General features: G+C 71.3%; 38 protein-coding genes. 14 read left to right on the forward strand and 24 right to left on the reverse strand.

What is annotated here, in order from left to right; translation table 11 throughout:
• Positions 1 to 126: 126 nt before the first annotated feature.
• Entirely contained in the window at positions 127 to 1,965 is a 1,839-nt protein-coding gene (locus ACZ4YL_RS19640; RefSeq protein WP_468117882.1) for a bifunctional phosphatase PAP2/diacylglycerol kinase family protein, read from the reverse strand.
• Between the two features lie 103 nt (positions 1,966 to 2,068).
• Here ACZ4YL_RS19640 and ACZ4YL_RS19645 point away from each other — a divergent pair, with 103 nt between their 5' ends.
• On the forward strand, positions 2,069 to 2,968 hold the full coding sequence (locus ACZ4YL_RS19645; protein ID WP_468117883.1) for an NAD-dependent protein deacetylase: 900 nt from the start codon (positions 2,069 to 2,071) through the stop codon (positions 2,966 to 2,968).
• Between the two features lie 104 nt (positions 2,969 to 3,072).
• Here ACZ4YL_RS19645 and ACZ4YL_RS19650 read toward each other — a convergent pair whose 3' ends face one another.
• The gene (locus ACZ4YL_RS19650; RefSeq protein ID WP_468117885.1) at positions 3,073 to 4,119 is read right to left on the reverse strand and encodes a fatty acid desaturase family protein; all 1,047 of its coding nucleotides are present in this window, start codon (positions 4,117 to 4,119) and stop codon (positions 3,073 to 3,075) included.
• A 763-nt stretch (positions 4,120 to 4,882) separates the two neighbouring features.
• Complete coding sequence (locus ACZ4YL_RS19655; RefSeq protein ID WP_468117886.1) at positions 4,883 to 5,236, reverse strand: STAS domain-containing protein; 354 nt, start codon at positions 5,234 to 5,236, stop codon at positions 4,883 to 4,885.
• Between the two features lie 127 nt (positions 5,237 to 5,363).
• Here ACZ4YL_RS19655 and ACZ4YL_RS19660 point away from each other — a divergent pair, with 127 nt between their 5' ends.
• Both ACZ4YL_RS19660 and ACZ4YL_RS19665 read left to right on the forward strand, forming a co-directional pair.
• Positions 5,364 to 5,690, forward strand: a complete 327-nt coding sequence (locus ACZ4YL_RS19660; RefSeq protein ID WP_468117887.1) for a helix-turn-helix transcriptional regulator — start codon at positions 5,364 to 5,366, stop codon at positions 5,688 to 5,690.
• Positions 5,691 to 6,279: 589 nt separating this feature from the next.
• Positions 6,280 to 6,852: an NADPH-dependent FMN reductase gene (locus tag ACZ4YL_RS19665; RefSeq protein WP_468117888.1), complete on the forward strand. Its 573-nt coding sequence runs from the start codon at positions 6,280 to 6,282 to the stop codon at positions 6,850 to 6,852.
• 462 nt (positions 6,853 to 7,314) lie between these two features.
• Here ACZ4YL_RS19665 and ACZ4YL_RS19670 read toward each other — a convergent pair whose 3' ends face one another.
• Positions 7,315 to 8,544: a hypothetical protein gene (locus ACZ4YL_RS19670; protein WP_468117889.1), complete on the reverse strand. Its 1,230-nt coding sequence runs from the start codon at positions 8,542 to 8,544 to the stop codon at positions 7,315 to 7,317.
• A 206-nt stretch (positions 8,545 to 8,750) separates the two neighbouring features.
• On the opposite strand from ACZ4YL_RS19670, the gene ACZ4YL_RS19675 reads away from it, so the two are divergent.
• The 4 genes from ACZ4YL_RS19675 to ACZ4YL_RS19690 all read left to right on the forward strand — a co-directional run bounded on the left by ACZ4YL_RS19675 (position 8,751) and on the right by ACZ4YL_RS19690 (position 12,532).
• Positions 8,751 to 9,476: a 4'-phosphopantetheinyl transferase family protein gene (locus ACZ4YL_RS19675; RefSeq protein ID WP_468117890.1), complete on the forward strand. Its 726-nt coding sequence runs from the start codon at positions 8,751 to 8,753 to the stop codon at positions 9,474 to 9,476.
• Positions 9,476 to 10,204, forward strand: coding sequence for a formylglycine-generating enzyme family protein (locus tag ACZ4YL_RS19680; RefSeq protein WP_468118194.1), 729 nt, complete (start codon positions 9,476 to 9,478; stop codon positions 10,202 to 10,204). The genes ACZ4YL_RS19675 and ACZ4YL_RS19680 overlap by 1 nt, the downstream gene beginning before the upstream one ends.
• Before the next feature lie 613 nt (positions 10,205 to 10,817).
• Positions 10,818 to 11,552, forward strand: coding sequence for a hypothetical protein (locus ACZ4YL_RS19685; protein WP_468117891.1), 735 nt, complete (start codon positions 10,818 to 10,820; stop codon positions 11,550 to 11,552).
• 767 nt (positions 11,553 to 12,319) lie between these two features.
• Positions 12,320 to 12,532 (forward strand): hypothetical protein, encoded by a 213-nt coding sequence (locus ACZ4YL_RS19690; protein WP_468117892.1) that lies wholly within the window; start codon positions 12,320 to 12,322, stop codon positions 12,530 to 12,532.
• Positions 12,533 to 12,783: 251 nt separating this feature from the next.
• Here ACZ4YL_RS19690 and ACZ4YL_RS19695 read toward each other — a convergent pair whose 3' ends face one another.
• The 5 genes from ACZ4YL_RS19695 to ACZ4YL_RS19715 form a co-directional block, all read right to left on the reverse strand.
• A complete protein-coding gene (locus tag ACZ4YL_RS19695) occupies positions 12,784 to 15,027 on the reverse strand; it encodes a DUF6777 domain-containing protein (protein WP_468117894.1) in 2,244 nt (747 codons plus the stop codon).
• A gap of 1,157 nt (positions 15,028 to 16,184) precedes the next feature.
• The gene (locus tag ACZ4YL_RS19700; RefSeq protein ID WP_468117895.1) at positions 16,185 to 16,592 is read right to left on the reverse strand and encodes a hypothetical protein; all 408 of its coding nucleotides are present in this window, start codon (positions 16,590 to 16,592) and stop codon (positions 16,185 to 16,187) included.
• Between the two features lie 259 nt (positions 16,593 to 16,851).
• The gene (locus ACZ4YL_RS19705; RefSeq protein ID WP_468117897.1) at positions 16,852 to 18,195 is read right to left on the reverse strand and encodes an SMI1/KNR4 family protein; all 1,344 of its coding nucleotides are present in this window, start codon (positions 18,193 to 18,195) and stop codon (positions 16,852 to 16,854) included.
• A 67-nt stretch (positions 18,196 to 18,262) separates the two neighbouring features.
• Positions 18,263 to 18,772, reverse strand: a complete 510-nt coding sequence (locus ACZ4YL_RS19710) for a hypothetical protein (RefSeq protein WP_468117898.1) — start codon at positions 18,770 to 18,772, stop codon at positions 18,263 to 18,265.
• Positions 18,773 to 19,890: 1,118 nt separating this feature from the next.
• Positions 19,891 to 20,103: a hypothetical protein gene (locus ACZ4YL_RS19715; RefSeq protein WP_468117900.1), complete on the reverse strand. Its 213-nt coding sequence runs from the start codon at positions 20,101 to 20,103 to the stop codon at positions 19,891 to 19,893.
• Between the two features lie 1,196 nt (positions 20,104 to 21,299).
• Here ACZ4YL_RS19715 and ACZ4YL_RS19720 point away from each other — a divergent pair.
• The 4 genes from ACZ4YL_RS19720 (at position 21,300) to ACZ4YL_RS19735 (ending at position 25,365) form a co-directional block, all read left to right on the forward strand.
• Positions 21,300 to 22,205, forward strand: a complete 906-nt coding sequence (locus ACZ4YL_RS19720; RefSeq protein WP_468117902.1) for a hypothetical protein — start codon at positions 21,300 to 21,302, stop codon at positions 22,203 to 22,205.
• 728 nt (positions 22,206 to 22,933) lie between these two features.
• Entirely contained in the window at positions 22,934 to 23,191 is a 258-nt protein-coding gene (locus ACZ4YL_RS19725; protein ID WP_468117904.1) for a hypothetical protein, read from the forward strand.
• A gap of 421 nt (positions 23,192 to 23,612) precedes the next feature.
• Positions 23,613 to 24,446 (forward strand): IS5 family transposase, encoded by an 834-nt coding sequence (locus ACZ4YL_RS19730; RefSeq protein WP_468117905.1) that lies wholly within the window; start codon positions 23,613 to 23,615, stop codon positions 24,444 to 24,446.
• A 67-nt stretch (positions 24,447 to 24,513) separates the two neighbouring features.
• Positions 24,514 to 25,365: an RCC1 domain-containing protein gene (locus ACZ4YL_RS19735; protein ID WP_468117906.1), complete on the forward strand. Its 852-nt coding sequence runs from the start codon at positions 24,514 to 24,516 to the stop codon at positions 25,363 to 25,365.
• Positions 25,366 to 25,794: 429 nt separating this feature from the next.
• Here ACZ4YL_RS19735 and ACZ4YL_RS19740 read toward each other — a convergent pair whose 3' ends face one another.
• The 10 genes from ACZ4YL_RS19740 to ACZ4YL_RS19785 form a co-directional block, all read right to left on the reverse strand.
• The gene (locus ACZ4YL_RS19740; RefSeq protein ID WP_468117907.1) at positions 25,795 to 26,913 is read right to left on the reverse strand and encodes a hypothetical protein; all 1,119 of its coding nucleotides are present in this window, start codon (positions 26,911 to 26,913) and stop codon (positions 25,795 to 25,797) included.
• A gap of 379 nt (positions 26,914 to 27,292) precedes the next feature.
• Positions 27,293 to 30,280, reverse strand: coding sequence for a condensation domain-containing protein (locus tag ACZ4YL_RS19745; RefSeq protein ID WP_468117909.1), 2,988 nt, complete (start codon positions 30,278 to 30,280; stop codon positions 27,293 to 27,295).
• Entirely contained in the window at positions 30,270 to 32,066 is a 1,797-nt protein-coding gene (locus tag ACZ4YL_RS19750) for an amino acid adenylation domain-containing protein (protein ID WP_468117911.1), read from the reverse strand. The genes ACZ4YL_RS19745 and ACZ4YL_RS19750 overlap by 11 nt, the downstream gene beginning before the upstream one ends.
• Before the next feature lies 1 nt (position 32,067).
• Positions 32,068 to 34,002: a non-ribosomal peptide synthetase gene (locus ACZ4YL_RS19755; protein ID WP_468117913.1), complete on the reverse strand. Its 1,935-nt coding sequence runs from the start codon at positions 34,000 to 34,002 to the stop codon at positions 32,068 to 32,070.
• On the reverse strand, positions 34,002 to 37,178 hold the full coding sequence (locus tag ACZ4YL_RS19760; RefSeq protein ID WP_468117915.1) for a non-ribosomal peptide synthetase: 3,177 nt from the start codon (positions 37,176 to 37,178) through the stop codon (positions 34,002 to 34,004). Before ACZ4YL_RS19760 ends, ACZ4YL_RS19755 begins: the two co-directional genes overlap by 1 nt.
• A 330-nt stretch (positions 37,179 to 37,508) precedes the next feature.
• On the reverse strand, positions 37,509 to 38,828 hold the full coding sequence (locus ACZ4YL_RS19765; protein ID WP_468117917.1) for a condensation domain-containing protein: 1,320 nt from the start codon (positions 38,826 to 38,828) through the stop codon (positions 37,509 to 37,511).
• Positions 38,829 to 38,931: 103 nt separating this feature from the next.
• Positions 38,932 to 40,287, reverse strand: coding sequence for an MFS transporter (locus ACZ4YL_RS19770; RefSeq protein ID WP_468117918.1), 1,356 nt, complete (start codon positions 40,285 to 40,287; stop codon positions 38,932 to 38,934).
• A gap of 311 nt (positions 40,288 to 40,598) precedes the next feature.
• Positions 40,599 to 41,744: a glutamate--cysteine ligase gene (locus ACZ4YL_RS19775; RefSeq protein WP_468117920.1), complete on the reverse strand. Its 1,146-nt coding sequence runs from the start codon at positions 41,742 to 41,744 to the stop codon at positions 40,599 to 40,601.
• A 134-nt stretch (positions 41,745 to 41,878) separates the two neighbouring features.
• A complete protein-coding gene (locus tag ACZ4YL_RS19780) occupies positions 41,879 to 42,424 on the reverse strand; it encodes an EF-hand domain-containing protein (RefSeq protein WP_468117922.1) in 546 nt (181 codons plus the stop codon).
• Between the two features lie 141 nt (positions 42,425 to 42,565).
• Positions 42,566 to 44,356 carry a stealth family protein gene (locus tag ACZ4YL_RS19785; protein ID WP_468117924.1) on the reverse strand — a complete coding sequence of 597 codons (1,791 nt, stop codon included), beginning with the start codon at positions 44,354 to 44,356 and terminating at the stop codon, positions 42,566 to 42,568.
• Between the two features lie 265 nt (positions 44,357 to 44,621).
• Here ACZ4YL_RS19785 and ACZ4YL_RS19790 point away from each other — a divergent pair, with 265 nt between their 5' ends.
• Both ACZ4YL_RS19790 and ACZ4YL_RS19795 read left to right on the forward strand, forming a co-directional pair.
• Positions 44,622 to 46,313, forward strand: a complete 1,692-nt coding sequence (locus ACZ4YL_RS19790) for an AMP-binding protein (protein WP_468117926.1) — start codon at positions 44,622 to 44,624, stop codon at positions 46,311 to 46,313.
• Positions 46,314 to 46,740: 427 nt separating this feature from the next.
• Complete coding sequence (locus tag ACZ4YL_RS19795; protein WP_468117927.1) at positions 46,741 to 48,390, forward strand: allantoin permease; 1,650 nt, start codon at positions 46,741 to 46,743, stop codon at positions 48,388 to 48,390.
• 444 nt (positions 48,391 to 48,834) lie between these two features.
• Here the strand turns inward: ACZ4YL_RS19795 and ACZ4YL_RS19800 are convergent, their stop codons facing one another.
• Both ACZ4YL_RS19800 and ACZ4YL_RS19805 read right to left on the reverse strand, forming a co-directional pair.
• On the reverse strand, positions 48,835 to 49,050 hold the full coding sequence (locus tag ACZ4YL_RS19800) for an I78 family peptidase inhibitor (protein WP_351151579.1): 216 nt from the start codon (positions 49,048 to 49,050) through the stop codon (positions 48,835 to 48,837).
• A 62-nt stretch (positions 49,051 to 49,112) separates the two neighbouring features.
• Entirely contained in the window at positions 49,113 to 50,486 is a 1,374-nt protein-coding gene (locus ACZ4YL_RS19805) for an AMP-binding protein (RefSeq protein ID WP_468117929.1), read from the reverse strand.
• A gap of 183 nt (positions 50,487 to 50,669) precedes the next feature.
• Here ACZ4YL_RS19805 and ACZ4YL_RS19810 point away from each other — a divergent pair, with 183 nt between their 5' ends.
• Complete coding sequence (locus tag ACZ4YL_RS19810; protein WP_468117931.1) at positions 50,670 to 50,888, forward strand: hypothetical protein; 219 nt, start codon at positions 50,670 to 50,672, stop codon at positions 50,886 to 50,888.
• Positions 50,889 to 50,932: 44 nt separating this feature from the next.
• On the opposite strand, the gene ACZ4YL_RS19815 is transcribed toward ACZ4YL_RS19810, so the two are convergent.
• From ACZ4YL_RS19815 to ACZ4YL_RS19825, 3 genes are all read right to left on the reverse strand, one after another.
• On the reverse strand, positions 50,933 to 52,444 hold the full coding sequence (locus tag ACZ4YL_RS19815) for a glutamate synthase subunit beta (RefSeq protein WP_468117932.1): 1,512 nt from the start codon (positions 52,442 to 52,444) through the stop codon (positions 50,933 to 50,935).
• Positions 52,445 to 52,687: 243 nt separating this feature from the next.
• Positions 52,688 to 55,804, reverse strand: a complete 3,117-nt coding sequence (locus ACZ4YL_RS19820; protein WP_468117933.1) for a N,N-dimethylformamidase beta subunit family domain-containing protein — start codon at positions 55,802 to 55,804, stop codon at positions 52,688 to 52,690.
• 123 nt (positions 55,805 to 55,927) lie between these two features.
• Positions 55,928 to 56,755, reverse strand: coding sequence for a hypothetical protein (locus ACZ4YL_RS19825; protein ID WP_468117935.1), 828 nt, complete (start codon positions 56,753 to 56,755; stop codon positions 55,928 to 55,930).
• Between the last annotated feature and the right edge of the window lie 916 nt (positions 56,756 to 57,671).

The following is a 57,671-nucleotide window of genomic DNA, read 5'->3' on the forward strand; positions in this document are numbered from 1 at the left end:
AACCATGCTTCTTCAAAGGACGTTTCCTCGCCGCCCCCTTCCCTTTTTTGTGCCCTTCTTCTTTTTTCCCCCCTTTTCTCTTTAATGTTGTGTTTCCCCGCCACGCGCCCCCCCCCGGGACGGGGTTCAGTGGCTCGGGGTACGGGACACGTGCGCACGAGCGACGGCGTGCGTGTTCTCCGTGTCATGGGTGCGGGTACCGGTGTGGGTGCGTTCGTGCTTGTGGGGGTCCTTCGGAGTGGTTCCCGGGGCCCCGGGGAGGAAGATCCGCAGGGTGCCCGGTTCCACCTCGGCGAACAGCCGGGAGCCTTCCGTCATGGTGTCGCCGTCGACCTCCCGGGCCTGTACGTCGGCGAAGCGGATCTCGATCCGGCGGCCGCTGATGTACTCCAGGGCCCCTCCGGCCACGGTCCGGCCGCCGGTCGGCCCGTGGGGCGACGCGTCCGGCGCGTGGGCGCCCGTACGGACGAGCCGGGAGGCCAGGTGTCCTGCCGCGGCGAGCCAGCCCTCCGCGCCGCGGGGGTCGAACAGGACGACCTCCAGGAGTCCGTTGTCCGGCCGTGCCCGGGGCAGGAGTTCGAGTCCGCCCTGGAGCGCGCCCACGTTGCCGACGACGACCATCCGCGCCCGGCGCCGACGGGCCCGGCCCCCGTCCACCCGGACGGACAGGCTCATGCCCGGGTCTCCCAGGTGGCGGACGGCCGAGAGTACGTAGGCGGCCCAGCCGAGGCGGGCCTTGAGCGCGGGCGAGGTGTCGCGGACCGTGGCGGCGTCGAATCCGGCCCCCGTCATGACGGTGAACCGTGTCGACGGGAGGCCGTCGCCCCACACCCGCCCCACGTCGATCGGGAAGACGCCACCGCCGAGGGCCGTTTCGAGGGCGGCGAGCGGATCCAGGGGGAGGTCCAGATTGCGGGCGAGGAGGTTGCCCGTCCCGCAGGGCACGAGTGCCAGCGGCGTGCCGGTGCCGGCCACCACGTCGGCGCAGGCGCGGACCGCGCCGTCCCCGCCGCAGACGACGACCAGGTCGACTCCGGGGTCCGCGCACTCCTCGGGCAGGGTCCCGCAGGGTTGTTCGATGGAAGTGGAGGTCCACCGTTGGTCGGTGTACCCGTGGCGGTGGAGGCCGAGGCGCACCCGCTCGGCCAGTCCGTCGCCGCAGCCGTGCGGGTGGCGGACCACGACGGCCCGCTGACGGGAACGCCCCTCTGCGGGCCTGTCGGCAGGCCCGCATCGCCCGGCTCCACCACGGGCGCACGGGACGGGGACGTCGGGGAGTATCCCGTCCGATCCGCCTGCCGTGCCGCGGGCGCGGCCGGACAGGAACACCGAGCCCATGACGAGCAGAGTGGCAACGCCGTTCACCAGGCCGCCCGCCACGTCCGAGGGGTGGTGCATGCCCCGGTACATCCGGGACAGCCCGACCACCGGCGGGACCAGTACCAGAACCGCTGCCGCGACATATCGCCACGGGCCGCGAACGCGGGTCCACACCAGCGTGGCCAGCCCGCCGTAGAGGGCCACCGAGGCGCCGACGTGGCCGGACGGGAAGCTCGAGGTGGGCGGCGCGCCGTCCAGGCGGGTCACGTCGGGGCGGGGGCGGTCCACACACGTCGTCACGATCAGGAAGACGGCCGACTGCACGGCGACGGACGCGCCCAGGAAGACCGCGTCGGCCCAGCGCGGGGTGCGGGGCAGCACGAGCAGGGAGATGACGCAGATCAGCGTCACCCCGACGATGCCTTCCGTGGCGGCCACGACGGACAGCCACTCGGACACGGAGCCCGCCCACGGGGTCCGGCGCGCGGCGAACGCGTCCGTGACCCGGTCCTCCGCCGCCAGCAGCCGGTGGCCCGCCGGTACGGCGGTCACGAACAGGCCCAGCGCCACCATCACGGCTGCCTGGGCCGGTACGAGCCACAGGCGCCGTGAGCGTCTCGCGACCGTGCCGCTCTGCGCAGTCATGGCAGCCTTGTTGCCCGAGGCGGCCCGATGATGCGCCCGAGGTGACACGGACCCTCAGGGCTGGCCCTCGTCTTTGGTCGGGCCCGTTCCGTACGCTGGCCACATGCGTACGCGCCCCACTCTGAGCTGGACCCCCAGCGAGGACCTGCGCCCGGGCACCACGGACCCGGAGCCGGTCGCCGACGCGCTGAGGGCCGGCGGCGTGCTGGTGCTCAGCGGGGCGGGCCTTTCCACGGAGTCGGGCATCCCCGACTACCGGGGCGAGGGCGGAAGCCTGCGTCGGCACACCCCGATGACCTACCAGGAATTCACCACGAGCACCCACGCCCGGCGCCGGTACTGGGCACGCAGTCACCTGGGCTGGCGCACCTTCGGCCGCGCCCGGCCCAACGCCGGGCACCGGGCCGTGACCGCGTTCGGGCGGCACGGCCTGCTCTCGGCGGTGATCACCCAGAACGTCGACGGCCTGCACCAGGCCGCCGGCAGCCAGGACGTGGTGGAACTCCATGGAAGTCTGAACGAGGTCGTCTGCCTTTCCTGCGGCGCCTCCAGCACGCGCCGGGACCTCGCCCGGCGGCTGGAGGAGGCCAATGCGGGCTTCGAGCCCGTGGCCACCCGACTGAATCCGGACGGTGACGCCGACCTCACCGACGAACAGGTCGGAGACTTCACCGTCATGCCCTGTTCTGAGTGCGGCGGCGTCCTCAAACCGGACGTGGTGTTCTTCGGCGAAACCGTTCCCGCGCGTCGGGTCGAGCGCTGCCGCGAACTGGTCGATGCGGCGACCTCGCTCCTGGTCCTGGGGTCCTCGCTGACGGTGATGTCCGGACTCCGGTTCGTCCGCCAGGCAGCCCAGGCGGGAAAACCCGTACTGATCGTCAACAGGGACCCGACCCGAGGCGACCGGCACGCCGTCACCCGCGTCGCGCTCCCCCTGGGGGCGACTCTCACCGCCCTCTCCGACGCACTGAACATCCCCGTCGACGGCCGGACGGCGGATTGAATCCGGGACCTGCCGGGCCCGAGCAGGATCGAGGCCTCGGCAGGGGGCCTCGGCAGCCGGGGGCCTCGGTAGCCGGGGGGCCTCGGTAGCCGGGGGTCGTGGCGTCAGGTGGTCCGCGGTCTTCTGAGGGGGGCTCCCGCCGTGTGGAGGCTGGCGAGGGTCTGCCGGTAGGAGTTGACCAGGCTGGTCTCCAGGTAGCTGACCCCGAGCTCCTGGCAGTACCGGCGGACGATGGTCTGGGCCCTGCGCAGGTGCGGGCTGGGCATGCTCGGGAAGAGGTGGTGCTCGATCTGGTAATTGAGACCGCCCAGGACGAGGTCGGTGAGCCGGCCCCCTCGCACGTCGCGGGAGGTAAGGACCTGGCGCCTCAGGAAGTCGGGCCGCTCGGCGCCGCGCAGGATCGGCATGCCCTTGTGGTTCGGGGCGAAGATCGATCCCAGATAGACGCCGAAGAGACACTGGTGGACGAGGAGAAAGAAGACCGCCTTGCCGGGCGGCAGCACCAGGAATAGCGCACCGAGGTAGGCAACGAGGTGCGCGGCGAGCAGGGCCCCCTCCCACACGCGGTGCCTGAGCGAGCGGTCGAACAGCGACCGCACCCCGGACACGTGCAGGTTGAACCCTTCCAGCGTGAGCAGCGGGAAGAAGAGGAACGCCTGCGAGCGGCCGAGCAGCCGCGGCAGTCCCCTGGCCGCGCGGGCCTGGTCCTGCGTCCAGACGAGGACGTCCGGGTCGAGGTCGGGATCGAGGTCCTCGTGGTTGGGGTTGGCGTGGTGGCGGGTGTGCTTGTCCTGCCACCAGCCGTACCCCATGCCGATGCCGAGGTTGCCGGCGAGGCGCCCGGACACTTCGCTGGCCTTGCGCAGCCGGAAGACCTGCCGGTGGGCGAGGTCGTGCGCGAGCAGGGCCACCTGCCCGAACACGAAGGCGAGGAAGGCGGCTGCCGGCAGCGTCCACCAGCTGTCGCCGATCAGGAGGAAGGCCGTCCATCCGGCGGCGTACAGGGCCGTCACGGCCGCGATGCGCAGTGCGTAGTACCCGGGGCGCCGCGCCATGAGCCCGGCCTCCCGGATCTTCCGGGAAAGACAGGCGAAGTCGCTTCCCGTGTCCGCCCGTACGGGAGGGGGGCGCACCGTCTGGGAGGAGTTCATGATCAGAAATCACTGTCCAATGTCCGTGGGACGGCGGAACGGCGGGCGCGGGCGGAACACCCTGCCCGGGGTCCCACCCAGCATGCGGGTGGCACTCCCTGTACTGCACATACCCGGAATAGCGGAATTGACGTACGCCTCGGCCCGCCCGCCCCGCTACCGGCTCCGCTGTGGCGCTTGCCGACCATCGCCGAGCTACTGGGCCGGCGCGATTCACCGGCTGGGCACAGGTGCTGTCCCGCCGCCATGGATTCGGCCCCGGCCGGGGGGACGCCGGAATGCGCGGCCCCCTCCACCTGCCCCTCACCTCCGGTGTCGCCTCTGGGGAGGAGCGGCTCCAGGACCGCGATCGTGGGCACTCGTGGTCGCTGTTCCTTCCAATCCGAGCCGGGCGCAGGGCCTGCGTCGACGGCACCGATACGGCAGCGTAGCGACGGTCAGGCGGAGGGCCGTGCGTTGCGTGTGCGAGGTCGGAGCGGTGACCGGCGCCCAACGACGGAGGCCCCCGGCCGTGGCGCAAGGGCTGGTGGGGTGGTGGGGTAGCCGATCACCACACCGGGCCCGGTCAACAACTCGGCCCACCACCCCGGGCCGGTATCCGTGTGACGGTCCTGCCACCCCGACCGGCGGCAGGACCGTCGTCACTGCCCAGCAGCTCGGATGACAGGGGTATGACGGGGTCCCCGGGATGCGGTGGGCTTCGGGCCCCGTGCGAGGGGGACGGGCGCGGTCATGGGGATCACCTGCTGTTGAGCGCACGCGTTCAGGTGAGGAGGGTGCGGGTGTCGGTGAGGTTCAGGAGCCGCTCGACCCGGCGGCCTTCCGCCGTGATGTGCAGGCTGCGTCCGGCCTGCAGGGCCGCGTGGCGGGCGGTCAGGAGGGTGTTGAGGCCGGCGCAGTCGCAGAAGGTCACCCGCTCCAGGTCCACGAGGAGGGTGGCCCGGTGGGAGAAGAGGGCGGCCAGCAGGGCCTCGCGGAGGAACGTGGCATTGTCGAAGTCGATCTCGCCGCTCACCACTATCTGGACCGTCCCCGGCCGCGGGCCGGGGGCCACCCCGACCTCCAGGCCGGCTGCTCCCGGGATGCCGGGGCGCTCGTCCTGCACGATCCCGTTCATGGCTGCCTCCCCCGCACCTTCTGGGGCTGTTTCTGCTTCCACCAGCATGGTCGACACTTCGCCCGACATACGTCAAGAAATACACGAAAAAAAGGACGTATATACAAAACGGGCGCATGCTGGAGGCATGGGCGACGAAGGGCTTCCCGGCGGGTCGTGGACGTTCCTGACCAGCCACGCCCGTGTCCTGCTCGCCCTCGCACGCGACCCCGGGGTGCGCCTGCGGGAGGTCGCCGAGACCTGCGTGCTCACCGAGCGGACCGTCCAGGCGATCGTCGCGGATCTGGAGCAGGAGGGATACCTCACCCGGGTACGCGACGGGCGCCGCAACCGCTACCGCATCAGCCCCGGGGCCCATTTCCGCCACCCCGCCGAGGCGGGCCGCGACATCGCGGGGCTCCTCGCCCTCTTCGCCGACGACCCGCCTGTGCCCGGGACACCACAGCAGAGCTGACCGATGCCATGGCAGCCCCGGGTCCGAACGGTGTCGGCCACGGGTACGGCGGGAGCGTGCGACGGACTCCCCGACCGGCGTACGCCTCCCGCCTCGCGGCGGGCGGTGCGGTCTCGCGCGTGGCACGGGGGGCAGGGCGACGAGAGGTCCACGCAGGCGGGGCCCGGCCGGTCGACGAAGCCACCCCGGCCGGGCCCCGCCACGTATGTCGGGTCCTTCTCAACCCCCGTGCGCCTGCGGCCCGCACCGCCCTCCAGGAACACTCTCCCGCCCCCGTTCACGCTGCCGGTCGGGTGGCCTGCCCGCGGCACGCGGCCCGTCCCACTGCGCCCGGCCCGGGCGCGGGCGAGGATGCACCGGTCCGCTTCCCGCCTCTTCACGGCTGGAGATCAACGTGCGTGGTCCGGTACATGGTCGGGTACCGGACCGGGAACACCGGACGCGGACGGTGTGTCCCGGGCACGCACCGGCGAGTTCTCCGTCACCGTCACAGTGAACGGCGGAGTGGGCGGTCCCGCGGCACTGAACCGCCGCCCGTGACTCTCAGGCCTTTGACCTCGACCGGACTTGATGTTTTACACATGGAGTCATGACCACTCCTCTGCGTATCGCTCTTGTCGTCGGCAGCACCCGGGAAGGCCGGTTCGGCCCCACCGTCGCCCGCTGGTTCGAAGCCGTGGCGGCCGCCCGCACCGACATCGAACTCACCGTCGCCGACCTCGCGGACGCCGACCTCCCGGCACACTGGACCACCGACCTCACACCCCGCGGCCGCGCATTCGTCGAACACCTCGCCGTAGCGGACGCCTACGTGGTCCTCACCCCCGAGTACAACCACTCCTTCCCCGCCTCCCTGAAACAGGCCATTGACATCGCCGGACCCATCTGGCGGCGCAAACCGGTCGGATTCGTGTCCTACGGCGGCCTCTCCGGCGGCCTGCGCGCCGTCGAGCAGCTCCGCCCCGTCTTCGCCGAACTCCACGCCACCACGCTTCGCGAAACCGTCAGCTTCCACCAGTTCCCCTTCGACGAAACGGGAACACCCCACGACACCGACACCGCCGCGCAAGCCGCAACAGTCCTCCTCGACGACCTCCACTGGTGGGGCCACGCCCTACGCACAGCACGCCGACACGACGAGACACTGCGTGAAACCGCCTGACAAACCCAAACGCCCCTTCAGCGGCGTTCGTCGTAGCGGGTGGCGACTACCCGGTGCCGTTCCAGGACCGGGCCTGAAACGGGTGCAGTCCGCCCGCCGACCCGGTGTGACGGGCAGGGACAGCGGGCGGCAGCAGGCATCGGCGCTCAGGCGGAGCTCGGCGGTGAATCCGCCGCGCGAGCGGCCCAGGCCCTCACCTCCCGCACCACCTCCACCAGGCGTGCGTGCAGGCCCTGCCGCCCGGTTCCACCCCGATGTTCTGCCCGCTCGGCCCCCTTCGAGGCGGGGGCCGGCGGCGGACCGGACCTGCCGGAGCAGCCGCTCCCGCGTCCCGCCACCTGCCCAACGCCTTCTTTGCCGACCGGCAGGAACGGCCACAGCCGTCCCCACCCGGCATCACTCACATCACCCCGCCTCATTCCCACGACGACCGGACCCCGCCACCCCCGCCGGTCCCCAGGCTCAGGTGGGAACGGCACGGGGCAGCGCCGGGCCGCGCAGGACGTCCAGACGTGCCTGCGCCAGCTGCAGATGCCGGGGATCCAGGGCGGGCAGGGCCCCCAGCAGAGCGACCAGTTCAGGCCCCGACTCCACCGCCGAAGCCCGGTCCCTGACCTGGGACCAGCAGTACAGCGCCCCCGCCGCCGCGGCACGAACCTCGGGAGCAGCCGCCCCCTGACCGGCCAGCCGGACCCGGCAGGCCCCCATCCACAACCCCGTAGCCAGCAGGAAATCACCCGCCATCCGCGCCAGATCCGCACGGATCTCCACCCACTGGACCGCCTCCGGGGAGGAGAACCCGTACATGTGCCGGACATGCTCCTCCCAGGCTCCGGCCAGAGCAGCCGCCTCCGGATGACGGCCCTCGGTCGCCAACGCATGGATGTACGGCCGCGGATCCCCACCCGGTACCCCGCCGGGGGACGGGGCGGCCGGCCCACCCCCGTCCTGCCGCCCTCCCCGCCGGTCCGCCCCAGGCCGGCCCGGCTGCTGCTGCGGCGGCGGGTCGGAACGCATGCCCAGCTCGCGGGCGGTCGGCAGGACCAGCGCACCCGGCGGGAGACCCGCCGCCCCCGCCGCCAGAGCGTGCAGCTGCACATCGACCGGCCGGATCGGACCACGGCGCAACTGCTCGATCCAGTGCCGCGTGTAACCGCTGACCGCCCCGCTCCCCGCCGCGAAACCCGGCGGACACACCACCCCGACCACTACCCCACCCGGCAAGCCCGGCAGACCACCCCACTCCTGGAGCAACGACCACGCCTCCCTGTCCGCCACCAGATCGACGAGCACCCTCGTCGACCCGGCAGGACGAGCCCGCAACTCACCCACCACCCAGTCCCACGGCACAGCCGTGTAACGCACAGCGGTCCGCGCCGTCCCCGCCAAAGCCAGAAACAAACCGCGGCCACGCCGGCCGGCCGTGAGCCGACCCGAGAGATAGACGAACAACGGACCCGGAGTCACGGCCGCGGCACGCAACCGCACCAACACCGTGTTCGGATCACACACCCCGTCCAGACACACCATGTCGGTGGGGAGTTCGCTCCCCAGCAACACCGAAGCCGGCACCATCCCAAGAGCCGCAACATTCGCGCTGGGGGCGAGATGCACCGCCCGGCGGGACACCGCCGCATCCCCCGCCACGAGAAGGACATGACCCCGCTGCTGCCCCGGACCGATCAAGTACATGAACAGACCGTACCCACCCCACTGACACCGCCACCACCAACCGCCACCGGACAGGCCCCCGCACACGGACAGAACGACACACCGGCGTACGCGCCGGACCGGCGGGCGGACCGGACGGGACGGGCCGACGATTCGCCGATCCGCCGATCCGCCGGGAAGGAGGCTGGGCGCCATGCCCACCGGCAACCTGGTCTACCCTCGGTCGAATGATCGAGTACGTGAACCAACTCGGCACCGGTGCACCGCCGATCGGGCCGCCGCCCGCGGGCACGGCCGCCTCGGTGTGGACCCTGGACACCACCGCGGCCACGGTCGGCGGGTACCGCGTCGAGGAGGCGGACGCCGTCCTTGACGCCGGGGAACGCGAGAAGGCGGCACGGCTGCTGCTGCCCGGCCACCGTCACCGCTACCTCGCCTCCCACCTGGCACTGCGGGTCCTGCTCGGCGCCCGCCTCGGCCTGGACCCGCGCGAGGTCACCCTGGTACGGGAGGACTGCCCGTGCTGCGGCGGCCCCCACGGCCGTCCCGCCGTCGCCGGCGGTGGCATCCACTTCTCCCTCTCCCACAGCGGCGACCTGGCCTACCTTGCCTTCGCCGCCGTTCCGGTCGGCGTGGACATCGAGGAGACACCCGGCGCGGACGCCGTCGCCGACGTCCTGGGCTCCCTGCACCCGGCGGAAACCGCCGAACTGACCGCCCTCGCACCACCACGGCGCCCCGCTGCCCTCGCCCGCGTGTGGTCCCGTAAGGAGGCCTGCCTCAAGGCCGCCGGCACCGGACTCGCCCTCGGCCCGGCCGAACCGTACGTCGGCTCCGCTTCCGACCCGGCACCCGTGACGGGCTGGATCCTCACCGACCTGCCCGCCCCCGACGGCTACGCCGCCGCCCTCGCCGTCGCCGACCACCGCCATGAGCGGGGGAACCCGGCATGATGATCACCGTGCCGGGCGGACACGTCACCCTGTCGGACCGCCGCACCGAACGCACCTGGACCGTCGAGGTCGCCGCCTACCGCCTCGCGGCGTACCCGCTCACCCAAGCCGCCTACACGCAGATCACCGCGACACGCCCCGGCAGCGCACAGGACGGCCAGGACGGCCTGGACGGCCTGGACGGCCTGGACGGCCTGGACGGCCTGGACGGCGGACGGCTACCGGCACACAGCCTGTCGTGGTGGGACGCCGTCCGGTACTGCAACGCCCTGTCCCGGCAGGAAGGGCTGACCCCCGCCTACCAGCTCCCCCACACCACCGACACGGCGGACGTCGGGGAGGCCGTCGTCACGTGGGACCGGGACGCGGACGGCTACCGGCTGCCGACCGAGGCCGAATGGGAACACGCCTGCCGGGCCGGTACCACCGGCCCCCGCTACGGCCCCCTGGACGACATCGCATGGCACCGCGGGAACTCCGAGGAACGCATCCACGAGGTCGGCGGCCGCCGCCCCAACCCCTGGGGCCTGTACGACATGCTCGGCAACGTCTGGGAATGGTGCTGGGACCTCTACGACCCCGCCGTGTACGGCACCTACCGGGTACTGCGCGGCGGCGGCTGGTTCGACGAACACTGGAGCTGCCGCGCCTCGGTGCGCCGACGGAGCCACCCCACACTCCAGATCGAGGACGTGGGACTACGCCTCGCCCGCACCCTGAGGCCCTGACCAACCACGCACCCACCCGCCCTCCTTGGCGCACGCCGACCACGGAAAGCCCCCAGCGAGGACCGCTGCACCAGCCCCGGCCCAGCGCCTGTGACGCGAGGGCCGTCCTACTGACCAGATGGCCCGAATACCAGTGAGACCGAGCCCTCCGACCTAGCGAAGACACTCCTCCCACGCACCCGGGAGGTCCTCGCCCGGTGCAGATACGGGGCCGCCTCGGCATCGCCTCCGGGGAGATGCCGGCCGATGTATTCAGCGCAGGCCAGGTCCTCGGCGGCCTGGCCTGCGTCGCCGGTGACGACGAACGTCACCGGAGCGTCCGTCAGCTCCGGAACACCCACAAAGCGATGGTTCATCTCGCCCTTCTCGCCGAGGCCCGTACCTCTGATGGCGACGGGCCGTCCAGCGGCCGCCACCGGGGCCTCCGGGCCCGTCGGCGCTGTCATTCGGCATCGGCACGTGCCTCACCGGAACCGGACCCAGGCTGACGGCAGCACAGCGGCAAGCTGAGTAACCGCCGGTTTCGGAATCTTCGATTCCGGGGACGGTGTCCCAGCATCGCCGTGATTGTCCCGCGCCATGACGGCGCCTGACGTGATAGCCGAGGGAGACCATGGGTTGGAAGAAGGCCCGCCGCCGGACGGCCACGTCGGCCGCTCTTGTCGGAGTGGTCGCCCTCGTCCTGGCAGCTCCGCCTTCGGCCGGCGCCGAGCCCCGGACCGGTACCGGGACCGGAACCGCACCGTTGGTCGGGGCCGTGGCCGCGCAGCGGAACGCCTCCCCGACGCCGCCTCCGCCCCGACTCCCCCGCGACTTCCGCGGCAAGGGCAAGTGGATCGTCCGCGACCTGGACATCACAGTGCCGTTCACCTGGGAGGGCAGGGACGGCGACAGCCAGATGACCGCGGGGGGCCCGCAGTACCCGATCTGGTTCACCAACCTGATCTACCACGACACGCTCTACACGCTGACATACAAATGGCCCGGTCTGAACGAGCACCCCTGCTCACGCATCCCAGGCTTCAACCTGGAGGCACTGAACCAGGGGTTCGAGAACGCCCGGTTCGTCGGGCCGGAGACCCTGCGACGCACCCCGCAGCGGCGCGTGAACCACTGGAGGGTGGGCGTGGTCTTCCCGAACCTGCCTCCCGGGAATTACCCGCGTCTACCGCTCGCGCTGGGCGACATCTACGTCGACGAGGACAACCCAGGCACCTTCTGGCAGGTACTGCAGTTCGGTGTCCAGAACCTCTACGACCCCGAGCTGGACGAGTGGCTGGTCATGGACACGTTCGAGCACCGGCCCGGGACCGTGACGCTTCCCCAGCGGTGCGAGCCGCCCGGGTGAACGTGGCCCGGCTCAGGCCGACTGAGCCGGGCCGCGAGAGGTCCGGCGTCCCGGTCGGACAGCACGTTCAGCGGCCGTCGCGCGTCGTGCGAGTCACCCATGCGTAACGCGAAATCGTCGACCCTCACCACCCCGACCTGCCCGTCTGCGGGGTCGGGGAGCCTCCGGAGCAGGCTCGACAGCGTGTCATTCGCGACCCTCGCGACCAGGACCAGAGCCATGGAGGTGAGCGTCGTCCGCAGTGACGGCGTGTAGCGGGCACGTGGACAAGTCAGGTCCTCCGCCTGCTCGGCAAACGTCGTCGCCGGACAACGGGTGTTGACGGACGTGAAGCGCCGCACCACGGACTCGATCACTGCCGACGAGAGCCCGAGGGGACCGTCCGCGAGACGGCGTACGCACCGGCCGCGCACCCGCGACGACGGCATCGCGCACCGCGGACACCTCACCGGAAGCGTCTGGCACGACGTGCGGAGTGTTGTCGCGCTTCAGGAGCGCCGGTGCGACACATCGGCCGCCGACGGCACGTGGTGGCGTTCATCTCGCCGGTGCACGGCAGGCAGTGAATGGCACGCCGGCCCCGCCGCCGTGCAACGAGCGTGAACCGGGCAGATCGTACGGGCGCCTGGCGTGCTCCTTCCGGATCTTCGTCGCGGTCCCGGGCGGGCGGTACAGTGCGCGCCGTGGACATACCCGACTAGTACGTCTAAATCGCTCTCGGTCTGGCCGTCCTGCAAGCCCTTGGCCTCGTTCCCATCGTCCGCCGGTTGCGCGGTCCCGACTCCGTGGTGCGCTCCGGGGCACGTCTCGAACTGCTGGATGCCATCGCCGCCCTGCTGATCATCGGCATCCTGCTGCTGAGTCTCACAGGGGCGAAATCCTGGTTCTGGCTCGCTCTCACCGGCTTCGCGCTCATGGCCGCCGTCTACGTCGTGAAGGGTGTCCGCCGGCTCCGCGCCCGCCGAAGCCCTGCTTCCTGATCCACAGGACAGGCCGCCGGGCCGACGACGAGAGCCGGACCGCGTACGGCTGCGTTCCCGACACCCGCCTACGCAGCCAGTCGTGCTTGACCTGAAGCGCAGGAAGGCCCCCGGGTCTACTGGGGGCCTTCCTGGTGCCTGTCGGCCTTCGGGTGCGGGCGGGTCTTCGACCGTTTTCGATGGTGTTCGTGGGCGTGCAGCCGCGCACGCAGCCACCGTAGGCATCAGCCGGCGGTGGCTCAGCCGGAGCATCATCGCCCGGGTATGCGAACCACCGGGTCACCGCGACTGCTCCTCCCCGGCTCACCGCCGGAATCCCCACCTTGCTGCGACCCCCGCCCGTCACCAGGATTCCGGCCCGTGCTCCCGCCCCGCTCCTCCCCTGTCACCTGGCCCGGCGCCTTCCCCGAGCCGTTGCCGAGGCCGGCGCCCGAATCCTGGCCCTGGCCCGGTGCCTTCCCGGAGCCGTTGCCGGGACCGGCGCCCGAGCCCTGGCCCGGTGCCTTCCCGGGATCCTGGCCCTGGCCCTTGCCCGGCTCGTTCCCGCGCATCGTTCCGGGATCGTTGCCAGAGCCCCTGTCCGGGGCCTGGCCGGGATCCTGGCCGGGCTCCGGCACCCTCCCGGGGACCTTGCCCGGCTCATGGCCCGGCAAGCTCCCGGACTCCTGACCGGTGTCCTTGCTCGCGTCGTGACCAGGGGCCTTCCCAGGCTCGTGGCCGGACTCCGGAACCTTCCCAGGAGCCGTGTCCGGGGCCTGGCCCGCGCCCTTGCCCGGCTCCTGACCAGGCACCTTCGCAGGGTCGTGGGCGGGCCCCCTGTCGGGCTCCTGGCCGGGCGCCTTCCCCGACCCCTTCCCCGGGAGGTTGTCCGACTGCTGACCGGGCGCCTTCGCAGGATTCTGGCCCGACTCCTGGCCCGGAACCCTCCACGAGTCCTTCCCAGGGGCCTTGTCCGGGTTCTGGCCGGGCTCCTTGCCCGCGTTCTCGCCCAACTCGTTGCCCGGCTTCTCGCCCGGCTTCTGGCCCGGCTTCTGGCCCGGCTTCTGGCCCGGCGCCTTCGCCGGATCCTGACCCGGCGCCTTGCCGGGCTCCTTGCCCGGGTTCTCGTTCGACTCCTTGCCCGGCGCCTTTCCGGGGTGCTCGCCGGACTCCCTGCCCGGGTCCTTCTCCGCGTCCTTGCCCGGCGCCTTCCCGGGAGCCTGCCCGGACTCCTTGCCAGGCTGTTCGCCCGACTCCTTGCCGGGAGCCTTCCCCGGGCGCTCACCCGGCTCCTGGCCGGACTCCTTACCCGGCACCTTGTCCGGGGCCTGGCCGCGCTCCTTGCCTGCGTCCGGTCCGGGGGCCTTGCCAGGCTCCTGGCCCGACTCCTTCCCCGGGTTCTCACCTGGATCCTGACCCGGGTCCTTGCCCGGGTGCGTGCCGGACTCCTGAGCTGGTGCCTTCTCCGAGCCCTCGTCCGGGTTCTTGCCCGGCTCATGGCCCGGGGTTACGGCCGGCGCCTTCCCGGGGGCCTGGTCCGGGGCATCGCCCGGCTTCCGGCCTGAGACGTTGCCCGGGGCATTGCCCGGGCTCTGAGCTGGGGCGTTCCCAGGGTTCTGGCCCGGCGCCCGGCCGGGAGTGGTCTCCGGGAGCTGGTTCTGGGTCGCGTCGGAGGGTGGCTGGACTGATCCCGGGCGGGCCGCCGGCAGGACCGGGTAGGCAGAGCCGGGGGTCTGGCCCTTCGGGGGCGGGACCTCGCGGTCGTGCTTGCCCTCCGCCGCTCCGCTCGGGCGCTCGTACCAACTCTTCCGGTCCTGGTCGAAGACCGTGACGGTCTTCACCGGCTTCGCGGCGGGTTTGACCGCGACGAGGCCGGAGGACCGGAACGAGGACCACTTCGCGCCGCTGTACGTCTGTCCGCCTCTGACCGCGACGGGCGGATTCAAGGGGTTTCCACAGGCGCAGCGGACCCAGGGCACGCCCCGGCCGTCGACCAGCACGGGAGTGCCGGCCTGCAGGACCGCCTGGTAGCTGGTGGGCGCGCCGTTCCGGTATCCGTGATTGGTGACCCTGGTGTCCCAACCCAGCCGGACGGGAGTCAGCGACCGCAGGTACGAGGGAATCCCGGGCTGCCGGATACCCGACGAGACGGCAAACGCCCTGCCCTTGTCCGGATGCTGCGTGAGGTACCGGATCTGTTTCTCGACGTCACAGCTCGCGACGTTCCGCGTTCCGCCGTACAGCCCCGGGTACCCGCCGTCGACCTCGAGCGTGCGCGCACCGCTCGTGGCGCTCGCAGTGCCCGTACCGTCCTTCGCATTCCCGCCCGCGGGCATGGGCATGGCCTTGGCGACGCTCTCGGCCTGTGTGGCCGTCGAAGGAGTGAACGGGTCGGGCCCGGCCTCCGGAGCGGCCTGGAGGAAGACCTCACCGCCCGCCGTGGAGTTTCCGCCCAGCACGGTGAAACTGAGGACCACCGCCGACACCACGGCCACCGCCGTACCCACACTCAGCACGGCCCTGCGCGATCGCCATCTGCGGACCCGGCCACCGCCACCCGCCGGCGGCAGCGAAGACCCGCCGGACGAGACCGGAAGAGGCCCCGACGGGGGCCCCGAGGGAGGCGGAGGACCTGGTGGCGGCGGAGGGGGCGGCGGGGGCGGCGGCTCTGCATGCGCGCCCCCGCCCGACAACGGGCCGGGCGGCGGGCCGGTGGGACGCTCGGAGGAGGGAGGCAGGGAATTCACGACGCTCGCCCCCCGACACAGGGCAGCGGGTAGACCATGGTGACTCGCATGCGCTCACTCCTTCCGAACGGTCAAGGCCTCCACATCCCGGAGGTGGAACCTGGAAATCTGGAACTCTGGACATCTGGAAACGCCCGGGCGGGAACCGTCCACCACGCGTGCGTCCATCTCCTGAGTAAGCCCTCTCCCCCGCACCGGGTCATGCCGCGACCTTTCGGGACTTGACAAACCGCTGCTCGGACCGAGGGCGTCTGGCCGCGGACCGTCGTCAGCCCGCGTAAAGGCGAGGGCAACAGCCCGACCGAGATCGTCGTCGGCCGTTGCCCGGCACGACGGCTGCTCTCTCCGGGCCGGCATGTGCGGGTGATCGCCGAGCCGGACCAGTGCGGCGGTCGGCCCGACGCGGTCGAAGTCGAGGTCGGCTCCATCACCCGGGCCGCTGGACTGCAGCGCAGCCTTCGCCGGTGTCGAGGCCGCGCTCTCGCCGGCGCCCCGCCGGGACCCCGTGATGGGGAGTGTGCGTCCGCGCCCCTTCGCAGCATCGGCAGCCGTCGGGACCGTCCCGTGCACGCCGACGGGCCCTCGGCCTCCTCCATGCGTACGCGCGCTCGCGTGAGGCGCTCGGCCGGCTCGGGGCACACGCCCTGAAGCAGCTTCAGATCGGTGTGCACGTCGAGCTTCTGGGGCCGTCGCACCCCTCGCCTCAGCTCCAGCAGTTTCAGCGCGTGCAGCGGGTCCGGCTCCCCCGCGGCCAGTTGGGCCGCGGCCGCGCCGGTGTCGGACGACTCAGCGCGGTGATGAGGCGGGGTGACGGCGACGTTCCCGTTGCCCACGGGATGTGGCTGTCTCCGGGACCGGGTGTCTTTTCGTGTGCGACGACACGGTGCACACGAGCGAGTCGTAGAGCCGTCGCAGCCGTCGTTCGCTCAGAAGGCCTCGACGTGTGGCCGTACCGACGGCGGCTCCCAGAGTCCCAAGGCCCCGCTGATCAGGTCGGCGAGGAACTTCACCGCGCCTCCGGTGTGATGCCACCAGCCGCCGTTGCGTGAGGGCCACGGTGACAGTCCAGTCGTCGGGACCAGACCCTGCGGTGTTCCAGCACCGACCACCAGCTGATCACCGCCACCCAGGAACTCCCGACCGGCAAGAAGCTCATCCTCGCCGCGTTCTTCGAGAAGAACGGCGAGGTCTCGCCCGGCGTCGCCACCGGCGTCCTCAGCCTCTACCACGGCGACCGCAAGGTCGGCGAGGGCCGCATCCAGACCCAGCCCGGCCGCTTCACCCTTGCGGGCGAGGGACTCCACCGTCGGCCGCGACAGCGGCGAAGCGGTCACCGACCACTATCCCCGCCGGGGGAGCCGACGGGGGCCAGCCCACTGAGCAGCGTGCTGCGATCGGCGTCCGGCTCGGGACCGTAGGAGCTCCGGGTCTCGTCTTCGGTCCGGTCGAACGCCTCCTCCAGTACCTCGTCATCGGCCGAGAGGTCGAGGTCGGTGCAAAGGACCCCGCAGCCAGCCGCGCCGGCTCAGGGTGCCGGCGCAGGACGGTGGGTACGTGGTCGGGGCGTGTGTTGGCCGGACCGTAACAGCCGCGCTACGTCACGGGGCCGAGGTCTCCTTCGAGGACGGCCTGAATGATCTGTGGCCGGTCCCAGAGGGCGAGGAGTTCGTTGGCGAGGGGCACAAGGTCGTCATCGCCATGCGGTGTGATGGCGGCGGCCGACAAGGTCCGGGGGACGGCACCGGCATCCAGGAGGAGGAGCCATTCCTGCGGGCCGAGTTCCAGGAACTCCAGTCCGGTGAGCTCGGGGATCTCCAGTGGGTCGGCGAGTGTGCCGGGACGGGCTGTGAGGGTGCGCAGCCGGGGCAGCCCGACGAGCGGGGCGAGGCTGAACCGCGCGCCGTCGCACTCGCCGATGGTCAGGACTTCCAGGGCGGGGTGAGCGGCGGCCTGCGTGGTCTGCAGGCCGCCGCTCCACACCGCGGCCAGGACCGGTAGCCGATTCCCAGACCGGTCGAGGGGGTCCTCCCTCAGCTGTCCCAAGGCAAGGTCGGTGAGGGAGTCGGCCATGATTTCGGCGCCGATGCTCTTCTCGTGATCGAGCAGGATGACCTGACCTTTATGCCCGCGCGGGCCGGGTGTCAGATCCACCGCCAGCCGGTCTCCCCCGCCGTTGTCGCCGAATGCGATCCATCCGGGTGAGCCGGCCAGGCCCTGCACCGCGGCGTCGGGCCGGGTGACGACCGTCTCCCTCGCCGCGAACTCCCAGCGCGGATATCGGCTCGCCCCGTCGACGGCGTAGAGATCGTCCAGGGGAAGGAGCTCACAGCCGACCGCCCCGGAGGCATCCCGCCAGTCCTCCCGGTGCGCCGGTGTCACCCGGTAGAGGACCTTGAGCTCTTCGGGAAGCGTGACTCCGAGGCGCGCTTCAGCGGCAGCGATCTGCTCCTCCGTCGCCCCGATGGCGTCGGGCAACCGCTCGCGAAGCGTGCGTTCCAGCAGTGTCGGGTTCGCCGAGGGGGCCGGCCCCGCATCGGGTCCCGGAACGGGGAGGCGGCGCCAGGGCTCGGGCAGGGCGTCTTCGACCAGGACGAGCACACCGAGGTCCGGTCTGCCGAAGGCAGCTTCCACGGCCGGCCCACGCTCGATCAGCCGGAGCGTGGTCCTCCCGGTCGACCGGATCTCGGCCGTGAAGGCGATCTCGTCGACTCCCGCACGTGCGAGTGTCCGCCGCACCCGATCCACGGCGCGTCGGCAGGCCGGCGACACGCGTCCCCTCAGGGGCAGGCTCCAGCTGTCCTGGCCCACACGTCCCGCTCCACGTACGGGCAGGCCGGTATGCCTCTCCCCGTCGCCGGCCCGAAGGAGCCGCAGTACGGGCTCCCACGTAGCGAAGTCGCATATCGAAGGGGGCATGGGAGGTCTCAGATCAACCATGCGCAGACCGTATGCGGAACCAGTGACAGAGGAAACGCCGGGCCGCCGCTCGCCACACCACGGTGCGTCAGGAGGCTGAGGCAGCCTTCTGGATGCGGGGGACGAAGACCTGGGCCAAGGAGCTGACGGTGGCCGGGTCCAGGGAGCTGCCTCCCGCGTCCTCCACCCTTACCTGGGCGATGACCGTGCCCAGGCACATGGTGAGGTCGAGGCCGTCCAGACTACCGGCGTTGCGGTAGTACGAGTGCCCCTCGACGCCGGGGACCACAGCCACCTCCGCCTTGCCGTATTTGGCCGACCAGTCCTTCTCCTTGCGGCACGCAGCTTCGGCGGCCTTCTTGTCGGCGTTGGCCGTGATGTCGAAGTAGGCGTGCTCGCCGGCCGCCTCGAACTTCACCGAGCCATCCGCGATGCCGGTGCAGTCCCCATGCGTGTCCGGAGCGCACTCCGCCGCGGACTTGGGCTGCTCCTCGATCTCCGCGCGGCCGGTCTTCGGCTTCCAGCCCTTCATCGCCCCCGGATCTGGAAGTGCCTGCCCGATCCGGTCCTCGGTGTTGAGCACGGTGTCGAAGTCCACTTGCCGCCCTTCGGCTTGCCGGAACCCTCTCCCGTGACCGCGCCGCCGCCTGCTGCCGACTTCTCGCCCGTCTGCGGCTTCACGCCAGTCGCATCAAAGCGTCGAAGGCAGCCAAGACCTCTTGAGTATTTCGGTCGGCGGCGAGCCGATGGCGCGAGCCGATCGCCTCGGCCCAGGACGCTCATTCGTCAGGTGAGGATCGTTCCGTCCGGCCCGATCCGCAGGGGTCCGCCGAGCTCGCCGGGCTCGCCGCGTTCCCCGTTCCGGACGGCGTCCGCCAGTTCCTCGGGCGACATGGCTCCAGGAGTGTCGGTGGGGGCCTGCTGGTGCCGAGGGCGCAGGGACGGAGGCCTGCGCCGCACCGTCGGCCGCGTGTGTCGCCAAGGAGAACGTGACTGCTGCAACCACCCTGATCCGAACGGGAATTCGCGTGCCGGCAGGGATCATCCCCGCCGGCACGCTCACCCTTCGCTGGGCGGTGTGTCCGATTCCGCCCGACCTCTTGCCCCGAAGAGGCAGGTACGAGCAACCGCCTGCCGTACGTGGCCTTCCGCGAGCCCTGCCGCCCGAGACAGCCGCCCGCGGCATCGACCACCACGGACGGCACCCTGGCCCCCGCCCGGGAGCACGTCACGGTTCAGTGCTCGGGGTCGGGCCGGCGGGGAGGGTCGGGGTTGCCGAGCGAGAGGCACCACGGACATCCGTGGGGGTCACTCGTGGCGCTCGCTTGATGGGGCAAGGGCAGGGGGAAGCCCGCCCGGTATTCGTCTTGGAGTACTTGTGCCGATCTCTTTTTCATTCCGGGCGGAGTGATGGCGCCGGCCATACCCGCTTCAGCGAGGCGGCGTGTCACGCGCATCAGTGCAGCCCGGACCGCGCTCGCCGTCCGTGCTGCCGCCCGCCGGACACCGCGGGGCACGGCCGACCATGAGTCGTCATCCGATAAGTCGCCACAGATGCCATGTTCATGCTCCTTCACGAGATCAGCCACTCCTTGGCCGCGCCGAACGCAAATAGATGGATGATACTTTTTTTATTTTGGGTATATCCCGCTCTTTCTTTCCGCCAACAATTAGCACGGAGGCACGTCGAACGGGAATTGCACAACCACCGCCGGTTCAGGACGGATGCCATGGCTCCGAGATCCGGCAATGTACCGATTGCCGGGGTTTTTGCGTAACCGGCAATGCGCGGATTGCCGGGGTTTTTACCCAGCCGACGATGTGCATATTGCCGGGGTTTCCAAGGGATTCGACGCTGTCGACCGCGCTTTCGGTCGGATGCGCGGTCTGACGGTGTGAGGAATTGCGTGGCATTCGGTCCGAGATCATCGGCGCATCGTCATGGGGCAGTGGCATCGAAGGCCTATCGCGAGCCAGGGCCTTCGTCACCGGGAGTCGGAATCCCCCCGACCCGCCGTGGTAGACAGGGGCCAACACAGCTCATGGGCGGCCTGGAGCGGCTCCGCACTCGGGCAGGCCGGGAGGCCCGCAGACTTCTCATCTTGTACCGCGGCGTGCCGGCGAGACAGCCGGATGGCGTCCACATGGCAGGACAGGACGTGCTTGAAGCGTTCTTGCCGCCTCAGCTCAAGGGCGTCCACGCGCCACAAACGGCCGGTCCCTGATGACGTGAACGCGGTGCAACCCGTGCCCAGTGCGGCGGAGAGCAGCACGATCCACAGGAGGAGGTGTCCCACAGCTGGTCCTTTCGAAGGCTGAAGCTCAAGGGGGCACACGAACTGGGCCCCGTCGATCGTCGGGCATAACGCAGAGGCATATGCAGAGTTGCGGCCCCGCCCTCGGATTGCAGCCATGCGCAGCAATCCGCCGACCCTGGCATCTCAGTTCATTTACCGATGATCAGTCGGCGCCCAGGGGCTCGGGCCGTGGATCGGCGTGCTCAGGTACGGTGGCCATCTGACGCCAGGAAATCGGCATGGAGGGATGAAAATATGGTGAGTGGGCGACATGTGGAGACGCATCCGATCACATATCGGGGCGCCGTCAGGCCGGCGCGCAGCACGCGGCAGAGCGTTCGCAGGCCCGCTTCGGCCCGACACCAACGCCTCCCTGAGCTGCGGATTAGCAGCACGGCAGGACATGACTGCCACACTCTTGTCGTGTTACCGGAATCGACAAGAGGCAGGGTCAACACTTACCCACTCGCCACCATCACCCGGATGGCGCATACCCTGACCAAGATCGCCAGCGTTTATGGAATATGACAACAGCAAAGCCCCCCTTCTTCTTCCGCAGGCCTCTGGAAGAAGACGAAGGGGGAGGTGGTTTTCACACCGGGTCCACCCGGATCGGAAAGTGGATTTTCACTCCAGGGTCAACCGGATCCAGCGAGATCAGGAACGCAACGCTGCAAGACGGGGGCCTCGAAATCGATCTGAGTTACTCGTCCTCGCTCCTTGAGGACTTCCTCCGTACGATGAGCATGATCCAGGTCGACTTCGACCGGAGGTCTGGGGACACCGCACCGTCCACGACTGTCGACGAGCGCTCGGGCGGCAGTGCCCGTGCATGATTCGTACGGATACCCGGACGTCCACAGCCTCCACCCCCAGTCGGCCACCACCATGTCCTGGCGCCGGCCAGAACACCCAGGACACGGGGAGCCGCTGGGCGGGTCCGGTGAGACGCATCTGCCGTGGGATCAGGTGGAAGAGCTCGCGAGCCTGCTCCAGGAGAGCCCCGCACCGGGACAGCCGGAGTCCTTCACCCGCGTCGGCTACGACGACACCGGTGACACGGTCAGTGCATTCGGCCTCGTCGCCGGGCTGAGACAGACCCAGACCCCGGCCGAGCGGCCGCCGAAGCGTGCTTCCAGCGGGCACCGCCGGAACGCGTCGAGGACGCCGGTGGCGACCCTGCTCCAGACGGGCAGCCTGTTCACCGCCGTACTGGTCGCCGTCATCGCCGGCGTGGTGAGCGTCCTCAGCGGGATGGCCATCTGCGACGCCCTGCGTCACAGCGCCGGGCTCCACACGGCCCGCGATGTGGTGAGCTGGTGGCCCCTGCTGATCTACGGGCCGTGGACGGTCGCCTCCCTGTCCATCCTCAGGTCCGCGCTGCACCAGCGCCGCGCGCTTCATTCCTGGTCGATCGTTCTGCTGTTCTCCACCCTGGCGACGCTTCTGTGCGTGGCCCAGGCACCCAGAACACTCGCCGCCGAGACGTCGTCCGCGCTCCCGGCCATCGCCGCACTGGCCTGCTTCCAGCAGCTGGTCCGCCAGATCACGCTCACGCGGCCGCCCCGCCAGGCCGCTCCACGACACCGGAACCCGTCCGCCTCTGTTCTGGGGCCCGGGCAGGCGGCCACGCCCCGCAGCCGCCCGGACGATGTCCGTCCCGGCTACTCCGCGGCAGACAGAAGGACGGGCCGCTCTCCGTCCAGCGGGCGCAGATTCGGGTACGGAGCATGACGGTCCTACGTGTGCGGCGGTGTCTCGTAAGCAGGCCGGAGCCACGGCTCTCGGCTTGGGTCCCGGAGAGGCGATCGGTGTCGTGCCGGCGCCTCGGGGGCAACCACGGCGTTCTCCAACTGTCCGGCCGGCAAGAGACGGTGCACTCCGGCGGGAGGGCCGGGCGCTCAACTTCGCACCGTCGGTGGAGTCTGACCGGCCGACAGTCCCGGTGCCGACGAACTGAGGTGCTGATGCCGCATCCGGGGGGCCGGCCGTAAGGTTCCCGCGCAAGCCGGTCGGCGGGAACAGCGCTGCCGGGCCACGACGTGAGAGTGCCGAGCGTCCCTGTCGCGGCGACCGCCATGAGCGGAGGCGGTGACAGCCGCCGATTTCCTGGACAACCCGGTCCTCCCCACGCATCAGAAGGGTGCTCGCCTGCACCTTTGAAACGAAGATCGAAACCGATAGTCACGGGCCGTGCGCAGACTCAACCCGACGGTTCATGCCCAGGTCCGAACCCTGATCACCGGGCTGCGGCCCGGGCCGTGGCCCGCACCCCGGGCCTGCCGTGTGATCAACGCCGCGGCGCCCATGGCAGCCGTGTGCCGAGGGGCGGTGAGCCGGGCCGGGGGCCACACCTCGACGGCCGAACCGACCGAACCGACCGAACGAATCCACGATGCGCTCCGGCGCCTCGCCTCCCACACCTGTCATACCTGTCATACCTGACACGAAAGGCAAGAACCATGGTGTACGAACTGACCCACGCCGAGCGGATCCAGCACAAGCGGCGTCAGGACGCCGCCTACCAGGACGGCCAAGACGCAGTCACCAAACTTCAGGCGGCTCTCGCGCTCGCCGGCATGACCCTTCCCTCCCTGTGCAACGACGGGCCGGTGGCCAGCCACGGTTTCGTCCGGCTCGGTGGATGTAACGCAGACTTCGCCAACCGTCTCGCCGAAGTCATCGCTGCGGGTGCCGACGCTCTGCAGTACCAACGGTGAACCGGCGGGCGGCCCCCCTTGCCCGTTCTCCCGGTCGGACCCCCTGGGACCGGCGCCCGACCGACCGCCGGAGCAGCGAGGGGGGCCGTCGACTGATCCCGTCCCCCATCAGGATGTTTTCGCGCCGTACTACGGTGAGGTTCCCGAGGCCGCTCAGCATCGACCGTCCTGTTACCGGTCCACACCTTCTTGGGCCAAAAGGCGTCGTTCCAGATCTTGCCGGGGCCGGCCCGCCCGGCACGGCACCTCATCCCCCAGACTCCGTCCAGAGAGACCCCCAGGTTGTCGGGGCACTCGAGTACGTCCAGTACACGAGTGCCCCTCCGCCTTGCGATGCTTCCCTTAGGACTGGAATCAGAATGAGTTCTCCGGGACGCGGGAATGTCGAAGCGTCAGTTCGCGTTGATGCGGCCCGGAGCGGGTGGTTACGGCCGAGACTCGTGGTGGGCGCAAGCCATGGGAGGTTGACGATGGGCTGTGGGAGCGTATCGAGCCGCTGTTGCCGGCGATTGAGCGACGCTTCCGGTACCCGGGGCGTCGTCGGCTCGATGACCGGCGAGTTCTGTGCGGCATCCTGTTCGTGCTTTACACCGGCATCCCTTGGCGCCCTCTCCCGCAGGAACTCGGCTTCGGCTCCGGGATGACCTGCTGGAGGCGACTGCGGGACTGGAACGAGGCCGGGGTCTGGCAGCGTCCGCACGCGATGCTGCTGGCCGAACTGCGGGTGGCTGGCATATTGGATCTGTCCCGGGCGTCGGTCGACTCGAGCCATCTGCGGGCGATGAAAGGTGGTGCGGCCACCGGCTCGTCCCCGGTGGATCGGGGCAAGACCGGCAGCAAGCATCATGTGATCGTCGAGGCCCACGGCATCCCGCTGGTCGCCACGCTGACCGGCGGCAACCGCAACGACGTGACCCAGCTGATCCCACTGATCCGAGCCGTCCCGCCGATCCGAGGCAAACGCGGCCAACCCCTGCGCCGCCCGAGGTATCTCTACGCCGACCGCGGCTACGACCACGAGAGCTACCGCGACCAGGTCCGACGGTTCGAAATCACCCCGCACATCGCCCGCCGCGGCACCGAACACGGCTCCGGACTCGGCGTACACCGCTGGGTCGTGGAAGGCGCCATCGCACTACTGCACTGGTTCCGCCGCCTACGCATCCGCTGGGAGATCCGCGACGACATCCACCAGGCCTTCATCACACTCGGTTGTGCCGTCATCTGCTGGCGGCAACTGAGGACCTCGCTCTGATCCCAGGCCAAAGTAAGGTGACATCCCATGTCGCGAACTCACGCCAAGCAAAGCGCAAGGAGGCGGAATGCTCGCTAACTCGTCGGCGCTGGCGGCCGGAAGGCGTCATTCGGTGGGACGGCGCTGGGATGGAACCGTTCTCGCAGTGGGCAAAGCCGCAGCGGCTGAATGTCGTGTCGAGCGATGGGAAGACGTCGTCGCGGTGGCAGCTGGCAACGTCCATACCGCGACGAACACGGGCAGGTCTCATACGGTGGGACTCCGCTCGGACGGCACGGTGCTGGCAACGGGGTGGAATGGCGATGGCCAATGTGATGTCGCCGGATGGCGAGGCGTCACGGCCGTGGCCGCAGGTTGGCGCCGCACGCTCGGGCTACTCGCGAATGGCTGCGTGCTAGCAGTTGGCCGGAGTTCAGAAGGGCAGTGCGACGTGCAGTCCTGGCGCGAGATGGTCGTCCTCTCGTGTGGTGACTGGCACTCGGTCGGCGTCCGGTCGGACGGTTCTGCACTGGCCGCAGGGAGCAACCGACGACGGCAGTGTGCTGTTGAAGGGTGGCGTGACCTAGCCACCATTTCGGCTGGGTATCTCCATACCGTCGGCCTCAGAGCCGACGGGCGAGCAGTAGCAACCGGAGACCGGGCAACCGGGGCGTGCGAGGTCGATGAGTGGGAAGACGTGGTGGCGCTCAGCGCGGGCAGCTACCACACCGTCGGGGTCACTGCGTCCGGACGGATCCTCGCAGCGGGAGACAACAGCTACCGACAGTGCGAAGTCGGCGATTGGCGCGACATTGTCGCCGTGGCGGCCGGTTCAACGCACACCCTTGGCCTGCGTGCCAACGGCACAGTCGTGACCGCAGGGAACAATGCCGACAGACAGTGCGAAGTCGATGCCTGGTCCGGAGTCCAGCTTCAATAGCCCTCAGGACCGTGCCAACGCAAACTGACCTGCTGTCATTCCCCAGCCTTGAAGACCTCATTCTGATTCCAGTCCTTAGGCCCTGCGGGCCTGGGGAGACCCCATGCACCGGACGACCGGCAGAGGGTGGTGCTGCGCATGCGCATCGCCCCGCCGGCTCCGGCCCAGGCTCCGAGGAGACTGCCGGCCAGCAGGTTGACCGCGACGGGCCGGTGTGCGGCGACATCGGCCGGCGGGACCGGGGCGAGGCGGGCGGGCGGGCTGGCCATGGGACCGGGACCACCACCAGGCTCACCGCCTTGTTCAGGATGACGGCTGAGGCCGTGGTGCCCGCTCCTGCAGACCGACCCGACCAGAAGCACCTGCCCGACGAGATCATCGCCCTGGTCAACCTCCGCGAGCATCGGACCGCCCGCCCGGCTGCCGGCGTCAGGCTCGGCGGCAGCGATCTTGAAGTTCGGAGATGACGGCCTTCTCGCGCGCGTTGACGGGGCCGTCCACCGTGGCCACCCGGTCGGCCACGTCGAGGAGGTCGCTCAGATCCCCTGGCTCGGCGTCCAGGCGTCGCCACACCTCGGCGGGATCCATGTCGACCATGTGAGCGAGCCGTTCGTCGACCACCTGATGCCGATCCCGGACCAGCCTCACCAAGTGCCGCATCAACAGCGTCTCGTCGTCGGCGATCTTCCGGTCCGCCGTGATGACGAGCCACGCGACCCACAGCGTCAACTGCGGGTGCCGGCTCCGCTCGCTCAGGCCCTCGGCGATTTCGATCACCCGAGCCTCGTTCCGGAAGACGGCCTGCGCGTGCCGCCCCGCGAGCAGCGTCGTGTAGCGGTTCAACACCACTGCGAGGGGGACGCCGACCGCAGGGATACCGATCTTGATGACGTTGCGTTGCAGGAGATGCTTCCCGACGACGGGGAATCCCTTCGCGGCGGTCAGGACCGTTCCGGAGTAGAAGCGCTTGATCACCGGCCGCACGAAGACCGGGACCGCCTTGACCACGCCTTCCCGGACCACTTCCCCGCTCTTGATCGTGAAGGCCACGCGAATGAGCTTCCACATGTCATCGGGGTCGGACAGGTCGAGCGGGACCCGGTAGAGGACTGCGATGTCGTAGGCCAGGCGGAGCTGGAGCCGGGTGATGAACGCGACGTCGACCATGACGGTCGCGACGGCTGCCGGGAACGTCGCCGGCGAGGCACCACCGAGGCTCCCGATGGTGGCGGCGACGGCCGCCGAGTAGGCACCGGCGGAGAGCCCGCCTTCGAGCGCGGCGTACCGGGCCGCCATCTTGATCCGCTGCTCGACTATGGCATCCGCGGGTACGCCCTCGTACCGCTCCTGGAAGTACTGCCAGTTGACCTTGGCGGTGTAGGAGCTCAGGGCCTGGGCGCTGAGCTTGGTGAACCAGCCGCCCGACTTGATGTCGTCCGCGCTCAGCCCTTTGATGAACTCCCGCAGTTCGGCCCGCTCATGCTCGACGGCCTCCCGATTGGCGTCGTCTCCGCCGGCGTCGGTGGCGTCGATCAGAGTTTCGGTCATGGCGAGTCCTCCCAGGCGGTTCAGCGTCCCGTCAGGTTGTCAGGTTTTGAACAACACCGCTGGCGTCTCGGCACGATGAGTCCGCGACTCGGTGACTCGGTGACCACCACCCGTCGCTGAACCGCAACGCTCCCGCAATCGGCATCTGGTACCGCCCCGGGCCCGCAGCGCCGGATCTCGCCGCGGCCCTTCCGTCCCTCGCGCCGGCGCAGAGGATCTGGCTCGCCAAGGCCATCCTCGCCACGTACGGGACGCACCCGCGACGGCCCGGTCCGGCATGCCGTGGGTGCGGTTGGTGCAGTCCTCGGCAGGATCGGCTCACGCCTCGGGCGCGGTGCGCCCGAAGTCCCCTCGGGGTGCTCCGGGCGCAGGCGGCGGGTCAGCCGTGACCGGGTGGCGTGGCGCCGATCATCTCTGCCAGCACGGTCCGCCGGTCCTCTCCCGCACGTGCGCGGAGAGGACGGGCCAGGCGTGCGCTGTCGTAGTGCCAGCGGTGATCGAGGTCCCGGGGAACTGTCTCGGCCGTGTGGAAGTCCGCGCGGGTGCCGAGCAGTTCCGTGAGGTCCTGTGCCAGGTCGTGCCAGGACACGTGGCCGCTGCACGCGTTGGCGACTCCGTGCACGGGCCGGTCCAGGCTCTCGGCCACCGCGCGGGCCAGGGCGGCTGCGTGCACCCAGGCGGCTCCGTACCAGCCGTGTCCGCCGGTACCGGGACGGGGCAGGTCGATCGGTCGGCCCTCGCGCGCGGACTGGTAGAGCGTGCCGATGGCACCCCAGCGCAGCTGTTCGCGCAGCCGGTCGTGCGCGCCCCAGACGAGCGGTGACCGTACGGCGCTCGCACCCCCGCGTCCCTCGGTCCCCGCGGCGCGCAGCAGCATGGCCTCGCAGTCGAGCTTGGCCCGCCCGTACGGGCTGACGGGCTCGTGGGGCGGCGCCTCCTCGGCGACCCGGTCCGTCCCGGGGTGCCCGTAGGCGTCGACGCTGCTGACGAAGACGAACGGTCCGCGCCGCCAGGCGTCGACCATCGTCTCCATCGCCGCCAGGTCCACGTCGTGCCGGGTGAAGGTGCAGGCTGCGTGGACGACCGCGTGGGCCTGCGCGACGGCGTCCCGCAGCCCTGCCAGGTCACCGAGGTCGCCTTCGATGACGTCGACGCCCTCGGTGGCGATCAGATGGGCGGACTCGGGCCGGGCCAGAGCCAGCACGGGCCGTCCCTGCGCGGCGAGTTCACGCACGACGAACGCGCCCACGCCGCCCGTCGCGCCGGTGACCAGCACCGTGCCCGGGCGGATGTCCCGGGAGCGGGGGGCCCGCCTGCTCGCGGTCTTCGCGGCGCTCTGCTGCGCCGCCCGTTCGTCGAGGAGCGCGGTCAGCGCCCGGGGCGTACGGGCCTGGAGCACGTCGAGGCCCGTGAGCGGCAGTCCCAGGTCCGTACGCAGCCGTTCGGCGAGCTGAACGGCTTTCAGGGAGTGGCCGCCGAGGGCGAAGAAGTCGTCGTCCGGCGACGGGGAGACACCGAGCACAGCGGTGAAGGTCTCCTTGACCGCTGCGGCCCGGGGGCCGGACGGGGCGTTCGGCATGGACGGCCCGGGCAGTCGGGCGTGGTCGAGCGGCCCGGCGGCCGAGCGCGGCAGCGCGTCGAGCAGCGTGACCGTGGCGGGCACGGCCTCGGGCGCGAGCGACCGGCGCAGCAGGCCCAGCAGTTCGTGACCGGACGGGCCGATGCTGTCGTGCAGGACGGCATAGGCGACGGGCGGCCCTTGCTCGGGCCGGACCACCGTGGCGTCGGCGACGCCCGGGTGGGCGCGCAGGGCCTGCGCGGCCGGGTGGCGGTCGCCCGGGCCGGCACCGTCGTTCGAGGCGGAGCCGTCGCCCGGGCCGGGGAGGGGCAGCTTGCTCAGGGCGAGTTCCGGGTCGGTGGCGACCGCGTGGAGCAGGGCCGCGTAGTCCCGTACGGCCGCCTCCGCCACGGTGTCGTCCAGCGCGTTCGGGTCGTACTGGACGAGCGCCTGGTGCCGGGCGTCGCCGCCGCCCGGCACCAGGCCGTAGGACAAGGTGAACTTGGCGCCGTCGGAGGGGATGTCGACGTACTCGGCCGACGTACCCGGCAGCCGAAGTACGGTCGGCTCGCCGAGGACGTCGGAGGTGACGCGGACCAGTGCGGTGCCGTCGGCGCCGCGCGCCGCGGCGCCGAGGCGTTCGAGGACCAGGTCGAAGGGGATGTGCCGGTGGCGCTGGGCTTCGAGGAGCGCGGCGCTCACGCGGCGCAGCAACTGGGTGAAGGACGGGTCGCCGGAGACGTCCACCCGTACGGGCAGGGTGTTGACGCACAGGCCGACCAGGCCGCGCATGGCGGTTCCGCTGCGGTGGGTGCCTGCCACGCCTATGACGAGGTCGTCGTCGCCGGTGAGGCGGTGCAGTGCGGCGAAGGCCGCGGTGAGCGACACCGCGAAGAGCGTGGCCTGCCGCTGTGCACCGAGCGCCCGCAGGGCGTCGGGCACGGTCGGCGCCAGGGGCGCGAGATGCGCGGCCCCGGGCCGTGCGGCTCTGGCCGGCGCGGCCGCCGCCGGCCGGGGCAGGCCCGGTGGGGCGGCGTCGGCCAGCAGGTCGCTCCAGCGGTTCAGTTCCGCCTCGAAGCCGGGCAGGGCGTCGTGCTCGCGGCGCGCGTGGTCGGCGTACTGCGGCGGTGCGGCGAGTGCGTGCCGACCCGTTCCGCCGGTGGCCGCCGTGTAGAGGACGGCGAGTTCGGTGGCCACGGTCTCCAGTGAGGCGCCGTCCACGGCGATGTGGTGGAACGTCAGCAGCACGGTGTGGTCCTGCGGGCCGTGGCGCAGGACGAGCGCCCGTACCGCGTCGCCGGCGGCGAGGTCGAACGCCCGGCCCGTCTCGCGCCGCAGCAGCTCCGGGGCGTCCGTGGCGTCGGTGTCGACGACGTGGACGGGGACCGTCCGGGGCGTCGGGAGCACCTCCTGGCAGGGCTCGCCCTCGTGCTCCGTGTAGCGGGTGCGGAGGATGGCGTGCCGGGCCACCAGCTGGGTGAGGGCGGTGGAGAAGGCGGCCACATCGAACGGTCCGCGCACACGGGTGGCGAACGGTACGTGGTACGAGTCGCCCGCGCCGCCGAGCCGCTCCATCAGCCACATGCGGCGCTGGGCGCGGGAGAGGGGAACGCCTGCGGCCTGCGGGGCGGTGGTGGTCGTACCGGAGGGGGTGGTGTCCAGCGGTGCGTGGCCGTCCTGACCGGCGCTCGCACCGGGGGTGGGCGCGGCCGTCGCACGCCGGGCGGTTCCGGCGCGGGCCCGGCGCAGCAGCTCCTGCTGGAGTTGCTGCCTGCGGTCACGGGCCGCGGAGTCGGTGTCAGTGGACATCGCTGTGCTCCGGGGTCTCGGGGTGGAGGTCCGCGTGGGCGGCCAGGAGGGCGCGTTCGACCAGCGCGGCCTGCGCGGCGACGGTCGGGGCGGCGAAGAACTCGGCGAGGGACAGTTCTACGCCGAGTTCCTCGCGCAGGTCGTCGGTGACGGCGAGGGCGAGGAGGGAATGGCCGCCGAGGAGGAGGAACTCGTCGTCGGCGCGGGTGACCTCGTTGCCCAGTGCCTGGCTCCACACCTCGGCGACGGCCTGTTCCAGCGGTGTCATCTTCGCCGCCGGCTCGTCGGCGGGCCGATCCTCGCCGGCGTGCGCGCGTGCGGTGAGTGCGCGCCGGTCGACCTTGCCGGCCGGGGTGAGGGGCAGCCGTTCCAGCACGGTGACCGTGTCGGGAACCAGGTGGGCGGGCAGGACCGCGGTCAGCCGCTCGCGCAGCGCCGCGCCGTGACGTACGGGGCCGGGCGCGGCGACGACGAACGCGACGAGGCGCGCCTCGGGGGTGCCGGGGCCGTCGACGGTGACGGCGGCGTCGTCGACGTCCGGCTGCTCGCGGAGGGCGTGTTCGACCTCTGCGGGTTCGATGCGGAAGCCGCGGACCTTCACCTGGTCGTCGTTGCGGCCGTGGAACTGGAGGATGCCGTCGGGCCGGAGGGAGACGATGTCGCCCGTGCGGTAGAGCCGCCCGCCGGCTGCGGGATGCTCGACGAACCGTTCGGCGGTGAGTGCGGGCAGGCCCGTGTATCCGTGGGCGAGCCTGCTGCCGCCGATCCACAGTTCGCCCCGGTCGCCGTCGGCCGCCGGGTGGCCGTCGGCGTCCAGGACGTGTGCCGTGGCGCCGGAGATGGGCCTGCCGATCGGTATCTGCCCCTCGCAGTCCTGCTCGGTCACCCGGTGGGCGGTTGCGAAGGTGGTCGTCTCGGTCGGCCCGTAGGCGTTGACGAGCTCCAGCCAGGGGAAGGCGGTGAGCACCTCACAGGCCTGTGCGGCGGCCATCGCCTCGCCGCCCACGACGACCGAGCGGAGCTGGGCGAAGACGCGGGAGCGGCGTGCGGCGAGCTGGTGGAAGAGGGCCGTGGTGAAGAACGCCACCGTCACGCCGTGCCGCTCGACGTGCCGGGCCAGGTCCTCCAGGGAGGGCCGCTGCTCGGTGCAGACGACGACCGCGGCGCCGTTGGCGAGCGCGGCCCAGACTTCGAACGTCGAGGCGTCGAAGGTCATGGGCGAGTGGAACAGGACGCGGTCGCGGCCGGTGAGGGTGACGTAGTCGGGTGCGGTGACCAGCTCGGCGATGGCCCCGTGCGGCACGAGGACGCCTTTGGGGCGGCCGGTGGAACCGGAGGTGAACATGATGAAGGCCGGGCTGTCCGGGTCGGACTCGTCGACCGGCCGACCGGCCGTGAGCGGCTCCTCGGGCAGCGCGAGGACGGGTCCGGGGAGGGTGGCCGCATCCAGCAGCTTCGCGTCGCCGACGGTGAGCTTCACCTCCGCGTCGGCGATCATCGCCTCGGTGCGCGGGCGGGGCTGGGCGGGATCGAGCGGCACGCACACGGCTCCCGCCAGCCACAGCCCGAGCTGTGCGACGACCGTACGGGACGATCGCGCCGTCAGGAGCGCCACCCGGTCGCCGCGAGCCACGTCGTGTGCGCGCAGGTGTGCCGCGAGGGCGTGGCCGGCCTGGAGGAGACGGCGGTACGTGAGGGTGGTGTCGCCGTCCACGACGGCGAGGGCGTCGGGGGTGAGTTCGGCGTGCCGCGCGACGAGCGCCGGCAGGGCGGTGGAGGGTGTCATGTCAGGCTCCTTCCGGACGCGGGGTCCGGCGCTGGTCGAGGAGGGCGGCGAAGGAGCGCAGATCGGTGCTGCGCAGCAGCTCCGGGGCGCGCAGGCGTACTCCGGCCGCGCGTTCTACGGTTGCCAGCAGCCGTGCGGCGACGACGGAGGTGCCGCCGGCGTCGGTGAAGTTGTCGCCGAGGACGATGCCGGGCCGGCCGAGGAGGTCGCGCACGGTCGCCAGCACGAGCCGCTCGGAGGCGGTGATGGTGGCCGTGTCGGTGGCGTCGGCGAGGTCGTCCGTGGCGGTGGTCCTGGGCGGCACGGGTGCCGTGGCCTGGGCTGCCTGGGCTGCCTGGGCTGCCAGGGCGGGCCGGTCCACCTTGCCGTTGGCGTCGAGCGGGAAGCCGTCGACGATCCGTACGGCGGTGGGGACGGCCTGCTCGGGGAGCCAGGACCGGACCGCGTCGAGGAGGTCGCCGCTCGCGGGTTCGGCGCCGTCGGCGGGCCGTACGTGTGCGACGAGGCGGCCGTGGCCGGAGCTGTCGCGCAGCACGGTGACGACGGCGGTGCGCACCCGGGGGTCCTGCTCGAAGGCGGCTTCCACCTCGACCGGTTCGATCCGCACCCCGCTGATCTTCACCTGGTCGTCGAGGCGGCCGAGGAAGTCCAGGCTGCCGTCGGCGTTCATCCGTACCCGGTCGCCGGTGCGGTAGAGGCGGTCGGTCGCGGGCAGCGCCAGGCCCTGCGGAGGCGCGGTGAACCGGCGTGCGGTGAGTTCGGGGTCGAGGTACCCGAGCGCCAGACAGTGGCCGCCGACGCGCAGTTCGCCCTCCTGCCCGCGGGCGACGGGGCGGCCTTCGTCGTCCGTGACGACGAGGGTGACGCCCGGCAGCGCGGTGCCGATGGGCGGCGGGGTCGGGTCGCCGGCCTCCGGGTCGGTGCCGCGCATGGTGTGGGTGGTGGTGACGACGGTGGCTTCCGCGGGGCCGTAGGCGTTGTGGACGGTCGCGGTGACGTCGGCGGCGGGGCGGCGGCGCATGCGGTCGCCGCCGACGACGAGGTGACGCAGCTTCAGGTCCTGCGGCCAGGGCCGGTCCAGGAGCGGTTCGACGGTGGGAGTGGCCGCCACGGCGTGGGTGAGGGCGGCGTCCCGCCACCAGTCGGTGAGCAGGTGCGAGTCCCAGCGGGTGTCGTCCGGGGCCGGGACGAGGGCGGCGCCCGAGGTCAGGGCGGCCCACAGTTCCAGCAGGTGCGGGTCGAACGCGACACCGATGAGCAGGGACTGGCGGTCGCCCGGCGCGAGGCCGGTCTCGGCCCGGTACCAGTCGAGGGCGACGGAGAGCGAGGACTCGGCCACGGCGACGGCCTTGGGGCGGCCGGTGGAACCGGAGGTGAGGACGGCGTACAGGGCGCCTTCGGGCGCGCGGCGGGTGCCACGGACGGAGTCGGCGAAGGCCGCCACCGCGGTGGCGGGGGCGTTGACACCGCCGGTCGGCAGCGGCAGCAGGGCGTGCTCCCCCTTGCGGTGTTCCCCGGGCAGGACGGCGGGGTCGCCGATGAGGCAGGCGACGTCGAGGTCCTCGGTGACGGCCTGGATGCGGCGCTCGCCGGGGCGCGGGCCGAGCGGCAGGTAGACGGCGCCGAGCCGGGCGAGCGCGACGGCGGTCACCACCAGGGCGGTGGACCGGTCGAGGCAGACGCCGACCAGGTCACCGGGCCGGACGCGGTCGGCCAGATCGGCGGCGACCAGCGCGGCCGCCGCGTCGAGGTCCTGGTACGTCCAGGTCTCCGTGCGGTCGATCACTGCCGGCGCCTGCGGGGTACGCCGGGCCCAGTCCTCGAAGCGGGCGAGCACACGGGTCGGTTCGGCGGCGGGGCCGTGGGCGACGCTCGGCATGGATCCGGCGTCGAGGGGCGTGGCGGGAAGGGCGGGCACGGTCGGGGACTGGATCATCACGACTCCGTGGAAGGGGCGGTGGTGGCGAGGGCTTCGGCCTGGTCGGCGAGCACGGGGTTGCGGAAGAGCACCTTCAGTGGCGGGCGCGTGCCCAGCCGGGGCTCCAGCCAGGCGGCCAGCTCGGCGGCCAGCAGGGAATGGCCCCCGCTGTGGAAGAAGTGGGAGCGGGCGTCGAAACGGCTGTGGCCGAGGACCTTGCGCCAGCCTTCCGTGAGCAGAGCCGTCATCGGATCGTCGGACACGGGGGACACGGCGGGCACGGCGGTGGTCGCGGGCTCGGTCTCCGAGCCGGTGCCGGGCTCGGGCGTCGCGCCGTCGTCGGGGTCGAGCGCCGCCGCTCGGCGGGACAGTGCCGTACGGTCGGGCTTGCCGCCGGCGAGGGTCGGCATGGTCTCCAGCCGTGCCCAGCGGGCGGGCACGAGGGGGCCGGGCAGGCGGCGGCTCAGCTCGGTGTGCAGCGCCTTCTCGTCGAAGGCCGCGCCGTCGGCCCCGTCTTCGAGGAAGCCGACGAGCCGGGGCCCGCCGGGGTTCTCCCGGTCCAGTACGACGGCGCAGGACCGGCCGCCCAGTACCGCGGACGCGGCCGCCTCGATCTCCTCCAGCTCGATGCGGTAACCGCGCAGTTTGATCTGGTTGTCGCGCCGCCCGAGGAAGTACAGCAGACCGTCCAGGCCGCGGTAGCCGAGGTCGCCGGTGAGGTAGACGCGCTGCCCGCCGAGTGCGTCGACGGTCACGAACCGGGCGGCCGTCGCCTCCTCGTTGCCCACGTAGCCCTCGGCGAGACCGGGTCCGGCGACGGCGAGTTCACCGACCGCGCCGGACGGCAGCGGGCGGTGGTGTGCGTCCAGGACGTGGATCCGCTCGCCCGGCAGCTCGGTGCCCAGGGGGATCTCGGATCCCTCGGCGAGGGCGTCGCGGGAGACCTCGTGGACGGTCGAGCTGATGGCGGCCTCCGTGACGCCGTACACGTTGAGGACGGTGGCGTCGGTGTCGGCGAGGACGCCGCGCAGGGCCTCCACGGGAAGGCGCTCGCCGCCGAGGACCAGGAGCCTGGGCACCCAGCTCCCGTCACGCAGTGCGGGACGCAGGTCCTCGCGGGTGGCGAGGAAGTAGCTGGTGGGCAGGTTGGCGACGGTGACCCGGGCGGATCCCAGCAGTTCGGCGAGCTCCGCGCCCGTGGGCACCTCGTACTCGGGCAGGACCAGGCACGCACCGGCGTGCAGGGCCGGCAGCACCTCTTCGAGCGCCACGTCGAAGGACGGCTGGGCGAACATCAGGACCCGGTCCGAGGTGGTGAGGCCGAACCGGTCGGCGGCCGACGTCAGATGGTGCACGAGTGCCGCGGGGCCGACGGTGACCGGCTTCGGCAGCCCGGTGGAGCCGGAGGTGTGGATGACGTACGCGGTGCCGGGAAGTGCGGCGGTTCCGCGCGCGGGAGGCAGGACCGGGGCGTCGATCCGGGACGTCGGCAGTGCTTCCGGCAGGGCCGGGGTGCCGTCACCGGTGAGGACCAGCGCCGGGGCGAGCCGCTCCAGCAGCAGACCGAGCCGGGCGGGCGGATCGGACGGGGACAGCGGGCAGTAGACGGCGCCGGTCCGCAGGCAGGCGAGCAGGGCGACGACCGAGTCGGTCCCCCTGGGCAGGACCACGGCCACCGGCCGGCCGGGCGTCACACCGGCGGCGCGCAGTCGCCCGGCGAGCGAGGCGACGCGATCGTCGAGTTCGCCGTAGGTGAGACGGCGGGCGCCGCACAGCAGGGCCGGCTGCGACGGGTGGTGCGCGGCGACGGGATCCAGCGGATCGCGGTCGGCCGGGACGGGCACGGGCTCGGCGGCCGGCTCCACGGCGGTCGGTTCCAGGTCGGCCAGCGGGGTCTCGGGGCTGTCGAGATAGGCGCGCAGCAGGTCCAGGAAGCGGCCGGAGAGCAGCCGGGCGACGTCTTCGCCGAAGAGGTCCGTGTCGTAGTCCCAGACCAGCGTCATGCCGGGCGAGCCGTGGCGCGGGGTGACGCCGCGCCGGTCGTCCGGGAGCAGGACCACGTCGAGGTCGAAGCGGGTGGTGCCGGTGTTGAAGCCCTCGAAGAGGGTGATGTCGAGGCCGGGCACGTCGATCTCGGGCAGCGGCGCGTCGTGGGCGCTGAACATGACCGAGAAGAGCGGGTTGTCGGCGCCGGAGGTGTGCATGCCGAGCGCCCGGGTCAGCTCCTGGACCGGTACGTCCTGGTGCGGCAGAGCCCGGATGAGGGTGTCGGTGACCTCGTCCATGGCGTCCTGGGCGGGGGCGGCGCCGTCCAGGTCCAGCGGCAGCGGGATGGTGTTGACGAACATGCCCACGGCGTCCTCGTAGCCGAGGGGGCGGTTGCCGACGGCGGTGCCGATGACCATCCGGGAGCGGCCGCTGTGCCGGCGCAGGAGTTCGGCGAACAGGCCTAGGAGCGTGGAGAAGGGGGTGAGACCGCGGGTACGGGCGTGCGCGCGCAGGCGTTCGGTGAGATCGGCGCCGATCGTCTGGCGCAGCTGTCCGCCGTGGTGCCCCCGGCGGGCACCGGGGCGGGTCAGGCCCGGCAGCGGCAGGTCGTGCTGCTGGTCGCGCAGTTCGGCCCGCCAGAAGTCGAGCGATTCGGGGGCGTACGCGGCCTCGGCCCGCTCCCGGACGTGGTCCGCGTACGAGGAGGCGGGCGGGAGCTCCAGGGTCTCGCCGAGGACGTGGGCACGGTAGACGCGGAAGACGTCGTCGAGCAGGATCGCGAAGGAGTGCCCGTCGTGGATCAGGTGGTGCTCGACGTGGACCAGCCGGTGGTGGCGCTCGGCCAGTCGCACGAGCGTCCAGCGGATGAGCGGTGCCTCGAAGGTGTCGAGCGGCGTCTCGGCCTCGGTGCGCAGGAGGCGGGCGAAGGCCGCCTCGGGGTCCTCCTCGGTGCTGAGGTCGACCGTGTGCAGCCTCGGCGCACACTGCGACGCGACCCGCTGGGCCGGTACGGACCCGGTGGAGGCGACGAGTTCGAGCCGCAGACCGGGGTGGCGTGCCAAGGTGGCGGCGAGTCCGCGGCGCAGCGCCTCGATGTCGAGCGTGCCCCAAAGGTCCAGTGAGGCGGTGAAGTTGTAGGCGCGACTGCCGGGCTGCATCTGCTCGTGCAGCCAGACGATCTCCTGCGAGGAGGAGAGGGGAAGCATGGGCGATCCCTGAGGTTGTCGGGTCGGTCTCCGGTGCCGGGCACGGTCGTGTCCGGTGGTCGTGCGGGCGGCTACGCGGGTCGCGCGGTGCCGCTGACTACGTGGGGGATGCCGTGGGGGAAGCTCGGGGTGCGCGGCGGCGTGGGGATGCGCCGGGTGCCGGGCGGTGCGGGCGGCGCCGGGTGCCGGGCGGCGCGCCGGGTACGCGTGAGCGCCGGTGCGCCGCGCCGCGGGAGCGGACGCGTGCGCGTCGTTCCCGGGGGATGCGGGCGGTGCCGCCGTGGCGGACGGACTTTCGGCGGCGGCTGGCGCGGGGCCGCGGGGGCGGGGTCACTGCACGGTGTGCTCCGAGGGGCGCAGCGCGTGGGTGAGCGCGTCGAAGGCCCGGTGCGCGGTCTCGTCGTCGAGCACCGCCCGGTCCCAGACCATCCGCAGGCGGATCTCCGCGCCCTGGGTGACGGAGACGGCGAAGGGTCCGCGTACCGGTCGGCCGTCGACGTGGACCTCCCGTCCCTCCACACCGGCGAGCACCAGGGGCGGGCGACGGCTGTCGTCGTCCACGGTGAGCAGTCCGTCGAGGCCGCCTGTCCAGCCCGAACCGGCGGCCCGCACCGCGGCCACGACCGCGTCGAACGGTACGTCGGCCCGGTCGAGGTCGTCCCACCACGCGTCGGCCGTCGCCTCCGGGCCGGGTCCGGTACCGGTGTCGGGTCCGGTGTCGGGCCCGATGTCGGCCGGGAAGACGAGGGTGTTGAGGAAGCATCCGACGACCGGCTCCGCTCCCGGGGGCCGGCCGCCCCACGGGTAGCCGAGCGGGACGGCGCCGCCGGATCCGGGGCCGTACAACTCGCGGACCGCGGAGCGGCAGGCGTCGAGCAGTCCGGGGAAGGACATGCCACCGTCGTGCGCGGGCAGCCGGGCCTGAGCGGCGCCGCTGGGCCGTGCGCCCTCGGGCACGCGGGCCGGACGGGGCGCCGGAGCGTGGGCATGCAGCGCGCGCAGCCGGTCCGCCCAGTACGCGGCCGCTTCGGGCGTCTCCGCCCGTTCCTCGGCGGCGAGTTGACGCAGGACCGCGTCCTGGTAGGCGGCGAGTTCGGCTGCCGTCTCCCCCGGTGCTGCGTGGGATTCGGCGGGCTCCTCGCTGTAGGCGGCGCCGAGTTCGTCGACGATCCGCGCCAGCGAACGGCCGTCGCAGACGGCGTGGTCCAGGGCGACGGCGAGAATGTCCTCCGCCCGCTCCGCATCGTGTACGAGGAAGAGCCGCAAGGGGGGACCCTGCGCATCCCAGGAGTCCAGCGCGCGGCGGAGCGCGGCGGCGGGCGACTCTCCCGGTACGAGGTCCGGCCGGGTCAGGCTGACGTCCGGACCGGCGACGCGCAGGACGGGTGTGCCACGGACGACGGCGGGCCGTGAGCGCAGGGCGGTGTGCCGTGCGGCGAGCCGGGATGCCGCTGCCCGCAGGCGTTCAGGGTCGATGCTCCCGTGCGGGAACGCGAAGAACATCGGCACCACGTCGGGGCGTCCGGACGGGTCCAGCGAACGCATCAGCAGGAAGCGGCGCTGTGCTCCGGTGACCGGCAGCAGGATGTCGGACCGGTCGTCGGTGAGACGCCGGTAGCGGGCCAGGTACTGACTCGTGATGCTGGGCACGTGGTCCTCTTCGTCGTGGCCGCGGTCGCGCGGAGCGGGTGGCGCGGCGGGCGGTGCCCGCGCCGGGGTCGTCCCCGGTCGCCGCACGGTGGTCGGTCGAGGGTCAGACGGTGGGTGCGGGGGCCGGCCGTTCGTCGCCGTCGGCGGAGGCAGTGTCCCGGGGTGTCCCGGGGTCGGCGCCCGTGCCACCGGCGCCACCGTCGTCCTGCGGACCGGGCAGGTCCCGCATCCGGCGCAGCGGGGAGAGCACCAGCGGCAGCGGTACGGCAAGGATGCCGACGGCGCACCAGGTGAGTGCCGTACGCGAACCGTAGGACTGGGCGAGGGCACCGCCGAGGAGCGCGCCCAGCGGCAGGGTGCCCCACATGAGGAAGCGCAGGGTGGCGTTCATCCGGCCGAGCAGCCGCGGTGGGCACATGCCTTGGCGGAAGCTGACCTGGGCGACGTTGTAGACGACGGCGCCGAAGGAGACGACCGCCGATCCGGCGGCGAAGAGGACCGCCCCGGGGACACCGTGCCCGGAAAGGGGCCACAGCAGTGCGAACGGGCCGGTCACGAGGACGGACAGGAGCATGACCCGGGCCTGCCCCAGCCCGGCGGCGAGGCGCCCGGCGCACAGGGCGCCCAGGAGACCCCCCACGGCCGACGCGGACAGCACCAGTCCGAGCCCGCCGGCCTCCAGGCCGACGACACGGACGAGATGTACGGTCTGCGTCGCCATCAGGACGGCCGTGGAGAAGTTGGCGAGGCCGGTCGTGAGGGCGATGACACGGAGCAGCGGATGGCCGAAGACGAAGCGGACGCCCTCGCCGATCTCCTTGCGCAGGGAGCCCCCGGCGGCGGCGGGTTCGGGCGCTTCCTCGGTCCGCTCGACGCGCAGGAGGAAGAGGGCGGAGAGCACGTAGCCGATGGCGTCGACGATGACCGCGAACTGCGCTCCTACGAGCTGGACCAGTCCGCCGCCGATACCGGGGCCGGTCACCTGGGCGGTGGAACGGACGGTCTCCAGGGCGCCGTTGCCGGCCACGAGTTGCTCACGGGGCAGGATCTGCGGGAGGTAGCTCTGATGGGCGACGTCGAAGAACACGGTCGCCACGCCGGTCACGAGGGCGACGGCGTAGAGCTGGGCCATGGTCAGGACGTCGGCGAGCGCGGCGGCGGGGATGCTGGCCATGGCCACGGCGCGTACCAGGTCCGCGCGGATCATCAGGGGCCGCTTGCGCATGCGGTCGGTGAGCGCCCCGGCGGGCAGCCCGACGAGCAGGAAGGCCGCGGTCTCGGCAGCGGTCAGGAGGCCCACCTGGAAGGCGGGAGCGTCGAGTTCGAGGACGGCAACAAGGGGCAGCGCCACCAGTGTCACTTGTGCACCGAGCTGTCCGGTGGCAGCTCCCGCGAGTAACAGTCGGAAGTCGCGCAAGCGCATAGGGCCACCGGCGGTGGCTCGGGATGTGTCGGACATGTGAACGACATTCACGGATCCATCGCCCAACAGTCAAAGCAAACCTGTCACTTTCGGACTTGTTTTGCGCTGTTGTGGGCACAGATCGGGAAATCCTTCGCGCTACACGGGGTACAGCCGCGTGAATTCCTGCCGGTGTGCATGCAATGTGGGACAGGTGGGGCAAGGGAGGACAGGGAGCACAAGGAGGCGCCGAGCGGCCCCCCTTACCCTGAGTAATGGGTTCCATTCTGACCGAAAAGACTCACCCATGATCACGCTCCCGCGGAAGCACCTGTTCCGTCAGCTATGAACGCCCTGGCGGCTGCTCGTCAGCCCTGCGTGTCGCCACCCGCCCGGCCGGCGCCGGCCGTGGTCCGGCGCGCGCAGTGCCGGACGACCGAGCCCAGGTCCCCCTCCGAACGCAGCAGGCTCCGCTGGACGCGCGCGCCGTTGCCGTGCTCCAGGAGGCCGGCGATGCCGGCCCGTACGAGTTCCTCGTCGCCGGAGTCGGCCAGTGCGTCGCCGACGTGCCGGTACAGCGCGTCGACGGCGGCCTCGGGTGCGGTCTCCCGCAGCGTCTCGGGGTGCAACAGCGGACCGTCGAGTCCCGAGCGGCCCGCCTGCCACGACGCGAGCCGGAGCAGCCCGGTGCTGACCCTGGCCGGGGGGTCGCCTGCTCGCCACTCCCGGGCCGCGGTCTCCACCAGGGCGCGTACGAGGGCGGCCAGCAGGACGGGGGTCGACGCGTCGAGGCACACGTCCGCCACCCTGACCTCCACCGTCGGGTAGGAGGCGGACAGCCGCGCGTCGAACCAGATCATCCCCTTGTCACGCAGCACGCCCGACTCGACCATGGCCCGCACCTCCGCGTGGTAGCGGTCCGCAGAGCCGAAGACGTCCACCGGCCCGGCTGTGGGCAGCCGGTTCCAGACCCGGCTTCGATAGCTGCCGTACCCGGTGTCCTCGCCCTGCCAGAACGGGGAATTCGCGCTCATCGCGGTCAGTACGGGCAGCCAGAGCCGGATGCGGTCCAGTACGGCCACGCCCTCCGCGTCCGACTCCACCGACACGTGGACGTGGCAGCCGCAGGTCAGCTGCTCCTGCGCGGTCATGCCGAACTGCCGCGACACCCACTCGTAGCGGTGTCCGGGGGACATCGAGGGGCGGACGGCCAGCGGTGAGGTGCCGATCGCCGCCACGACCGCACCGGCCGCCGCGGCGTGCCGGGCGGCCTCGGCGCGCCACCGGAGGATCTCTGCCTGCAGCTCGCCCATCTCCGTGACCGGTCTCGTGCCGAACTCGACCTGCTCCTCCTGGAGTTCCGCCTCGAAGGTGTGGCCGGAGTCCTTTCCGTCCGCCGCGCCGGCGGTTGCGGCGCGGTCTGCTGCGGCGAGCACCGCTCCCGACACGGCCAGCGGCTCCCCGCTGTCCGCGTCCGCCAGCAGCAGCTCTTCCTCCACGCCGACGCTTCGCATGCGATCGCCCCTCTCTTCGTCGTCCTGTTCACCGATCGGTCGTCACCGTCTGCCCGGGCCCGCCGTGGATAAGCGGAAGGGGACCCCGCGGTCCGGGAATCCACAGAACAGCAGGTGGTGGGGGCGGGGGCTGCTCAGCGGGGGCCGGGGATTCGGCCGCAGAGCAGGTTGCCCGGGTCCGCCGGGTCGTCGCTGATCCAGAACTGGCGCCAGAGGAGGGCGAACCGCTCGCGGCTGAGGTGGCCGGCACCGTCCGGGTCGAGCAGTTCGAAGACGCCATCCAGGTCGGCCGGGCGGCCGTTCCAGGTCTCCACGAGTCGCCGGTGCTCCTCCGGCGAGATGACGCCGTCGGCGTTGCCGTCCACGGCGTCGAAGACGGTGTCGGCGGTGGCGGTGACGTCCGCGACCATGGTGGGCAGACGGTCGACGAGGGTGAGCAGTTCGCCCATGTCGACCGCCCCGTCGCCGTTCGCGTCGCCGGCCTCCAGCAGCGCCGCCCACCAGCCCATCAGCAGCGTCTCCACCCGCACCCGCAGCTCCGTACCGGGCTCCACTCCCGGCAGCCGGCCCCAGCGGCCGACCAGCGCCGTGAAGTCCTCCTCGCGCAGGTAGCCGTCGCCGTCCGCGTCGAACGCGGCGAACATCCCCCTGAGCTTGCGCTCCTGAAACGCGTTGGCCATGAGCGGCCTCCCTCGACGCCGAACCGAACCGTGAACCGCCGCCCACCGGCCACCGGGGGCGGCAGCGCGTAACTATAGGTCGGTGGCCGCACCGGCCCCCACGGGCACGTGTGCACGAAGCGTCACCCCGAGGCGAGGCGGTCAGCCAATGAGCCGGGAGGGCTCGGTCGCGGACGGGGCCGGCCGCTGTTGCTCGAACGGGGAGGGAACCGGGAAGTAGGCCTCCAGGAAGGCCGTGACGACGTTGTGCTGCTGCGTCGCCGACAGACCGCCCCCGGCTCCTCCCTCGTCGGGCCCGTCCGGGTCCTCGTCGTCCGCGAGGCAGAAGGCGTCGTGGCCGCGCTCGGCCGCCAGGTCCGGCAGCCGCTCGATCTCGGAGCGGCGCGCGGTGCTGACGTACGTGTGCGTGAGGTCGCCTTCGACGGCATGCCCCTCGGCGAGGGCCAGGTGGGCGGCGAGGGTGACAGGGGCGAGATCGTCGGCGCTGCGGAAGACGGAGCGCGCGGTGGCGGCGAGCCGACCGGGCAGCAGTTCCTCGACGCGGGCGAAGGCGAACCGGGTCAGGGGGTAAGGCGTGTGCGCCAGGATGTGGGGATAGGTACGGCCGACCGCCTCCTCGACGGCCTGCCGGGTGACCTTCTGGGACGAGGTGAACACGTCGTCCCCGGCCCGGCTGCCCGGGTCCACCGCCCGCCGGTCGTGGAAGACCTTGGGCAGCCCAGAGGGCAGGAAGTAGTTCTGCGGGCGCTGGGGCCTGCCGAGGAAGATGTCGTCGTTGAAGTAGAGGAAGTGCTCGGCCAGGCCGGGGATGCGGTGCAGCCGGCTCTCGATGGCGTGGGAGTTGAACACCGCGGGGGCCGCCGGTTCCGTGGACAGCTCGCGATGGCCGATGACCGTGATGCGGGGATGGTCGGCCGCGAGCCAGGCGGGGGCCTGGTCGTCGGTGACGAGGAAGATGCGCCGGACCCAGGGTGCGTAGGCGGCGATGGAGCGCAGGCAGTAGCGGAGCTCACCGCGGTCGCGGTAGCGGTTCTCGGCGAGGTCGATCCCGCCGGTCTCCTCGATCCCGGAGGGGTGACCCGAACCGGCCTCCGCCTCGGCGGCCCGGTCCCGGCGGTGGCGCCAGGCGGGATCGGCGGCGTCCACCCAGGTGATCACCGCGTCGACCGGGAAGTCGATGTCGTCGGGGAATCGGCTCGAAAAGCAGTCGACGACGGGGTACTCCCGGTCGTCGATGCGGCGGGTGGTGGAGGCGGCCAGGGAGGGGACCCACCAGCCGTACGGGGTCTCGCGCAGCGCGGCGAGGGCGCCCTCGCCGGAGTCGGGGACCTCCCAGAACTCCAGGTCGCAGCCGGTCTCGGGACCGTACCTCAGGGTCCGGCCGGAGGTGACGACCGGCCGGTGGACGCGTACGGCCCGCACGCGGGCGGTGTGCGCCGGCTCCTTCCCGTCCTTGCCGTCCTTCCCGGTCTCGGCGGACTCGACCGCCGCCGGGAGGTCCTCGGCGAGCACGTGCCCGGCTTCACCGTCGGCGGTGAGCAGGCGCGCGTAGACGGGGAGCCCCGCGAAGGCGGCGGCGCATGCTTTCAGAGCCGCGGCCCGGTCGCCGGGCGCGATGGCCACCCGGTGGACGAGCCCCCCGTCCGGGACCAGCCCGTAGGCGACAGCCGCAGCCTCCAAGGCCTCGGCGACCGACCGAAGACTGGCGGCACGGGCGTCGGCGGGGAGGAGGTCGTCGCGTACGGTCACCAGTCGACCGCAGTGCTGGATCAGTCCGGGCACGGTCGCCAGCAGCTCCTCCTCACGGGAGGTGAGCCCGCTGGACGGAGGGGTCCTGCCGCCGGTGCGCTCCCGCCCTGCGGGACCGGGCTGCGGCGGAACGCCACCGGGTCGACGCAGCGTCCGGGCGAGTCTGCGCAGCCCGGCGGGCATGAGAAGGCGGTGGACACCCTGCATGTACGACCTCGGTGTGGGGTGCCGGTGCGCTGCAGCCGGCCGACCGAGCGTCCCGGGCAGGAGCGGCGCGCTCAGCGGCAACGATGGATACCTTGTTCACGCTCACTTTTACTGTTGTTCGCTTTTCACGCAAGAGTCGTGAGGGCCGCCGTCCCGGCTCACAGCCAATTCTCAGTTGCGCCGACGGTCCGCCGGGCCACTCCCCCGTACCTCTGGTGCCGCGGCCCGCCCGGAGGGGATCATGGGCGGTGCGCGTTGGCCGTCATCGCCGCAGCGAGTGCAGGAGGTACGTGTGTCCGTAGCGTCGAGTCGTGCGTCCGGGAGTTCCGAAGTCCCGCTGCTCCGCGAGACGATCGGGGACAACCTCGACCGGACCGTACGGCGCTTCCCCGGCCGGGACGCCCTGGTGGACGTGGCCGCCGGCCGCCGGTGGACGTACGCGGAGCTGGCCGCCGACGTGGACGCCCTCGCCCTGGGGCTGCTGGACCTCGGGATCGTCCGGGGCGACCGGGTCGGTATCTGGGCGCCCAACCGCGCCGAGTGGACGCTGGTGCAGTACGCCACCGCGAAGATCGGGGCGATCCTGGTCACCGTGAACCCGGCGTACCGCTCCCACGAGCTGGAGTACGTGCTCGGGCAGTCCGGCATCCGGCTGCTGGTCGCGGCGGAGCGCTTCAAGACCTCCGACTACGCGGCGATGATCGAGGAGGTCAGGCCGCGCTGCCCGGGGCTGGAGTTCACCGTCCTGTTCGACGGGCCGCGGTGGGACGCTCTGCTGGAACGCGGGCGCGGGGCCGATCCGGCCGCACTGGCGCGGGCGCAGGCTGCACTGGGCCCCGACGACCCGATCAACATCCAGTACACCTCGGGCACCACGGGCTTCCCCAAGGGAGCCACCCTCTCGCACCACAACATCCTCAACAACGGCTTCTTCGTGGGCGAGCTGTGCGGATACGGCGAGCGCGACCGGGTGTGCATCCCGGTCCCCTTTTACCACTGTTTCGGGATGGTGATGGGCAATCTCGCCTGCACCAGCCACGGTGCGGCGATGGTGATCCCCGCGCCCGCCTTCGACCCGGCGGCGACGCTGGCGGCGGTGGAGGCGGAGGCCTGCACCTCCCTGTACGGGGTCCCCACCATGTTCATCGCCGAACTGGCCGACCCCGGGTTCGACGGGTACGACCTGTCGAGCCTGCGCACCGGGATCATGGCGGGTTCGCCCTGCCCGGTGGAGGTCATGACCGAGGTCATCGAGCGGATGGGGATGACCGAGGTCTCCATCTGTTACGGCATGACGGAGACCTCTCCCGTGTCCACGCAGACCCGTGTGGACGACTCGGTCGAGCGCCGGGTCTCCACGGTGGGCCGGGTCGGCCCGCACCTGGAGGTCAAGGTGGTCGATCCGCAGTCCGGCCGGACCGTCCCGCGCGGCACCCCGGGAGAACTGTGCACCCGGGGCTACTCGGTGATGCTCGGATACTGGGGCGAGCCCGGGAAGACCGCCGAGGCCGTCGATCCGGAGGGCTGGATGCACACCGGCGACCTGGCGGTCATGGACGGTGACGGCTACCTGAGCATCACCGGCCGCATCAAGGACATGGTGATCCGGGGAGGCGAGAACCTCTACCCCCGCGAGATCGAGGAGTTCCTCCACGCCCACCCCGACGTGATGGACGTCCAGGTCATCGGGGTGCCCGACCAGAAGTACGGGGAGGAGCTGATGGCGTGGGTGCGGATGCGTGAGGGGGCCGAGCCGCTGACCGCGCAGGCCGTGCGCGCGTACTGCGCGGGGCGGCTCGCCCACTTCAAGATCCCCCGCTACGTCCACGTCGTGGAGGAGTTCCCGATGACCGTCACCGGGAAGATCCGCAAGATCGAGATGCGTGCGATGGCGACCCGCCTGCTGGAGGAGGCCGCGGCCGGCGGCGCCTGACCCGGCCGGAGCGGTGGCCGAGGCCCGCCGGGGGCGGCCACTCCGGCAGCTCCCCCGGCAGCCCTCTCCCCCGTCCCACCCTCGTCGCCGAAGGCCCGGTCAGCCGGCTGCCGACGGCGATGGCGACGACCCGTGACACGAGGCCCCCGACCCCCGCTCCGCACGCGCAGAAGCACGGGCCCCACCCGTCCCGGCCGTGGAGGGGCCTGCGCGCGCGTGGCGTGCGTACGCGGCGACGACGCCGCCTGCAGCAACATGGTGTTCACCACATTGCGCACCCGGGGTAACAACCGCTTTCTAGCGTGACCGACGCGGGACCCCAGGCATGAACAGCGCCGCCGGAGAACACTCATGACGGTCCGTCGCTCCCCGTCCGGCCGGCGGCGCCGCACCTTCACCTGCACCCAGCCCCACCGGGAGGCGTGGCATGAGCACCACCGAGTCGCGACAGAGCACGACACACGCGACGAAGACCGCTGCCGACCAGGCGGTCAAGGAGACGCTGGAGGACTACACCCTCCGGTTCGCACCCCGTAGTTACCGCCGCTGGACCCCCATGGTCGTGGCCACCACGGCCCTCGGCGGCATCGCCTACATGGCCGACTTCTCCATCGGCGCCGGCATCGGCCTGGCCCACGGCACCAGCAACGCGCTCGTGGCCATCACCGTGGCCGCCGCCGTCATCTTCCTCACCGGCTTCCCGCTGGCCTACTACGGCGCGCGCTACAACATCGACCTCGACCTGATCACGCGCGGCTCCGGCTTCGGCTACTACGGCTCGGTCCTCACCAGCATCATCTTCGCCAGCTTCACCTTCATCTTCTTCGCCCTCGAAGGCTCGATCATGGCCCAGGGCCTCGAACTCGGCCTCGGACTGCCGCTGTGGCTGGGCTACGCCGTCTCCACCCTCATGGTGATCCCGCTGGTCGTCTACGGCATGAAGGCGCTCAGCAAGCTCCAGGTGTGGACCACACCGATCTGGCTGCTGCTCATGGTCGGTCCGCTGGTCTATCTGATCGCCGACGACCCCGGCACGGTGGACCGCTTCCTGGCCTACCCCGGCACGAACGGCGACGGCGCCGTCAACACGGCCTCCGTCATGCTCGGAGCGGGGGTGTGCCTGTCCTTGATCGCACAGATCGGCGAGCAGATCGACTACCTGCGCTTCATGCCGCCCAAGACCGAGGCGAACAAGCGCACCTGGTGGACCGCCGTGGTCATGGCCGGCCCCGGGTGGGTGGTGCTCGGTGCGCTCAAGCAGGCCATCGGTGTCTTCCTCGCCGTGTACATCCTCGCCGAGGTCGGACCGGCGGCCGCGCCCGAGCCCATCCAGCAGTTCCGCAGTGCCTTCGACGCGATGATGCCGGCCTGGCTGGTCGTCCCGCTGGCCGTGGTCCTGGTGGTCATCAGCCAGATCAAGATCAACGTGACGAACGCGTACTCCGGCTCGCTGGCCTGGACGAACTCCTTCACCCGCGTCACGAGGCACTACCCCGGCCGCATGGTCTTCGTCCTGGTCAACCTGGCCTTCGCCCTCGCCCTGATGGAAGCCGACATGTTCAGCTTCCTGGGCAGCATCCTGGGCTTCTACTCGAACTGCGCGATCGCCTGGGTGGTCACCGTGGCCACCGACATCGGGATCAACAAGTACGTGCTGAAGCTGTCCCCGCTCCAGCCGGAGTTCCGCCGTGGGATGCTCCACGCGGTCAATCCGGTCGGCGTCGTGGCGTTCGTCGCCGCCTCCGGCCTGTCGATCGCCATGTACTTCCACCTCCTCGGCGACACTCTCCAGCCGTACTCGCCGGTGGCCGCAGCCGTCATCGCCTTCGTCGTCACACCGCTGATGGCCGTGGTCACCAAGGGCCGCTACTACTTGCGCCGCACCGACGACGGCATCGGCGAGCCCCTGCTGGACGTCGACGGGAACCCGAGCGCGGTGACCCTCGACTGCCACGTCTGCCACCAGCCCTACGAGCGCCCCGACCTCACCGCATGTGTCACCCACGGCGCGGTCGTCTGCTCGCTGTGCCTGAGTACCGACAAGGCCGGCGACCACGTCCTGCCGGCCACCGTGTAGGCCGACCCCGTTCGGCCGGCGGTCACTGCGGGCTGTGCCGGGGGCGTCGGCCGGCGGCAGGGTGCTCGTTGCGCGTCGGGGGATCAGCAGGTGCAGGCGGTAGCCGCCGTCGGGGGTGGGTCCGCCGGCGAGGGTGCCGCCGAGCTGTTCGGCCCGTTGCCCCGCGTCCACCACGCGGGGGTCCGGGGTGCGGCCGGTACGGGCCATGTGACCGGGGTCCGTCCGGGGCCGTACGGCCGGTCATGTGTGTGCCCCGTCGAGCAGGCCGGCGCGCTGCGCCCGCAGGGCGGCCTGGACGCGGTTGCCAGGACCTCCCGGACCGTGGCGGGTACCGCGCCGGCGAGGAAGACGGTGCCGGCGAAGGCCCCGGCCTGCCCGGCGGGTCGGGTGACGGGGCCCTCGACCGCCTCCGTGCCCAGGGGCCGGTCCGCCGCCCGCTCGGGGTCAGCCGCTCCAGGCCCTGCGCACTCTGCCGTCCTCGACCTCGAAGTTCAGCCTGCCTTCGAGGTGTTCCATGGTCAGCATCGTGCCGGGCGGGACCGTACGCACCGTCGTCCAGCCGCGCGCCAGTGCCCGGCGTTCCGCCTCGTCGGCGTGGAGCCCTGTGTAGTGCGCCGGATCGTCGGCGGCGGGTGAGGCAGCAGAAGAGGAAGCGGTCATGGCCCCCACCTGCCCCACCGAGGTGCTGCTCATGCCCCCGCCCGCCGAGCCCGCTCCCGCCGCTACTCCCCGTCCAGCAGGAGCCGCTTCTGCGGCTTGCCCATCGCGTTGCGCGGGACCGCAGCGATGAAACGAACCTCGCGCGGCCGCTTGTGCACCGACAGATGCGTGGCGACGAAATCGGTCAACTCGGCGCCTGTGACCCCCTGGGCGACGACGAACGCGACGATCCGCTCCCCCAGGTCGGCATCCGGCACACCGATCACCGCCGCCTCCCTCACGCGCGGATGGTCCAGCAGCGCATTCTCGATCTCACCCGCCCCGATCCGGTATCCGCCCGACTTGATCATGTCCGTGGACGCACGACCCACGATCCGGTGCACACCGTCCCCGTCGACGGCCGCGATGTCACCCGTGCGGAACCACCCGTCCTCCGTGAAGGCGGCGGCCGTCGCCTCCGGTCGGCCCAGATACCCCGAGAACAAGGTCGGCCCCACCAGCTGGAGCTCACCGATCTCGGCGCCCGGCTCGGCGGCGATACGCGTACGGATTCCCGTGAGCGGGGTGCCGACCGCGCCGGGGCGGACCTCACCGCCCGCCCGCCCGCTCACGGTGATCAGGGTCTCCGTCATCCCGTACCGCTCCACCGGCCGGTGCCCGGTCAGCCGTTCCAGATCGCGGAAGACCGGCGTGGGCAAGGCTGCGCTCCCCGACACCAGCAACCGGGCCCTCGACAGCGCGGCCGCCGCTTGCGGATCTGCCGCGATACGCGACCAGACCGTCGGCACCCCGAAGTACAGACTCCCCCCGGCCTCCGCAGCCTCCGCATACGCCTCCGGCGTCGGTCGGCCCGTATGGACCAGGCGGCTCCCCGTCCGCAACGCCCCGAGGACACCCAGGATCAGCCCGTGGACGTGGAACAGGGGCAGCCCGTGGACGAGCGTGTCCTGCGCACTCCACTCCCAGGCATCGGCGAGCGCATCGAGGTCAGCGGTGATCGCAGCGGTGCCGAGGACCACGCCCTTGGGGGCGCCGGTGGTCCCGGACGTGTAGAGGATCAACGCGGGATCCTCGCCTGCCGCCGCCGGCACGGCGGGTGCGGCCGATGCGGCGGATGCGGCGGGTGCCCGGCGGGCGAAGTCCACCTCGATGGGGCGGGCGCCGGAGTCCCGCAGAATGTGATCACGTTCGGCGGGCCCGGCATCGGGAGGCAGCGGCACGCACGGCACCCCGGCAAGCAGTCCCCCGACCACCGCGGCGACGGTCTCGAGCGAGGCGGTGGCGGTCACCGCGAACGCGCGCACCGGGCCAAGGGCGGCCAGGTCGGCGGCCACCGCACCGGCTGCACCCAGAAGTTCCTCGTAGGAAGCAGTGCGACCCGCGACGCTCACAGCGTCCGCGCGATCCCCGAAAACACCCGTCAGGGCGGTCAGCATGACGGCAGCTCCGATCAGCGACGAGCAGAAACAACCCGGTCAGCCTACGGTGGTGCCGCGGCCCGCTCCGCACTTGTCGACGATGGGGCCGGTTTCCGCCGCTTTCTCCGGATCTACGGGTTTCCGGGGCCGGGCTCCGGGCAGGCGCCGACTGGGGGTTCCGACGTACAGGGAGGATCCGCCATGGACGACCAGGGAGGCGCCGGCGGCGCCCCGCTCCACGACCACGACGACGAGCAGAGCCGACGCAGGGCACCGCACGTCGCGCCCCGCTCCGCGGCGTCCCGCGCGGGCGAACCAGCCGTACGGGCGGCGGACACGGACGAGGCCAGCCGTTTGGACCGGCCGGGCGACAGCAGCGAGTCCCCGCGAGAAAGGCTCCGGCCCGGGCGTGAGCACTGACAGCGAGCGCTGACAGCCCCAGGTGACTCCGGACTCCTGACTCCTCAGAGTCCGTACCGCATGCGGCCCAAGGCCGTCATCGGCTGGTCATGCGCGGCGACCGGAGCCGGGAGGCAGGTGGAGCCGGTCAGGTAGCGGTCCACGGCGGCGGCCGCCGCGCGACCCTCGGCGATGGCCCACACCACCAGCGACTGCCCCCGGCCCGCGTCGCCCGCGACGAACACTCCCGGCGCCCGCCCGCCGACCGCCGCGAAGCCGGCGTCGCGCGCGAAGTTGCCGCGCTCGTCGAGGTCCAGGCCCAGCTGCTCGCGCAGTCCACCGGCCCGCTCGGGGCCCGAGAAACCGAGGGCCAGCAGGACCAGGCCGGCCGGTATGACCTGCTCGGTGCCGGCCAGCGGGCTGCGGGCCACCGGCTCGACGGCGGTCAGGTGCAGCGCCCGTACCCGGCCCGCGGCATCTCCCTCGAAGCGCAGAGTGGCGCATGCGAACAGTCTGGGGTCCCGGCCCTCGCGCCCGCGGGCCTCTTCGTGGGCGTGGGAGATCCGGTACGTCCTCGGGTACACCGGCCAGGGCTCGTCGTCGGTCCGGCCGGCGCCGGGCTCGGGATTGATGTCGAGCTGGAGCACGGAGACCGCGCCCTGCCGCAAGGCCGTCCCAAGGCAGTCGGAGCCGGTGTCACCGCCGCCCACGATGACCACGTGTCTGCCTTCGGCGGTGAGGGGGGATACGGGGTAGTCGCCCTCCCGCACGCGATTGGCGCAGGTCAGGTAGTCCATGGCCTGGTGGATACCGTCCAGCGAACGGCCGGGGACCGGCAGCTCCCGGCGCTCGCCGGCTCCGATCGCGACGACCAGGGCGTCGCAGCGGCTCCGCAGCTCGTCCGCCCCGGCACCGGTCGCGCCGCCGACGTCCGCGCCCGTGGCGAATAGCGTGCCCTCGGCACGCATCTGCTCGATGCGGCGGTCCAGGTGGGCCTTCTCCATCTTGAATTCGGGGATGCCGTAGCGCAGCAGTCCGCCGATCCGGTCGGCCCGCTCGTGGACCGTGACGCAGTGCCCGGCCCGGGTCAGCTGCTGCGCTGCGGCCAGTCCGGCCGGACCGGAGCCTATGACGGCCACCGTCCTGCCGCTGCGCTTCTCCGGCGGTCTGGGCGCCATGTAGCCGAGCCGCAGCCCCTCGTCCGCGATCGCCTGCTCGACGTTCTTGATGGTCACCGGGTCGGCGTTGATCGTGAGGACACAGGCGTCCTCACAGGGGGCCGGGCAGAGCCTGCCCGTGACTTCCGGGAAGTTGTTGGTCGCGTGGAGCCGCTCGTACGCCGCATGCCAGTCGCCGTGGGCGGCGTACGCGTTCCACTCGGGGATGAGGTTTCCCAGGGGGCAGCCGGTGTGGCAGAACGGTATGCCGCAGTCCATGCAGCGGTCGGCCTGCCGGGAGACGAGCGGCAGCCGCGCCTGGCCCGCGTAGACCTCGCGCCAGTCGCCGAGCCGTTGCTCGACGGGGCGGGCCGGCACGGCCTCACGGGGGATCCTGAGGAAGCCGAACGGATCGGTCACGCGCCGCCTCCCTGGATCGTGGGCGCGGCAAGGTACACGGCCCGCGCACCGTGTCACTCGCACGCGCATTCTGTGGCGGTTCAGCCAGATTACGCCGCCTGCGCGGCAGCGCCCCGGGCGACCGAGGTGAGCGACCGGACGGGTGCGGACGGTGACGACCGTGTGGTGATCCGCCGGGGCTCGTTCACGGGCATGCTCGGGCGCGCATCCCGGTCGATGGAGCGTGCCGGTCCGATCACCGGTCTAACGGCCGGCGACCCAGACGAAGAGCGCCGGTCCGGGGCGCAAGGTGCCGCCCATGTCCTGCCAGGCGGTGGCCGGCGGCGACCATGCCGTCCCGTCCCAACGCTTGTGCTGAAGGCGGCCGTGGACGTCCACGGCCATCAGAGAGACATGATGTCCGCGGTATGCCGCCGCCGTCGGCTCGCCGGCGAACTGGCCCCCCAGATCGGCCCAGGCGGTCTGCGACGGCCCCCAGTTGTGCCCGTCGAACCCCTTCGTCTTCATGCGGCCGTTCTGACCGATGCCGAAAAGGTTCAGCTGGGTGCCGCCGCGTACGACGACCGCCACGGGACCGGCGAGGGTGCCGCCCAGGTCGACCCAGTCCGACAGGGACGGACGCCATGCTGCGCCGTCCCACCACTTGGTGAAGAGACGGCCGGCTGCGTCGACGGCGAAGATGCTGATGTGATTGCCGCCCCAACGGATCATTGACGGGGCGTGGAGGAATTCACCGCCCAGGTCGACCCAGTCCGTCCCGTCGGGCAGCGATCCGTTGCCGGCCGACCAGTTCGCGTACTGGAGGTTGCCGTGCGCACCCAGTACGGCCACGCCGAGCTGTTCCCCCTCGCGTACGAGCGCGGCGGGATCGCTGGTGACTCCCTCGCTCCTGGTCTGCCAGCCGCTCCACTCCTGTCCGGCCCACGCGTTGTGCTGCAGCCGGCCACCGGTGTCGGTGGCGAAGACGTCCAGCCGGTTCCGTCCCCACGCCACCGGGGCCGGCCTGCCCGGGACGGAGCCGCCGAGATCTCCCCAGTCGCTCCAGGCCGAGCCCGACCACGTCCGGTATCGCAGCGTCCGCGCTTCGGTGACCGCCATGATCGTGAGCTCGTCCGGTGCGGACTGGACGCCCACGGCCGGGCCGTGGAAGCCGGTGCCCAACTCGTCCCACCCGGTGGCCGACGGGTTCCATTCCTGCCCGTCGAACCGCTTGACCAGAAGTTTTCCTGCCTCGTCGACCGCCAGGGCATCGAGGGAGAAGCGCACACCCAAGTGGTGCAGGGCGTTGCGGAACAGCATGCTCAGATGGGGATCGGTATGCAGCGCGGCGGCTGTGGCGATCGAGCCGACGGCGAACACCCGCCCGCCGTCCTGCCCCTTGTGGTCCACGATCTCGCTGACGACCGCATTCTGGGCCGGCATCACATTGCCTCGGTAGTCGAAGTAGGTGCCGTCGCTGATCCGCGCGTCGGCCAGGAGCGACGGCGCGAAGCCGACCGGAGGAGCGGGGGTGAAGGGCCCCGGAATCCGCGAGGGCCGGACGTCGTACTCATGGCCCATGCCGGAGGGTTCGCCCAGCGGGCTTCCCGCGCTGACGGGGATCGGCTCCGGATTCCGGAAGAACGGATGCTGCGGATCCTTCACCGTGAACGGTACGAAAGATCCGTCGTAGCCCACGCATTCGAGGCCCGTGAGCATCCAGGCGGGGTGGCCTGCCTCCCGCATGAGCCCTCCACGGCGATGATCGTGCGTGTGGTAGAGCTCTCCGACTTTGGTGCCCGGGCGGCCACCTATGGACTCCGGCAGTTTGCGGCATTCGAGGACTTCCCCGTCCAGGCTCACCCGCCAGTACATCGTGTTGCCGGAGGCCATGACGACTCTGCCGCCGTGGGAGAGGAAGTCCCGCACCGCTTCGTAGGCGGGCGCGGACCAGTATTCGCTGTGTCCGGCGATGACGAGCACGCGGTGGTCGCCGAGCAGGCTCGGGTTCGCGTCGAGATCGCTGTCGGCGCACACGTCGTAGTCGTAGCCGTTCCGCTCGAGCCACACGTGCATGAAGCGCTCGGCGCGGACGAGATGGCTGTAGTCGGGGGCGGCGTACAGCAGGTAGGGGGCGGCGGACGGCCATGGCACCGCCAGGCCGTTCTGGAAGGCCGGCCGACCGGTCTTGTCATCGGTGTACGCACATTTCCGAGGAAAACCGTTGAAGGTGAACGCGCCGTTGTAGGCGAGCCAGGTGTTCGTGTTGCACAGGAGGAGCACCGGAGCGGGAGGTCGGTCCGGGGCCCGTCCGACGACGAACGTCACGTCGTAGCGATCGCCCTCCCCGTGGACGAACCGGCCGACGTAGATCCCCGGTGGAAGGTCGGGGGAAACGACGTACTGATGTGTGACCTGCCAGCCGCAGTCGTAAAGATCTTCCGATGAGAACCGCAGCCCGTGACCTCGTTCGGGATCTGTATCAGGTTCATAGGCCGTGAAGCGGGGAACGGCATCCGCGTCGAATCCGGGGCCGCCGATCATCCACGTGGCCCGATTTATGATCACTCCGTGCCGTCCTCCGGGGCTGACATCGGCGACCTGTGTTCCCCCTTCTTCCGTCAGTGGCCAGCAGCCGGACAACGCGTCGGAGGGAGGCGGCTGCGGCGGGGTCGTTTCGTGTCTCCCGTGGATCTCGTCCTCCTGCAGCGCCCTCCCGTAGATCACCGGCATGGCGAGGTCGCCATCGAGGAAGCTGCCGGTTTCCTGCTCGGTTCCGTAGGCCGCGAGGCGAAGGGGAGCCGAGCCTCCGACCACGGCCGTGGGCAGGCCTTCGGCCTGGAGGTCGAGCTGGCCATCGACCCACAGTCGCGCGGTGCCGTGATCGAAGACCGCTACGAGATGGTGCCATCGCTGCAATGCGAGCACGCTGGTTCCCGACTTGAGCCAGCTTGCATGGAACGTCTCCCCATCGCCGTAGTAGACGCTCACACGCCCGTCGTCACCGAGGAAGAGGCCGAAACCGCAGCGGTCCGGGTAGGTGTATTTGGTGACGAGTCCCTGCCACGCCTCGCGAAGGAAGGGGCGGACCCAGCATTCGAGAGTGAGCGCGGGCAGAGCCGGTTCCCACGGGAGACCTTGCGCGATGTGCACATAGGATCCCGGTCGTATCACCTGGGGTGCGGCGTCCAGGACGGCAGGAAAGGTATGCAGCAGCCAATCCTTCGAAGGGCTGTCGGTGTCCCAGCCCAGGCGCACGATCGAAAGCTCGTACGGTTCTGTGCTGCTGACCCGGAAGTTGACCGTACTTCCGGCAGTCACGCTCTTTTCCGCGTAAGCGTGAAGACCGGCAAGCGTCTCGGCACGGTTGGCCACCGGCACCGACCCGCCGGCATCCAGCCCGGAGGTACCCATGCGCTGTCTCCTTAGCAGGTGCACGGCGGGGCCGCGGTCCCGCCGGTGGGCCCGATCGAGGTGCTTGCCCATGCGGCAAGGACCCCATGGTCAACCCGCGATGACGGACCAGCTGGCGAATGAGGTGCCCAGATCCCTGCGCTTCACATCGCCGGTGGAATCGATTCTGCCCGATGCCACCTTCTTGTCCGTGCCGTCCCGGTAGAAGAAGAGGTGATAGCCGTCGACCGGAACGATGTTCTGCCACGACGTACCCGGGTTGACGTCCTTCACGTGGGTGTATTCACCGTCGGTGCCGAGCTTTCCGGTCCCGGCGAGGAACGAGAGCCCGTCGAAGGTGTAGAAGAGGAGCCAGCGACCGGCAAGGGAGGTGACGAGAGACCATTTTCCGAACTGGCCGGGCGTAAAATCCTTCAGGTGGGCGTAGTTGCCGGCGGCGTCGATCTGGCCGTATGCGGCCAGGGTTCCGGTTTCATCATTCCAGTCGGCGTTGTAGAAGAACATCGCGCCGCCGTCCAGGGAGACGACGCTCGTCCACGATCCGAACTGTCCGGCAGGGAAGTCCTTCAGGTTGGTGTAGTTGCCGGTCGCGTCGATTCGGCCGGTCTTCGCGGTGCCTGTGATGCCGTTGTAGAGGAAGAGTCGGCCACCGTCGACCGGTATGACCGTGTATGATTTTCCGAATTGTGTGGCCGGGAAATCCTTGAGATTGGTGTACTGGCCGACCGCGTCGAGTCTTCCCGTTGCCGCGTTCCCCGTCTCTTCGTCATAGAAGAAAAGCATTCCGCACCCGAGGGGTACGATTTGCCTCCACCCTTTGAATTGCCCCGCAGGGAACGTCTTGAGATGGATGTAATCACCGGCTGCGTCGAGTTTTCCGGAAGCGGCAACCTGAGTGCTGCTGTTGTAGAAGAACATGACATTGCCCCCAGCCCCGAGTGGTCGGTACTCCAAGCACCAGGAAATGCCGAGCCGCCTCGCCGTTTCGGCTCCCGGCCCGTGCGAGGTTCACCTACAATCCATTCGAACGCTCGCACTCGCCTTGCGCAAGCGGGGACTGACGGTCAATTTGGTTTCGCGGGCAAGTAAATACTTGTGGAAATGAATGGGGTGTTGCGTTGCCGGCCACCGCCAGGGCGCGTCAGTGGCTGGTGTCAGGATGCAGGGGTGCTGATCAAGGGATACGACGAGGTTGTCCGAGGTCCGAAGGTGTCGAGGACACGGCCGCCCGCCTCCTGCTGGTCCTGCCCCTCCTTACCGAGTCCGACGTGCCGGCGTCGGCACCGGCGAGGCTCAGCGCCGCCCTGACGTCGGCCGGAGCGCCACAGGACACCGTCCGCAGTACGGCGGAGCATCTGCTCACCCACCTGACGAGAAGACCGCGCCACGATCCCAGTTGGGGATCGCCCCTGAGCGGCAGCTGAAGGACCGGCCGGAGCTCTGAGCGGGTGACCGTGCTGCGGCGCGAGGGGGCGGACGGTGACTGCAGGGGCCGACCGTGGAGTCTTCCGCTTGAGCTCGCGCGCCTGCACGACCTCGCCCCCGCAGGAAGGGCGAGCGGGCCGCACTGCGAACAGCCACGTCCGCACCCGCTCGGAGAGCACCTACGGAGCCCCCTCAGGAGCTGTCCGGCCGATCTTGATGCGTCGCCCCTCACGTCGCTGCGGACTACTATCTCCGCAGTTGAGGGGGAGGGCATGGTAGACGTTTTCGATCTGAGCGGAAGGCCTCCACAGGGGTGGATGCACGCGATCTTCGAGGGTGGACCCTACGGCGAGGACGTCGGCCGGTGCATTCCTGGGCCGCCCGCTCCCGAGATCATTACGGTCCCGCA

It is taken from the genome of Streptomyces sp. NPDC030021 (genome assembly GCF_055574035.1).

Excerpts from the sequence above, each read along its gene's own strand:
- ACZ4YL_RS19680 (WP_468118194.1), top strand. The coding sequence starts at position 9,476 with ATGATCACCGTGCCGGGCGGACACGTCACCCTGTCGGACCGCCGCACC.
- ACZ4YL_RS19725 (WP_468117904.1), top strand. The coding sequence starts at position 22,934 with ATGGTGTACGAACTGACCCACGCCGAGCGGATCCAGCACAAGCGGCGT.
- ACZ4YL_RS19685 (WP_468117891.1), top strand. The coding sequence starts at position 10,818 with ATGGGTTGGAAGAAGGCCCGCCGCCGGACGGCCACGTCGGCCGCTCTT.
- ACZ4YL_RS19790 (WP_468117926.1), top strand. The coding sequence starts at position 44,622 with ATGGGCGGTGCGCGTTGGCCGTCATCGCCGCAGCGAGTGCAGGAGGTA.
- ACZ4YL_RS19650 (WP_468117885.1), bottom strand. The coding sequence starts at position 4,119 with ATGAACTCCTCCCAGACGGTGCGCCCCCCTCCCGTACGGGCGGACACG.
- ACZ4YL_RS19825 (WP_468117935.1), bottom strand. The coding sequence starts at position 56,755 with ATGTTCTTCTACAACAGCAGCACTCAGGTTGCCGCTTCCGGAAAACTC.
- ACZ4YL_RS19660 (WP_468117887.1), top strand. The coding sequence starts at position 5,364 with ATGGGCGACGAAGGGCTTCCCGGCGGGTCGTGGACGTTCCTGACCAGC.
- ACZ4YL_RS19810 (WP_468117931.1), top strand. The coding sequence starts at position 50,670 with ATGGACGACCAGGGAGGCGCCGGCGGCGCCCCGCTCCACGACCACGAC.
- ACZ4YL_RS19805 (WP_468117929.1), bottom strand. The coding sequence starts at position 50,486 with ATGCTGACCGCCCTGACGGGTGTTTTCGGGGATCGCGCGGACGCTGTG.
- ACZ4YL_RS19640 (WP_468117882.1), bottom strand. The coding sequence starts at position 1,965 with ATGACTGCGCAGAGCGGCACGGTCGCGAGACGCTCACGGCGCCTGTGG.
- ACZ4YL_RS19745 (WP_468117909.1), bottom strand. The coding sequence starts at position 30,280 with ATGTCCACTGACACCGACTCCGCGGCCCGTGACCGCAGGCAGCAACTC.
- ACZ4YL_RS19775 (WP_468117920.1), bottom strand. The coding sequence starts at position 41,744 with ATGCGAAGCGTCGGCGTGGAGGAAGAGCTGCTGCTGGCGGACGCGGAC.
- ACZ4YL_RS19655 (WP_468117886.1), bottom strand. The coding sequence starts at position 5,236 with ATGAACGGGATCGTGCAGGACGAGCGCCCCGGCATCCCGGGAGCAGCC.
- ACZ4YL_RS19665 (WP_468117888.1), top strand. The coding sequence starts at position 6,280 with ATGACCACTCCTCTGCGTATCGCTCTTGTCGTCGGCAGCACCCGGGAA.
- ACZ4YL_RS19800 (WP_351151579.1), bottom strand. The coding sequence starts at position 49,050 with ATGACCGCTTCCTCTTCTGCTGCCTCACCCGCCGCCGACGATCCGGCG.
- ACZ4YL_RS19755 (WP_468117913.1), bottom strand. The coding sequence starts at position 34,002 with ATGATCCAGTCCCCGACCGTGCCCGCCCTTCCCGCCACGCCCCTCGAC.
- ACZ4YL_RS19735 (WP_468117906.1), top strand. The coding sequence starts at position 24,514 with ATGCTCGCTAACTCGTCGGCGCTGGCGGCCGGAAGGCGTCATTCGGTG.
- ACZ4YL_RS19770 (WP_468117918.1), bottom strand. The coding sequence starts at position 40,287 with ATGTCCGACACATCCCGAGCCACCGCCGGTGGCCCTATGCGCTTGCGC.
- ACZ4YL_RS19645 (WP_468117883.1), top strand. The coding sequence starts at position 2,069 with ATGCGTACGCGCCCCACTCTGAGCTGGACCCCCAGCGAGGACCTGCGC.
- ACZ4YL_RS19750 (WP_468117911.1), bottom strand. The coding sequence starts at position 32,066 with ATGACACCCTCCACCGCCCTGCCGGCGCTCGTCGCGCGGCACGCCGAA.
- ACZ4YL_RS19705 (WP_468117897.1), bottom strand. The coding sequence starts at position 18,195 with ATGGTTGATCTGAGACCTCCCATGCCCCCTTCGATATGCGACTTCGCT.
- ACZ4YL_RS19740 (WP_468117907.1), bottom strand. The coding sequence starts at position 26,913 with ATGACCGAAACTCTGATCGACGCCACCGACGCCGGCGGAGACGACGCC.
- ACZ4YL_RS19760 (WP_468117915.1), bottom strand. The coding sequence starts at position 37,178 with ATGCTTCCCCTCTCCTCCTCGCAGGAGATCGTCTGGCTGCACGAGCAG.
- ACZ4YL_RS19675 (WP_468117890.1), top strand. The coding sequence starts at position 8,751 with ATGATCGAGTACGTGAACCAACTCGGCACCGGTGCACCGCCGATCGGG.
- ACZ4YL_RS19785 (WP_468117924.1), bottom strand. The coding sequence starts at position 44,356 with ATGCCCGCCGGGCTGCGCAGACTCGCCCGGACGCTGCGTCGACCCGGT.
- ACZ4YL_RS19795 (WP_468117927.1), top strand. The coding sequence starts at position 46,741 with ATGAGCACCACCGAGTCGCGACAGAGCACGACACACGCGACGAAGACC.
- ACZ4YL_RS19670 (WP_468117889.1), bottom strand. The coding sequence starts at position 8,544 with ATGTACTTGATCGGTCCGGGGCAGCAGCGGGGTCATGTCCTTCTCGTG.
- ACZ4YL_RS19715 (WP_468117900.1), bottom strand. The coding sequence starts at position 20,103 with ATGATCTCGGACCGAATGCCACGCAATTCCTCACACCGTCAGACCGCG.
- ACZ4YL_RS19780 (WP_468117922.1), bottom strand. The coding sequence starts at position 42,424 with ATGGCCAACGCGTTTCAGGAGCGCAAGCTCAGGGGGATGTTCGCCGCG.